The 42282-nt window shown below is 35.7% G+C and carries 28 protein-coding genes and 1 pseudogene; 19 read left to right on the forward strand and 10 right to left on the reverse strand.

The window, feature by feature from the left end; translation table 11 throughout:
• Positions 1-179 precede the first annotated feature (179 nt).
• The 7 genes from LVD51_RS17955 to LVD51_RS17985 form a co-directional block, all read right to left on the reverse strand.
• On the reverse strand, positions 180-2177 hold the full coding sequence (locus LVD51_RS17955) for a DUF3857 domain-containing protein (RefSeq protein ID WP_236972752.1): 1998 nt from the start codon (positions 2175-2177) through the stop codon (positions 180-182).
• The gene (locus LVD51_RS17960; RefSeq protein WP_236972753.1) at positions 2174-4021 is read right to left on the reverse strand and encodes a DUF3857 domain-containing protein; all 1848 of its coding nucleotides are present in this window, start codon (positions 4019-4021) and stop codon (positions 2174-2176) included. Before LVD51_RS17960 ends, LVD51_RS17955 begins: the two co-directional genes overlap by 4 nt.
• Positions 4022-4534: 513 nt before the next feature.
• Positions 4535-5023, reverse strand: coding sequence for a PH domain-containing protein (locus LVD51_RS17965; RefSeq protein WP_236972754.1), 489 nt, complete (start codon positions 5021-5023; stop codon positions 4535-4537).
• A gap of 841 nt (positions 5024-5864) precedes the next feature.
• On the reverse strand, positions 5865-7025 hold the full coding sequence (locus tag LVD51_RS17970) for a FecR family protein (RefSeq protein ID WP_236972755.1): 1161 nt from the start codon (positions 7023-7025) through the stop codon (positions 5865-5867).
• 183 nt (positions 7026-7208) lie between these two features.
• Positions 7209-9017 (reverse strand): RagB/SusD family nutrient uptake outer membrane protein, encoded by a 1809-nt coding sequence (locus tag LVD51_RS17975; protein ID WP_236972756.1) that lies wholly within the window; start codon positions 9015-9017, stop codon positions 7209-7211.
• A 24-nt stretch (positions 9018-9041) separates the two neighbouring features.
• Positions 9042-12410, reverse strand: a complete 3369-nt coding sequence (locus LVD51_RS17980) for a TonB-dependent receptor (RefSeq protein WP_236972757.1) — start codon at positions 12408-12410, stop codon at positions 9042-9044.
• A gap of 446 nt (positions 12411-12856) precedes the next feature.
• Positions 12857-13432, reverse strand: a complete 576-nt coding sequence (locus LVD51_RS17985; protein ID WP_236972758.1) for an RNA polymerase sigma factor — start codon at positions 13430-13432, stop codon at positions 12857-12859.
• Between the two features lie 612 nt (positions 13433-14044).
• On the opposite strand from LVD51_RS17985, the gene LVD51_RS17990 reads away from it, so the two are divergent.
• From LVD51_RS17990 to LVD51_RS18070, 18 genes and pseudogenes are all read left to right on the forward strand, one after another.
• Positions 14045-14422 carry a DoxX family membrane protein gene (locus tag LVD51_RS17990; RefSeq protein ID WP_236972759.1) on the forward strand — a complete coding sequence of 126 codons (378 nt, stop codon included), beginning with the start codon at positions 14045-14047 and terminating at the stop codon, positions 14420-14422.
• Positions 14423-14782: 360 nt separating this feature from the next.
• Positions 14783-15253, forward strand: coding sequence for a DUF6428 family protein (locus LVD51_RS17995; protein WP_236972760.1), 471 nt, complete (start codon positions 14783-14785; stop codon positions 15251-15253).
• A 1-nt stretch (position 15254) separates the two neighbouring features.
• On the forward strand, positions 15255-15743 hold the full coding sequence (locus LVD51_RS18000; RefSeq protein WP_236972761.1) for a GNAT family N-acetyltransferase: 489 nt from the start codon (positions 15255-15257) through the stop codon (positions 15741-15743).
• A 215-nt stretch (positions 15744-15958) separates the two neighbouring features.
• A complete protein-coding gene (locus LVD51_RS18005) occupies positions 15959-16339 on the forward strand; it encodes a VOC family protein (RefSeq protein ID WP_236972762.1) in 381 nt (126 codons plus the stop codon).
• Positions 16340-17311: 972 nt separating this feature from the next.
• On the forward strand, positions 17312-17869 hold the full coding sequence (locus tag LVD51_RS18010) for a helix-turn-helix domain-containing protein (RefSeq protein WP_236972763.1): 558 nt from the start codon (positions 17312-17314) through the stop codon (positions 17867-17869).
• 76 nt (positions 17870-17945) lie between these two features.
• A pseudogene (locus LVD51_RS20300) lies at positions 17946-18356 on the forward strand (copper ion binding protein); the annotation flags it as partial.
• A gap of 66 nt (positions 18357-18422) precedes the next feature.
• Positions 18423-21140, forward strand: coding sequence for a heavy metal translocating P-type ATPase (locus LVD51_RS18015; protein ID WP_449566876.1), 2718 nt, complete (start codon positions 18423-18425; stop codon positions 21138-21140).
• A 155-nt stretch (positions 21141-21295) separates the two neighbouring features.
• Positions 21296-21751, forward strand: coding sequence for an HYC_CC_PP family protein (locus LVD51_RS18020; protein WP_236972765.1), 456 nt, complete (start codon positions 21296-21298; stop codon positions 21749-21751).
• Between the two features lie 93 nt (positions 21752-21844).
• On the forward strand, positions 21845-25594 hold the full coding sequence (locus LVD51_RS18025; protein ID WP_236972766.1) for an efflux RND transporter permease subunit: 3750 nt from the start codon (positions 21845-21847) through the stop codon (positions 25592-25594).
• 47 nt (positions 25595-25641) lie between these two features.
• Entirely contained in the window at positions 25642-26892 is a 1251-nt protein-coding gene (locus LVD51_RS18030; protein ID WP_236972767.1) for a TolC family protein, read from the forward strand.
• Between the two features lie 37 nt (positions 26893-26929).
• Positions 26930-28750: an efflux RND transporter periplasmic adaptor subunit gene (locus LVD51_RS18035; protein ID WP_236972768.1), complete on the forward strand. Its 1821-nt coding sequence runs from the start codon at positions 26930-26932 to the stop codon at positions 28748-28750.
• A 16-nt stretch (positions 28751-28766) separates the two neighbouring features.
• Positions 28767-29015 carry a heavy metal-binding domain-containing protein gene (locus LVD51_RS18040; protein WP_236972769.1) on the forward strand — a complete coding sequence of 83 codons (249 nt, stop codon included), beginning with the start codon at positions 28767-28769 and terminating at the stop codon, positions 29013-29015.
• Positions 29016-29258: 243 nt separating this feature from the next.
• Positions 29259-29570: a DUF3817 domain-containing protein gene (locus LVD51_RS18045; protein ID WP_236972770.1), complete on the forward strand. Its 312-nt coding sequence runs from the start codon at positions 29259-29261 to the stop codon at positions 29568-29570.
• A gap of 148 nt (positions 29571-29718) precedes the next feature.
• Positions 29719-30420 (forward strand): SIR2 family NAD-dependent protein deacylase, encoded by a 702-nt coding sequence (locus LVD51_RS18050; protein ID WP_236972771.1) that lies wholly within the window; start codon positions 29719-29721, stop codon positions 30418-30420.
• A 122-nt stretch (positions 30421-30542) separates the two neighbouring features.
• A complete protein-coding gene (locus tag LVD51_RS18055; RefSeq protein WP_236972772.1) occupies positions 30543-31004 on the forward strand; it encodes a DinB family protein in 462 nt (153 codons plus the stop codon).
• Between the two features lie 181 nt (positions 31005-31185).
• Complete coding sequence (locus LVD51_RS18060) at positions 31186-31638, forward strand: DUF1569 domain-containing protein (protein WP_236972773.1); 453 nt, start codon at positions 31186-31188, stop codon at positions 31636-31638.
• A 276-nt stretch (positions 31639-31914) separates the two neighbouring features.
• Positions 31915-32493, forward strand: coding sequence for a PhnA domain-containing protein (locus LVD51_RS18065; protein WP_236972774.1), 579 nt, complete (start codon positions 31915-31917; stop codon positions 32491-32493).
• Between the two features lie 163 nt (positions 32494-32656).
• Positions 32657-33079, forward strand: coding sequence for a MerC domain-containing protein (locus tag LVD51_RS18070; protein WP_236972775.1), 423 nt, complete (start codon positions 32657-32659; stop codon positions 33077-33079).
• Between the two features lie 111 nt (positions 33080-33190).
• Here LVD51_RS18070 and pbpC read toward each other — a convergent pair whose 3' ends face one another.
• Both pbpC and LVD51_RS18080 read right to left on the reverse strand, forming a co-directional pair.
• A complete protein-coding gene (pbpC, locus tag LVD51_RS18075) occupies positions 33191-35506 on the reverse strand; it encodes a penicillin-binding protein 1C (protein ID WP_236972776.1) in 2316 nt (771 codons plus the stop codon).
• 25 nt (positions 35507-35531) lie between these two features.
• Complete coding sequence (locus tag LVD51_RS18080; RefSeq protein WP_236972777.1) at positions 35532-41084, reverse strand: alpha-2-macroglobulin family protein; 5553 nt, start codon at positions 41082-41084, stop codon at positions 35532-35534.
• Between the two features lie 544 nt (positions 41085-41628).
• Between LVD51_RS18080 and LVD51_RS18085 the strand changes: the two genes are divergently transcribed.
• Entirely contained in the window at positions 41629-42021 is a 393-nt protein-coding gene (locus LVD51_RS18085) for a hypothetical protein (RefSeq protein WP_236972778.1), read from the forward strand.
• 62 nt (positions 42022-42083) lie between these two features.
• Here the strand turns inward: LVD51_RS18085 and LVD51_RS18090 are convergent.
• Positions 42084-42282 (reverse strand): hypothetical protein (locus LVD51_RS18090; protein ID WP_236972779.1); only part of this gene is annotated, 199 nt, incomplete at its 5' end.

A 42282-nucleotide genomic window follows, 5' to 3' on the forward strand; every position in this document is an offset into this window, starting at 1 on the left:
AGTATTTCCTTCTCGTTTTTCTTCTCTTTTTTCATAGTTTGCTAAGATAAGTAGACACACTTAATTGAACAGTCTCCATAGTCCCCAATTCGATCGTACTCCCTACCCGATCCAAAGCTTTGAATGACTCTACCCTATCATCACCAGAATATAGATTTATATACACCTTTGATACAGATTTATAAATCCACTTTTTCAAAAATTACTACATCATTGAATTTTGCAACAATATGATCCATACATTCTTTTAATAATTGATATTCATTCGGTTGATATATAGGCTTTTTAAATTCGTACATCCCCATCACTTGCAGACCATGGTTCATATGAATATATTCTAGTTTTATTTCAACCAAATCATTACTTAAATGGTAGGGTTCAGGGACTTCTATTAATTTCAACGATTTTGGAATTTTAATTTCGGCTCCGAAATTTCTTATTTTGGTATATTCAAAATCTACTGGATAATTTCTTTCTTTTTGTTTTAACAAATTTTGAGATATTGGTAAATTTAAAAATGGTTTTAGGATAAGCTGGTCACCTATTTCTTCTATTTCCGGTTGAATTTCAATATTGATAATATAAACCCTGTCGGTAATATCGTAATTGGTTGTTTTGATTCTATTTATTTTCCCCACCTTATCAGAAAAATATTCCTTTAATTGATCGGTATCATCTCTAAAATAGCTTCTATTATAATATCCGTCATAATTCATGCTTTGAATGGATACAATTCCTGAAGCACTATCTGGATTAGCGTATAGATTCAATGATATCGTTGTATTTTCCAATGAGATATTGTGGATATCGAGATTAATCCAAGTGGTTGAATCACTTTTACGTACGATTAAACCTTTGTCATTAAAACAATAGGGCGGAATGCGATCAAAGGGAAGTAGAGGTTCCGTTCCATCCGCTAAATATTTCTTTTCTCCATTCACCAATGCTATTACATAATTGGTCTGGTTGTCAAAGGGATATAATGAATGTATTTTCCCGTGATCTCGAGTACTTAATATAATAGGCTCTACATCTATATCATAAGCTAGCAACATTGAAATCATATAGAGGTTGATATCGGCAGAGTTACCTTTTTTTGTATTATAAAGATCTTTAATACTCTGAGAGCTGTACTTTGATTTGTTTCCATCCCATTCATAATTCTGTTTTATATATTCGATTATTTTTTGGACTTTTTCATCGTAAGGCAGGGTTTCTAGGTTGGGATGGACTTCTAAAATTTCTTTTGCATAACGAGAATATGCCATGCCCTTCATTTTAAAATATTCGCTGTTTAATAAGTCTTTATTTATTGCTGGCCAAGTCGACATACTGTCTTTACTAGCTCCATTGGGATAATTTATTTTGGCCAATTGGAAATCCATTTGCATGATATAATCATTCTTAGAGGTAATATAAGATTCATCTTTAAAGGCCGGAATATCTCTCATCACATAGGTGTGGATTTTCTCATAGTACACGGTTCCTATTTCATTCTGATCTATGATAGTATGCCTTTTAGTATTGCCCCATATCCGTTTATTAGTTGAATTTCTAAAAGATTGGTGGTTGAATTCTTTCAATCCTTGAGCTATGTATTTGTATTCGAAATAGGGAATCAAGGCTACTTCATATTCACTGTATACGGTGGGAATAGCGTCTTGAAATTTCCAATCGGGCAACCTAAACAGAAACGGTGTTTCCAATTCGTATTTTAACTCCAAAACGGCTCCGTCTTGTACATTGGGAAATACAAATTTTTTTTGCCACCATTCTTCGCTAACTTTTTCATCATAAACTGTAGCTGGGTCTATTTTTACACTTTTTACCTCCCCATTAACCACATTAAAAGTTATGGCTTCAATGGAGGATACTTTTTCTTTTTTTCCTTGTCCATCAACATAATAAGGAATTTTAACCTGCGTATATTCTGTTGCCGATCTATCTAATATTTTAATACGGCGATGTCTGGTATATCGAATATTAAAGCTATTGTAACTTTCAACAAAATCCGATTTTCCCTTGTCGTATAAGACAATGGCTTGTGCTTCGCTATCCTTTTCATATGTCGTCATATTGAGCTCTTCTGACTTAATGTCGCCGAAAGTTCTTTCGATTTTCTGACCATGGCCTATTTGGATGATCATTGCCGCTAGGAGGATGGTATATATTCTCATTGGATTAAAATGGATGATTTCTGTTTGTATTTGTCGATGGTCTCTATAAAGGAATAGAACTCTTCGTATTCATCAAGTAAAATATCGCCTCGGTATAGCAAGAACCGTTCTTTTACATGAATTTCATTTTTGCGGTTCTCAAATTTTGCAGAATATTGTCCGAATCTATTTTTTAGTTCAATCTCTTTGGGCAGTTTTATTTCATTTTCGCTTTCGCTGTTTAATTTATATACTGTGGTATCGCTTTTGTGTATGGGGATATTGAAACGAACTATTTGCTTGCGACTACTGGGGTTTTCGAAAGTTGGAATTTCTATAGATAAAGGACTTAAAACCCGATATTTACCTAGAGATCGAATAAGTGCAGCACTGGTGCCTTTGACTAGGATATCCAAGAAAGTACTGTCTCGATGATAATTTAGCCAATCGAATTTATCAATCTTAAAATCTTTTATTCCCAATATGTTTTCAATTTCTTTCTCTTGATTTTCTTTCTCGTTTTTTAAATTGAAATATCTCATTTTGTCAAAACTGTCACCCCGTAATTGTAAAACAGTTTCATTTTCCCACGATTCATCATCTTTTTGTATAAATGTAAATGATCGTTTGAGCAAGACATCCATTTTATCTTGAGATGGAGAACGCACCAGTTTACTGTCGTCCTTATCTATGATTAAACCATATCTATTTTGAGTAAAACTCCCCAAGTAATTAAAGGGCAAATAATTTGATGTGTTTTCCAGCCAAATACTATCATTTTTTAAAGGCACCATTACAATAGCGTGGTTAAATTGTTGACTGGGAAAGTCTTGAACAATTCTCTTAGGATTTTTACCTCCAATAATGTTCATATATCTTGATTCTATACCTACGTGATTGAGCATAGCCTTCATATAAGTAGATAATGCCTTACAATCACCGTATTTGTTCTTACATACGTATTCTGCAGGGTAGGTTTTTAGTCCACCCACATCAATATCTACATTGACGTAAGTCGTGTGATCCTGAAGATAGTAATACAGTGTTTTAATTATTTCTGTGGTATCTTTTATGTCTTGGATTAAAATATCCACTTTTACTTTTTCCGACGCCGGCAAAATATCAGAATCTTTATTGAGCTCAGCTTGCCACGCTCCGTAGGTTTTCCAAGACGTATAACTTCCTTCGACATGGTAATTAAACATTTGAGGTAAAACATATACTTGGGGAAGATTTTCAATCATAGCTGGGCAAAAAATATCTTGTGACTCTAGTTGGATATTTTCAATTGTCCACAGTTGTGTTTTGATGTTTTTATCAATGGATTCTGAATATGTAAATTCTTCACTTTGTCGTATTTTTAATTGGTAATCTTGGGGGGTACTTATGGTAAGAGATGCCTTTTTAGTCGCTGTTTCATAAAATATCAGCGGTATCCAATTGATTACGTTTAAGTATTCTTCCTCCTCTATAGTATAACTGTAGCTTATTTGGTATGGGTATTCATTCCAATTTAAATCAAATTCAGAAATTAAATGGTCACTGTATAAATTGTCACTGGAAGGATTATTTCTTGTGACGATTTCATTCTTTTTAATTTTGCGAACCACATTCCCGTGAATGTCTTGAATGTGACCGTGATTGAGTTTGAATTTTTGGAAAGGTTTGTAGTCTATAGCTATTTCAGATTGCCATTTTTTGCTGCTGTCATTTATCTGAATTACTAGGGACTTATAGGTTACTTTCTTCCCGTTTTTATCTATAGTAATAACCGTCTCGTAGTTTAATACTTGAGCCGTTGTTGGTAGGAGTAACAACAAATAGTGGAGAAATAGAAATAGCCGCAGTTGATATATTAAATTCATAAACTTACCTTATCCAATGAATATTCTAAATTGATTGGGGTAAAATCTATACTTTAATGAAAATCACATCGATTCAACTAGCAGTTGTCAACTAAATATAATAATATTTTTGAATTATTAAAAATTTTATTTTCCTAAAATGGAATTAAAATGAATTGCCTAGGATGATGGTTGCATTATAATGAAGTGTGGCATAGGTTATTTTAGGTTTGTAAACATGGAGTCCGATGATAGGGTAATTTTAATACATTAAATATTTGTAAGTATTTATATTATATTAAAGTGTCTATAGATTGGGTGATATTTAAAATAATGTTTTTTCTCCGAATTGTATTTACATTCTGCTCTATTAATATGTATTATATTGCCAAATAGTAATTTTTTTGTTTGTTTACTAATAAACAAATCAATGGCAGATATTATTTATCCTAGATTAAAACGCCTCATTGAAAAATGAGGCGTTTTTGAAAATAAGGCTCATGTATGATAACATGAATTAAAAAAACTAATTATTTAACTAATGTGACGATTGATTAATTTCATCCATTCTTCACTGGCTTGGATTTCTCCGCAAGGTTGAACACTGTCATCAGCATTGAAAAATTCCAAAGAGATATCTGGTTTTCCGGGATCCTTAGAGTGAAAGGTTAAGCACTGTTTTTCAATGATATTTACTCTGTCCCCATTCCTATTGATACTGGTATTGGATTTTACAACTTTACATGTTCGAATTTCAGAGAGGAGAATTGTCTTAACCAACTCTTTATCCGTATTTTTTTTAAAATAGAACAGTCTGCCCTGATCTTCATCTATTCCTATAGCGAAATAAGGATAAACATCAGATTTGTGAATTATACACTGATTTTGATTGGCGAGATCATTGATAGTGTCTAATAAAATTTGTCTTTTTTGTTTTTTGCTTCTGCTCATTATTGCAAAAGGCAGTATACATATAATAATAGCGATAGCGCCCACTAAGGCACTTCCCAATTCCATTTCCATAATAAAAGATTTTTTGGTTTGTAAAATAATATGACAACTATGCGTTTGTCATAGTGTATTAAATTGTAAATGAATGATTTAAAAAGCTAGGTATTTAAAATCACTTACCAAAAATAATGGAATGGAAAGATGATATCATTCTTGCGATACCTCGGTAATATATTTAAGGATGATAGAATATATTGCGAATAGGCATTTCTAATCCTTTTCTTATGAACCTGCCATTTTACCCATTGATGATGGTTAGGAAGATCATAATTGGAGGCTATGGGTTTATCCAGGCGGTAAGTGGAATTTTCTGGATTTGGATTTGGGCTAGAAATTTTATGAGTTGCAAAAGAAATATAATGTTCTAAATTACTGCCCTGATTCTGGTCGTAAAGGATAGGTATATGATTAACAGCATTTATGCCTATGCAGTAAATGGCAATTAAAAATGTTACGGTAATCGTTTTGACACTCTGAATCATTGAACGAATTTACTTCTTTGAAAGAATTATCCTTCTATTTTTTGAAAACTTTTATCTGTCTGAGTTTATTTTATAAATTGATGTCTTTATTTTTTATACCTTTTTAAAGTCTTGTGTTTAAAGGTGTTGTGAAGATATGTTGTTTTAAGGCGGTAAGTTGATGTCCTTATAAGTTTTTCCAAGGACAGATTTTGATTGGGTATTAAATTTATTGGAATGAATTATAGCATAATGTGTCTGGATAATCAATGATAGCGAATAAAATTTCCAAAAGTGCGTGATCTCCATACCGTCTTTCATACAGTCCCGCCAATAGTGGACAAGGTGTATAGTTTTTTTCTTAAATCGAAATAGAATTGATTGTTTGTGGACTAATCTTGAGGTTCAATATGATGTACCGTCACTTTTTTGCCTTCTACACTAAATCGCAAATTGCCAGTCTCTTCCAACATGTGAATGACATTGGATATGGTGACATCTCGAGAAATAAAACCAGATATATATTCCGAGCTCAAATTGCCATCGTAAGTTACATCAATATCATACCAACGAGACAATTGTTTCATAATGTCTTTGATATCGGTATTCCAAAAATGAAATAAGTTGTTTCTCCAAGCTATTACTTGTTCAACATCGACTTTGGTAACATCAGTATGACCATCTTTGGTCAATGAAAATTGCTGACCAGGTCTAATAACGGTTTCCAAGGTGTCGATTTTGACCTTTACTGAACCTTCTATTAGTGTGGTCTTAATACTGGTTTCGTCTTTGTAACTATTGACGTTGAATTGGGTGCCAAGAACTTCAATGGTTTGCTCCTGACAATGAACGAGAAAAGGGCGTTGTAGATCATTACTTACTTCAAAAAAACCTTCTCCTTCCAATTCCACTTCTCTAGAGTGATCTGAAAAAGATGTTGGAAATTGTATACTTGAGCCGGCATTTAAATAGACCTTGCTATTGTCCGGTAGTACGATTTGATATTTTCCACCCAAAGGGGTAGTTACTCTATGATATTGATAGGGAGTATTCATATTGAATAAGCCGTCTTCATTCTGATATACAATAAGACCTTCATCCTGTTTGATTACTTTGGCAGGGCCGTCACTAATTACTTGACCTCTACTCTGTTGACCCAATGCTACTATAGATCCATCGGCCAATGTCAGTGTGGCCTTATTGCCACCGGGATCGATATCGTTCGCTATAACGTAGACTTTGGAATCGGGTACTGATACTATATTGAAATACAACCAGGTCATTGCAAATAAAACAACAGAACTGGCTATAGCCAATTTCCAAAATTTTCCTTTTACAATATTATTATATCCTCTTCCTTTGTCAATACTGTTATTAATTCGCTTTAATAAATCATCCTTAGTCTGCTCTGTATCGGTTAAAATATCTTCTATATCGATAGTAGAATTTTTTTCTATGGCATTAAACCATTTATTGTAAATATATATCTCATGATCTGTTGCCTCTCCCCTGCTAATTTTTTTTGCTAAATCCCGATATTTATTTTTATTCATAATATTGCTTTAACTCTTGGAAGAGAATCTACTTCATCAATAGAGTAACATTATATACCAACTTGCCCCCAATGATTAAGAGCTGAATAAGATAATATTAACATCTTCTTTTGTTATAGTATAAATATTTATAAAAATAGGGAACCACTTTGATTCTATGGTTCCCTATTTTAATTTTTTTATTTAAAATCCATTATTTTGCTGGATAGAAGGGATAGATCGATCTATTTCCGACTGAGGAATAGGTCGTAAATAATGTTTTGCTTCCAATTGACCGATGCCCGCTGTCCAAGGATTGAAGGCAGTCGTTCTTTCAATAAATTTCTCTGTTCTTTTCAAATCATACCATCTGCAATATTCTCCCATTAATTCTCGTGCTCTTTCGTCCAATATCATGTCAATATCAAGATTTCCGTTGGCGCGATAACTCACTGTCTCCAAAGAGGATAAATTGGCTGGATCTACCGCTTTATGCGGGTCATTCCCTGCATTACTGCCCAAAGCTCGATCTACTACAGCGTTATAATAAACCTCAGCGTCACCCAGATTTCCATTACTAGCTCCTTTAAGGATGGCTTCTGCAGCTATTAAATAAGCTTCTGCCGATCGAAATAAGGCGTAATCGAAGGTCCCCATGGCATCGTCATAAGGTATGCCAGGCTGCCAAAATTTCCACATCAAGGGCATTCTATTTTGACCGTGGTAAGGTGTTAATGGATTAATGCCAATTTCGTCGACATTGAGAACGGCATAAGGCTTACTCCCTCCTACGTCCATACCTTTTTCGGCATCGGGAAAAGATCGATTCCATGGCGGGAAAAATAAAACGGTATCACCTTGATCAATATCAATTTTTACATCGGGTTGACTGGTGTTGGGAACAAAACCTTTAACGTCAGATAATGCAACCATGGCATCGAGAAAGTTGTGCTCATATCTTGAGTCCAATTGAGGATCAAACAGTCGATAGGTCGCTGGAGTGGTATAGTAATTCCCAATGGATCCATGTCGATTGTATTGATTCGTCCTTCCTGTAGCTCCGGGAATATCTTCTGCCGTGCCGCCAAAAATCGAGTGAAAATCATTACCTCCGTCGTTGGTCAATACATTGTCACTGTATTGTACAGCAAAGATAACTTCTGAATTTCTATCGTTTTGTTCGGGAAAGGTTTCTTCTAATGGATTTTCACTATGAAGGGGGAATAAAGTCTTGTAATCCGACACCATAGGATAGGCTGCAATTACCTTGTCGGCAAATTCTAAGGCCTTATCAAAGTCAGCTGGACTACCTCCTAAACTGTTGTTGAAGTTCCAACCTCTAGTGAGATAAACCCTGGACAATAAAAATTGAGCGGCTCCTTTCGTTGCCCTCCCATACTCTGTATTATCGGCAGTAGGCAATATACTTTCTGCTTCTGTAAGGTCATTTATGATCTGAGTATACACTTCAGCTGCAGGTACTCTGGTAACTTCTCTAGACCCTGTAACCGTTTCTTCTAAAGGCATAGGTATATCGCCAAATTGTTGTACCAAATAAAAATAGGCATATGCTCTTAAAAATTTGGCCTCTGCTACTCGAATTGCCTTTTTACCTTCATCCATTCCTTGGATATCAGATTGTCTCGTAATGGCGGTATTGGTTCTGCCAATTTGTCGATACAACAGTGTCCAGAGCGATGATAAGTTACCCATACTTGCATTGTATCTTACATCGTAAACATTGAGTACACCACCTTGACTGCCATCGGATATTTTATCCCAACCTGGAGAAGTAAAAACATCGGTTCCCATAAAAACCAAATCTCTATTTTTATGTATATCTCTGAGTAATTGATAGTTGGAGCGGATTAAATCTTCAAACCCCGCTTCATCTACATAATAACCATCTGTGGTTTGGATTGAAATAGATTCCTCCTTTAAAAAATCTTGACAACTAAAGCTGACCATAAAACTGATCAACACAACTATATATTTTAATTTATATTTTTTCATAATATATTATTTGAATTATTGGGATTAGAATGAAAGATTGACGCCAAATAATATGGTAGATGAAGAAACATCATCATTGTACAATCCCGTATTGTATTCAGGATCCATACCGTCAAAATTGTGAAACAAAAATGGATTGTCTATTTGTGCATAAGCTCTTAATTTTCCAATGCCCATTTTATTGAGAATGTTGCGCGGCAAGGAATATCCCAGTGTAATATCAGATACCCTTACAAAACTGGCATCCTGGTATTGAATAGCAGTCCGATAAGGATTAGATACTCCAGGTGCATAGTAATCATTGGTTGGGTTGTCAATGGTCCAGTAATTGAGGTTGAGTACGTTATATCTGCCCGCACCTATTTCTCCCATGGTACCAGACAACATGCTATTTCGGTATTGAGCTCCTTGACTGGTATATATTAAAAATGAAAAATCAAAGTTTCCGTAATTAAATTTATTGGTAATACCCATAGTCCATTTTTCTTGTTGACTTCCCAATATTACTCTGTCGTCAATACCGCTGCCAGAAGATATTTGCCCATCGTTGTTTTGATCCACGACTTTTACAGAACCCGGTTTTTGCCCGTATTTAGTAGCTTCCTCTATTTCGTCCAATTGCCAAATACCATCAAATTGATAATCGTAATTTACTCTCAATGGATGTCCTACAAATAACCCTGTACTGATATCGGCTTGAATCCCATCTCGTCCAATGGATACTACCTCATTTTTATTGGTGGCAAAATTGATATTGGTTCGCCAAGAAAAATTATTTCGTTCAATATTAAATGTACTTATGTTGAGTTCAATACCCTTATTGGATACCTCTCCAACATTAGTCGCCACAGAACTAAATCCGGTAGAAGTTGGGATTTGCTCTTGATAGATTAAATCGACGGTGTTTCTCTGGTAAAGTTCTATAGAGGTAGAGATTCTATTTCTAAAGAAACCAATATCTAAACCCAGATTAATTTCCTTACTTTTTTCCCATTTCAATGATTTATCGGCCAAATTACTCGGTGCAAATCCAAAAGCTGGATTACCTCCAAAATCGTAAGCCGTATTGGTCAAGCGCGATTGTGTACTATATGCTCCGACAGCACTGTTGCCTACTAATCCATAGCTCAATCTCAACTTCATATTGGAGATATTTTCCATATTTTTAATGAAATTTTCTTCACTTAGTCGCCAAGCTATTGCCGCTGATGGAAAAAAGTCCCATTTATTGCCTTCGCTGAGTTGCGATGCCCCATCCCATCTATTGGTCAATGTGACAATATATTTACCCTGGAAACCATAGATAATTCTACCCATATAAGACAATATAGATCGTTCTACTAAATTGGTGTTGAGATCATCAATAGTTGACGAAGTTCCCAAGGCATACCAAAGAGAATTATAAGGTAGATTATTTACAAAACTCGTTAGTGTTTCATTTCTAAAAAAATATGAACTCTGTAAACCCGTAAAAGACAAATCGTGATCACCTATGGTTTTTTTGTAATTGATGATGTTGTCTAGCGTGTAATTAGAGGAGTTCGTGGTATTGTAGTAAGCACGGGGATTATTTGTAGTCTTTTGTGATTTTGTAAAGGTTCCTCTGTATTGACCAAATCTTTCATTGAATACATTGGTTGACAAAGATGACCGAACACTTAATCCTTCTAAAAGGGTCAGCTCTACAAAAGCATTTCCATAAAAATTGCCTGTTCTGGTTTCATCTTGGAAATTGTTGGGATGAGCTTCTACCAAAGGATGAAGGACTTGTTTGTCGTTGATACCCATCCAGCTGGCATAGCCATTCCAATCCACGTCTTTGTTTTCATCGGGGTTTAAGATATCATCGTAATATACTACGCCGGTAGGACGTGCACGGTAAGCACTTCTAATGGCTTCATTAGATCCCAAGTTGAGATCTCCAACGATATAATTCGCCATAAATCCAACGCGAATGACTTTGTTGAGTTGGCTATTGATGCTACCTTTTATACTGAAACGTTCGTATTTGGTATCGAGTAAACTTCCTCCTTCATTGAGATATCCACCTGAAAAATAGTAATTAGAATTGTCATTTCCTCCAGCTACTGATAGGGAATGATTAGTCTGGAGACTAGGGTCTGTCACCAAATCGATCCAATCAGTAGTTTGACCGGATTCAACCAAGTCTATTTCAGTAGAAGTAAAAGACCTGGGGTTTCCTCCATTGGCAAGATTATCGGTAACACTGGCTTTGTAAAATTGCTGGGCATTCATCATCTCGGGAAGGTGATTTGGCATTTTTACCCCTACATATCCATTATAACTTACTTGAGGTTTACCAGTTGACCCCCTTTTAGTGGTTATAATAATTACGCCATTGGCACCTCGTGATCCGTAAATGGCTGTTGCTGAGGCATCTTTTAATACATCAATGGACTCAATGTCCGCTGGATTTAGGTCATTCATGTTTCCACCCATAACCCCATCGATTACGGTCAATGGTTCGTTGCTATAATTAATAGAATTGAGACCTCGAATATTTAAAGTATATCCCGCACCGGGCCGTCCACTGGCTTTGGAAACGGTAACACCGGCAACCTGGCCTTGTAATGCTTTTGCCGCTACCGTAGGGTTAGCTCGATCGATATCTTCTGATTTCATAGAGGAAACAGCGCCGGTAAGATCGCTTTTCTTTTGAACTCCATACCCTACTACTACTAATTCTTCCAATTCCTCAGCATTGAGTTCCATTTCAACATTTAAAAATGTATTGCCCCCTATTGCTACCTGCTTGCTGAGATAGCCAATATAGGAAAATAGTAAAGTGTCGGTAAGATCTGCTTCAATAGAAAACATTCCATCTATATCGGTAGTAGTACCTTTTGATGAATTTTTTACGATGACATTGACTCCAATCATGGTCTCTCCATTGGTATCCATGACCCTCCCTTCGATGTTGGCTAAGGGGTGTATATTATCAGCAATATAATATTCTGCAATGGGAATATCAGGTTTGCCAAATAACCTTTTCAATATCGAGGTGGATTTTTGCTTAACCACGATGGTATTTTCAATGATGGCATATTCCAATGGTTGATCCGTGAATACAGCATACAATGCCTCTTCTATGGAAGCTTTTTGCAATTGAACGGATACGGGTTTGGCATTGGATAAAATTTTGTGATTAAATAAAAAATTGAACCCAGTCTGATCTTTAATACTCATAAAGACTTCCTCAATATTTTTATTCTTTGCTTCCAACGATACCCATTGTGCGTCAGCTACGGTTGCACTTAGCTGAATACATAATAACAATGAAAATATTGAAGTCAATTTCATTATTCTAATTGTTTTGGTCGAAATCAATCCATCCCAAAATGGATGTATTTTTAATCGTATAATATACTTCATATTAACTTAATTTTTTTAATAAATTTTGATTCGTTTTTAAAAAGTAGTGATTCGTTTTTGAGAATTAATTAATTGTCACATATCATGTGGGGTGTGACGGCTTTTGCAAATTTGTTTTTTCCCTATTCATAATGTATTAATTGGTTAATAAAATTTTATTTGTATATGACCATTTAGGTTTTTAATCTTTTTTTTCCCCGTAAAGGTTTGCATAGAGATATCTCAATCCATTAAATTTGATCCTTTGAATGGGATATCAAGTTGTGGTTTTTATTGTGTGATTGTTCATTACTGGCAAATACAAATTTGATCTTTTCGTATTATTAGTAACATTGTAATGGGGTTATCCCCCAAAGCCTGTTGGAAATAATTTGTTTTTTACGGTGATTTCGAAGCAGAAATGGATTATAACTCTATCAGTATCTGATGATTGTGGCCTCGAATAATTAAATTAAAAAAATTAGCCAAAAAGCTAATTTTCCCAAATCAACCTTTAGTTTTTTCAGTGCAATCGTTATTTGATTTTCAACTGTTTTTTCAGAAATACCTAATTTTTTGGCAATCTCTTTATTGGATAATTGCTCAAATCGACTCATTCTGAAGATTTGTTGACAGCGAGAGGGAAGTTGGTTGGTGAAGTCTAAAATTACTGCTTTTAATTCGCGCACTTCTAACTCATCTTCCAAGTTAAAGACTTCATCTTGCTGTGTAATTGCAATGGATTCAATTGCGCGAATATGGATTTTATTATGGCGTATGGTATTGGCTATCTTGTATTTGACAGCGGCGTTGAGATAGGGTTTTAAGTTGGTAATGGTCCATTTTTTACGGTTTTCCCAAAACCAAATAAAAACTTCTTGGACCACATCTAAACTAAGATCTTTGTCATGAAGTACAGCATAAACCGAGCGAAATAAAGACTCCCAATATCTATAATATATAGTATTGAATGCAGCACGATTGCCTTGGGCAACATACTTAATTAGAATAGAGTCATCTTTCTTTTTAAAATCCTTATTCACATCGATTTCGAATATTCAAAATTTAATATAGTCATTTATATTTTGATTTAATCTAGTCTTGGGAAAAAATTGACTTCAAATCAATTCATCTTTTTATATCCTATGAATGTAAACGTAACATGTTGTAGGAGGATCTAGATATAAATATGACTGAGTAAATAAGACTGTTTACCCTGTGACAAAGCGATGTACTAGGCTACATAGCATAGATAGAAATTGTGAAAGAATAATAACAATCATTTGGGAAATAAACATCATCGCAACAGAATTTCAATATGGTAATAGAATTCGTCGGTCCCCAACTATTAGCCCTAAGATTAGAACAATTCACTATATGTCTCAATATCATATTATTTTAGGCTATACAGTCACATATTGAGATCAACAAAATCTAACTTTAAAGATCTTTGGATTTTACAAATCCTTGCAAAAAAAATTATACAATTATGTAAATATATCCTTCTATATTAGTATATTACCATAATGGTTAGGTCGAATTGAGACTGGGAGGTATATTTTTTATGGGCGGCGAAATACCATATTATTGTAGAGCTATAACCACAGCAGGAAACATTTTTTTAAGGATTTTTATTCACCAATATCATTAGAAATATGAAAATTGCTATCATAATTGTACGGACTTTATTAGGGGCTTTGTTTATTTTTTCAGCTATTTCCTATTTTTTTAATCTTATGCCTCAACCCGAATTAACAGGTAATGTGAAATTGTATCACGAGGGGCTAGAAGCTGCTGTATTTATCCTTCCCTTAGTCAAAATTATAGAATTGTGCTGTGGAATCGCATTTATTTCGGGAAGATACTTGGCCCTTTCGGCAGTCATCATTTTCCCTATTGTCATCAATATTGTTGGCTTTCATATTTTTCTAATGCCAGATGGTATTCCAATAGCCCTATTTGTTCTCTTAGCTACCCTGTTTTTGGCTTATGCACATCGCGAGAAATATGCAAGTTTATTTGTTTCGAAATAATATAATGTTTAATTACCTATAGCAATTATTATTATAATCACAATCCACTACCCTATTCATTAGGTTTGTCACTGGCTCTTGCCATTATTGCCATCAATTGAAATGTTTCTAGAATTTTTAAAATCAAATAATTTTTAGAGTCATATGATGAATAAGTGAATGATTTATCGTAATATTGCAATAAACAAATCAAAGATTTTATACCAACTTTTACAATAAGATCGGTTTAGTCCAAATTTATGCTTTGCAGAATAGTATGAATCTATTATGAAGGGGTCAATGAAAATGGTATTATTTAAAAATATTATTTACGTCAAATTTATTCTTATATTATTTTTACTCATAGAAAAACAACAAAATATGAAGCTTTCAGAAATTAAAACCCACCTAGAGCGATTGGATCAAATATCGTTTGTGTTGCCGGACGGATCATTAGTTCCTTCTCATTTTCATGTTACAGAAGTGGGCAAGGTTAATAAACATTTTATCGATTGTGGGGGTACGGTGAGAAATGAGGAAGTGGTTAATTTTCAACTTTGGGATTCTGTAGACTATGATCATCGCCTCCATCCCGAAAAACTGTTAGATATCATTGTGTTATCTGAAAGAGTATTGGAAATAGGCGACCACGAGATAGAAGTCGAGTATCAGGGTTCTACCATTGGCAAATATGGTTTAGATATCGAAAACGATGCATTTATCTTGACCAACAAAGCTACAGATTGTTTGGCGAAAGAAAAATGTGGGATCGAAGTATCAAAATCGGAAAATCAACTCAAAGTAGTGGCCACTGCTGCAAATACTTGTACACCAGGAGGAGGGTGTTGCTAATATGAAAATCGAGTTATTACAAGAAGAACATTATTCTGCTGTGGCAGAGATTTATGCTCAAGGTATTGCTACTGGTATAGCAACTTTTGAAACAGAATGTCCATCCTGGGAATCATGGAATAATGCTCACCTAGCCTTTGGTCGATTAGGGCTTTGGGAAGACAGACAATTGATGGGTTGGGCTGCATTGTCCCCTGTATCCGATCGATGTGTATATAATGGAGTGGCTGAAGTAAGTGTATATGTCGGAACACAGTTTAGAGGAAAAGGTATTGGAAAAATATTGCTTCAAGAACTGATCGCAAACAGTGAAATGCATAATATCTGGACATTACAATCGGCAATTATGCAACCCAATACAGCCAGTATTCAATTGCACTTAAAATGTGGATTTAGAGAGATTGGTTATCGAGAACGTGTGGGACATTTAAATGGGAAGTGGTTCGATAATGTACTTATGGAGCGCAGAAGTAGTGTTGTAGGAATATAGATGTTTTAATCATTCTGAAAATAAAAAGATCTGTACATAATTGTATTTTTTACTGGTAATAATTGTGCACAGATCATTTTCTTTTCAATTCTTTCATTTTTTAATATTTGAAAAGTTGAAAATATCATTCCAAATTTGTCTTGTTTCATCCTTTGTTAATTTTTAAATTATCAAAGATTTTATAATTATATTGTTATATTATAAAGTCTTGTATCATGGATGAAAATACAAATTCTCTTAACTGGTTTGAGATTCCAGTCAATAATATTTCGAGAGCAAAATCATTCTACCAGAAGATTTTTGGCATCGTTATGGACGATATGGATATGAATGAAACAAGGTTAGCATTTTTTCCTTGGTCGCCTGGATCTGGCAAAGCCAATGGGACTTTAGTTCAGCACCGAGATTATAAACCCAGTAAGGAAGGATGTCTAATCTATTTAAATGCCAATCCAGCCTTAAATATTATCCTCGACAAAGTGGAAAAAGCAGGTGGTAAAGTTATAATGTCCAAAACCAGTATTGGAGATCACGGTTATATTGCATATTTTTTGGATACAGAAGGCAACAAAATTGGATTGCATTCCAATGGGTAGAAGGCTCAGATAATATTTCACAATACTTAGGCCCATCAATATTTCAAGGTATTTTTTTATTAAATAAAGATTTTATCAATAATTAGGGGTTGGATTAAATTATTACCTGTCTGATTATCGTACTTTCCCGTAATGATATTCAACTTTTTTAAGTATATATTTTGGATAACAGGTGTCCAAAATGAATTCAAGACATAGAAATGGCTATTCAAAACCAATAATTTAGGCTTTAAAAATGGGTCAAAAGAAAAACGAACCTATGTTTATTAAAATAAGGTGTTATACGAATTACATTTATAATTTATAAGCTCACCCACCCACGACACGGGGGTCCATCCACCCGAAACACAGTGGTTTCCGTTCCCTCACCGCTATTTTATTATTACTTCAATTATAGTTGATACTTGTCAATCTTAAAGCACTGTGGTATGACGAGATTCCATAAAGTGTAAACAGAGTTGATTTTGCGATATCATATTTTTATTATGAAACAAATTTGGATTTAATCGTATATATTTTCATATGAAGATATATTGGGCAAAAATCATGACAAATCCGATTAAGGTGTTTTAATGATTACCCTACATAATTCATTCTATCGCTATTATTCTATTCATTAACACTGTTAAGATTAATATTTTTAACACAGCAATATTTTTAATATACCCATTATCTCTATTATTTGCCTACGTCCTTTCAGGACTTATTTTTGGAAGATCTATTCTCCATAGGATTGCACCCTATGCTATTAGACTACGCCCCCTCAGGGCTTTTTTTACTTTTTTGGGCGCTTCTGATTATGAATTGAAAAGTAGATGTTTTACAATCTTGGATCTTTAACGTCTATTTAGATGCAAACAATTTATAGCTTTATCAATTTAATAATTATAATAATGTTATACAATCTCTAAGCCGCAAATAATATAATCTAGATTCTCTATATTTTTGCAATACAAAAGAGCTGGATAAAAAATGGGAAAAAGTTATTTTATAAAAAACATGGTTTGTAATCGTTGCCTAGCCATCGTAGCCAATGAATTTGATCGTGCTGGTTTTCAAATCGAAAAAATTGAGCTCGGTAGAGTTAAAGTTATCCAAGACTTGCCCAAATCTTTTGAAGCCTTGGAACAGCGTCTGATTCAACATGGATTCGAAGTAATTAATGATGAAAATCAACAAACTTTAGAACAAATAAAGATCGAATTGCTCAAGAAAGTAGAAGGACAACAAGATGATAACATATCTGAAACCTTATCTAAAACTTTTCAAAAATCTTATTCTGTCCTCAGTAAGATGTTTAGTAAATCAGAAGGTAAAACCATAGAAAAATATTTAATTGAATTGCGCATTGAGAAGGCTAAAGAAATGATTCAATTGGGTGAACTCAATTTCTCCGAAATAGCCTATGCCCTCAATTACAATAGCAGTAGCCATCTTTCTAGTCAATTTAAATCCATCACCGGTTTGTCGATGAGTGATTATAAAAATCAACAACAATGGGATAGAAAAACGCTTGACCAAATTGTATAAATTATATTCATAATTTTAAAAGCCTTCGATATATTTTGAATTTATCTTTGACTTAATTCTAGTTCAAAGAAAGGAAATGAAAAGAAAATATAAGTTAGGTGGAATTACGTGTAATGGATGTGTTCAAAAAATATCATCTACCCTAGAAGCTTTGCCCGGAATTGTACAGATTGAAATCGATATAGAGGAGGCGGAAGCGTGGATTGAAATGGACGTAGAAGTTTCGGTAAACGAATTGCAAGAAGCATTGACCGTGGCTGGAACGGCCTATACCATAACCGAACCATCGGTTCAGAAAGATATTGATGATTCTGCTATGAAGACCTATAATATCCATGGCATGAGTTGTATGGGATGTGTCCAAAAAGTGGAGGGAATACTACAGGAAATCGATGGAGTGAGAGAGGCCGTCGTAGATTTGGAAAAAGGGACAGCCAGGATAGTCATGGATGATGATATTTCTTTAAACAGCCTTCAAGAAGCATTGACCGTGGCTGGAACGGCCTATACCATAACCGAACCATCGATTCAAAAAGAAATTGATGAATCTGCTATGAATAATTATAATATCCACGGCATGAGTTGTATGGGATGTGTCCAAAAAGTGGAGGAAATACTTCACAAAGTAGATGGAGTGAGAGAGGCCGTCGTAGATTTGGAAAAAGGGACAGCTACATTAGTCTCGGATGATGATATTTCTTTAAACAGCCTTCAAGAAGCATTGACCGTGGCTGGAACAGCCTATACCATAACCGAACCATCAATTCAAAAAGAAATTGATGATTCTGTTAAAAAGACCTATCGAATCCACGGCATGAGTTGTATGGGATGTGTCAAACACGTGGAAGAAATACTTCGAAAAGTAGGAGGAATAAAAAAGGCGGTTGTAGATTTAGAAGAAGGGTCAGCCACCTTAGTCATGGATGGTGATATTTCTTTGGACCAACTTCAAGAAGTATTCAATGCCGATGATGGTCAATACAGCATCCATCCACTTTCGACACCGAAAGAAGTAAAAAAGAAAAAACAAAATAATCATCCTTCTCACAAAGGCATATATTATTGTCCCATGCACTGTGAAGGTGACAAAACTTATGATTCTCCTGGGGATTGTCCAGTTTGCGGTATGGATTTGGTAGAAGATGTTTCCTCCTCTAGTAGTACGGATCAATACACTTGTCCTATGCACCCTGAAGTCATTTCAGACCAACCGGGGGAATGCCCCATCTGTGGAATGGATTTAGTGCCGCTTACTAGAAAAGTAAAAGACAGTACGGAATCTAAACTCATTAAAAAGTTTTGGATCGCATTGGGATTTACCCTACCTATTTTTTTGATCGCGATGTCTGAAATGATATCGGATAATCCACTATATAGAATAATGCATCCTATATATTGGAATTACATACAGTTATTATTATCTCTCCCAGTAGTTTTTTATGCAACCTGGATGTTTTTCCAAAGAGCTTGGAAGTCCATCCTCACCATGAATCTCAATATGTTTACTTTAATTGGTATTGGTGCAGGGATTGCATGGATATTTAGTGTATTTGCTTTGATATTTCCCAACTCGTTTCCCGATGTTTTTAAAACTCATCAAGGCAATGTTCACGTTTATTTTGAAGCAGCTACTGTGATATTGACCTTAGTATTATTGGGACAAGTATTAGAGGCAAGAGCTCATAATCGCACCAGTTCAGCCATTCAATCTCTTGTAGAATTGATGCCTTCATCAGCTACGGTAATAAGAAACAATATAGAAATGGTTATCCAGATTAATGAAATCCAAATCGGTGATTTAATCAGGGTAAAGCCTGGTGAGAAAATACCAGTGGATGGTAAAATCGTTGAAGGATCATCCTATATTGATGAGTCTATGATTACTGGAGAACCCATTCCCGTAGACAAAGATGTGGACGATAGCGTAACTACAGGGACATTAAATGGGAATCAAAGTTTTGTTATGCGCGCTGAAAAGATTGGCTCTGAAACCTTGTTGGCCAAAATTATTGAAATGGTCAAGGATGCGAGTCGGTCAAAAGCCCCTATTCAAAAAATAGCAGATAAGGTTGCTGGATATTTTGTGCCTATTGTCATCCTAGTATCGGTAATTACCTTTGCGATATGGGTAATATACGGTCCTAGTCCAGCTTATGTTTACGGTCTAGTAAATGCTATTGCTGTATTGATCATTGCCTGTCCCTGTGCCTTGGGTTTGGCTACACCGATGTCCATTATGGTAGGTATGGGAAAAGGCGCCAGCTCAGGGGTGTTAATTAAAAATGCCGCAGCACTTGAAGAAATGAATAAGGTAAATACTTTAATTGTAGACAAGACCGGCACCCTGACTGAAGGGAAACCCAAGGTGGAGTTAGTGGAAGCAGTAGATGGATTTATAGAATCAGAGGTTATTCAATCTATGGTATCTCTAAATCAATACAGTGAACACCCTTTGGCTAGGGCTATGGTGGAATACGGAAAAGAAAAAAGTCAAATTTTTAAGTCGGTAGAAGGATTCAAATCCATTACGGGGAAAGGGGTACAAGCCACCATAGACGGTAAATTTGCAGTACTTGGAAATGAAAAGATATTGGCAGATCACGGCATTCCACTGTCTGAAAAAATTATCAGTCAAGTCAAGCATTATCAATCTCAAGGTAAAACCGTTTCGTACTTAGGTATGGATGGTAAATTAATGGGATATGTTTCTATCTACGACCCTATCAAGGAAAGTAGTGCCCAAGCCATAGCCGAACTCAAAGCACAGGGTATTGAAATAGTTATGTTGACAGGAGACCAAAGAAATACTGCTCAGGCAGTAGCTGAAGAACTAAATATCGATCGCTATATTGCCGAATGCCTACCCGAGGATAAATTAAATGAAATTAAATCCTTACAAAAAAAAGGTAAGATTGTGGCCATGGTCGGTGATGGAATCAATGATGCTCCAGCTTTGGCTCAGGCCAATATAGGCATCGCTATGGGGACAGGTTCTGACGTAGCTATAGAGAATGCCGGTATTACCTTGGTTCAAGGAAATCTACGCGGAGTTGCTAAAGCCATAAACCTCAGTCATAAAACGGTTAGAAATATTAAAGAAAATCTATTTCTTGCCTTTGTGTACAATACCGTTGGGATTCCGATAGCTGCAGGTGTTCTCTATCCAGTTTTCGGTTTGCTTTTATCGCCCATGATCGCTGCTTTGGCCATGAGTTTAAGTTCTGTATCCGTCATCAGTAATGCATTGCGATTGAGAAAGATAAAGATTTAATTGAATCAATATCGGGATAACGAAATTGTTTTATTATCATTTCGAAAAACCTATTTGTATGTTTCTTAACCCATAAATTTATTTTAAATATTGACTCTACAAACTTAAAGTGAAATATTTCAGTACTTCATTAAAAATATCTAACTTTGTATATAATGAAAAATCATTTAATCCATAGAATTATTTCCCTCGGGATGGCATTATTGCTGTTGTGCACTACAACGGGAATGGCTGTGGATTTGCATTATTGTCAGAATAAAATACAGGATGTTAAATTCTTTGGTGAAGCCCAATCCTGTATGCCAGATATGGCCGCTGCCAATAAAGAAATGAATACCAGTTTTTGTGAAGCAGATGTAGATAATCCCTTATCCATTGGTAAAGAGCCCTGTTGTCGCGATCATTCTGTGGTGATCGATGGTATGGATACTGAAATATCCATCAGTCAAACAGTTCATTTTGAAAATATAAACTTTCAATTTCTCTTAAGCTTTATTTATTCCTTTGTAGACCAAGGAATTGACATAGCTAATGTAAATTTTCTTCATCACTATACCCCACCCTTACCTGACATTGACTATCAAGTCTCCTTTCAGGTCTTTCTAATCTGATATCATCATTTTTCTCTTTTTTTAGTATGGAGCTAATGCTTTGCATTTGGCTTGTACACAGATAATTATATCTTAAAATTGAAAAAATGATCAATGATAAATTCAATCGTTAAGTTTTTTATAAACAACAAATTAGTTGCTTGGCTCCTTTTATCCTTATTTATTGGAATGGGCTTGGTTAATGCACCCTTTGACTGGGGAATAAAATTTTTACCTAGAGATTCGGTAGCTGTAGATGCCATTCCCGATTTAGGGGAAAACCAACAAATAGTATATACCTCTTGGATGGGGCGATCGCCTCAAGATGTTGAAGATCAAGTGTCCTACCCTCTGACTACGGCCCTATTAGGACTGCCTGGAGTAAAAAGTATCCGAAGTAATTCAATGTTTGGATTTTCTACCATCTATATTATATTCGAAGAAGGTGTTGATTTTTATTGGAGTAGAAGTAGAATTCTCGAAAAAATAAATGCTCTGCCAAGTAATTTATTACCGAGTGATGTACAGCCCAGTTTGGGACCTGATGCAACGGCATTAGGTCAAATCTTTTGGTACACCCTTGAAGGTAGAGATTCAATCGGACAACCTACTGGAGGTTGGGATTTACAAGAATTGCGGTCCATTCAAGATTACTATGTCCGCTATGGTCTGACCGCTGTTTCTGGTGTAGCTGAAGTCTCTTCCATAGGAGGGTTTGTACAAGAATATCAAGTAGATGTTATTCCAGATAAGATGAGTGTTTACGGTGTGACCTTAGATCAGGTCATGAAGGCTATACGGGAGAGCAATTTGGATATAGGGGCTCAAACTATGGAAATAAATTTAGCTGAATACTATGTGAGAGGATTGGGATATGTAAAATCGATTGCAGACCTCGAATCCGCTGTTGTAAAACTTAAAGATCACGTACCGATTAGGATAAAGGATGTGGCTGTGGTCCAAATGGGGCCAAAGACCAGGCGGGGAATATTGGACAAGTCTGGAGCAGAAGCCGTGGGTGGGGTTGTCGTCGCCAGATATGGCTCCAATCCGATGGAGGTAATCAATAATTTGAAATTAAAAATTGAAGAAATATCTTCAGGTCTTCCCACTAAAGTGTTGGCAGATGGTCGCAAGTCTCAGGTAAGTCTCGTACCCTATTATGATCGATCTACTTTAATAAATGAAACATTGGGGACATTGGAAGAGGCACTGAGTTTGGAGATCCTTATCACCATCATTGTCGTCTTATTGATGTTGCTCAATATCAAGTCCTCATTATTGGTTGCATCTTCCCTACCTGTCGCCGTATTAATGTGTTTTATAGCCATGAAATATTTTGGTGTAGATGCCAATATAGTGGCATTGTCCGGAATAGCCATTGCCGTGGGAACCATGGTAGATATGGGTATAGTACTAACGGAAAGTATACACAACCACATCGAGCAATCAAAGCCGGGAAAATCCCTATCCAAGGTCGTATATGAGGCCAGTACTGAAGTAGCTTCAGCAATAATAACCGCTGTAGCCACCACTATTATTAGTTTTTTACCGGTTTTTACTATGGTGGCAACAGAAGGAAAACTCTTTCGACCACTGGCCTTTACAAAGACCTTTGCACTTATAGCCTCTATTGTAGTAACCATAACCATTTTGCCCCCATTAGCGGTTCAGTTATTTGGTTTGAAAACTAAATCAAGGTGGATTTCATATTTGCTTTCTATCCTTTTGATCTTTGGGTCTATTCTTCTATACTTTTATAGTTATGGCAGTATTGCCATCTTGGGTTTGATTGTTGGAATAATAGCTCTTGTTTCAAATATTTTAAATCGATATGGTAATCCGATTCAAGTAAAGGTATTTCATATTGTAAAAAATGTTTTCTATGCATTAGCCGTTTCATGGGTGCTTTCCGATATCTGGATGCCATTGGGTGTAGATAAATCAACCTTGGCCAACTTTTTATTTGTCGTCACTATCGTCGGCAGTCTAATTTTAACCTTTTATTTAGTCATTTATTACTATGAAAATATCTTGAGATTTCTTCTTAAGATCAAATACCTCTTTTTGGTTTTTGTGGGGTTTTTAATTTACCTCGGTGTAAATATTGCCAGCCAAACCAGTCAAGAATTTATGCCAGCGTTGGATGAGGGTTCATTTTTGTTGATGCCATCTGCGATGCCTCATGCCGGTATGGAAGCCAATCGAGAATATTTGCAAATCCTAGATATGGCTGTAACGGCTATTCCGGAGGTTGAAACAGTGGTTGGTAAAGCTGGGCGGGTGGAGAGTGCTCTGGATCCAGCCCCTATGTCCATGTATGAAAATATCATATTGTACAAATCGGAATATATAACCGATGAAAAAGGACATCGCCTCAAATTCAAAGTAGATCATGAAGGTTCTTTTATTTTATTAGATGGAAGTTCATTGAGCCATGAAAAGGCATTAGAACTTGGAATCGGTAAGGAAGATTTAGTAGAAGATTCCAATGGACGCTATTTTAGACAATGGCGATCTCATATTGTGAATCCAGATGACATTTGGAATGAAATCATTACCGCAACTCAGTTGCCGGGCCTAACCTCCGCTCCCAAACTTCAGCCCATAGAAACAAGGTTGGTTATGTTGCAGACTGGAATGAGGTCCCCTATAGGCATCAAGGTCAAAGGAAGTGATTTGACTGAAATTGAAGATTTCGGTATTGAATTGGAGAAACACCTTAAGAATGTAGAGGGGGTGAAAAGTGCTTCTGTTTTTGCGGAACGCATCGTGGGCAAACCCTATTTATTGTTTGATATCGATAGAGAGAAAATTGCTCGATATGGACTTTCAGTGCAGAATATTCAAAAACAGATTCAGGCTACCATGGGTGGTGAAGTTCTCTCTACTACGGTAGAGGGACGAGAGCGGTATGGGATTAGAGTTAGATATCCCCGTGAATTGCGCAATGAACCAGATCAATTGCTGAAAATATTGATTGGTAGTCCAGCCGGACATACCATTCCTTTAGGAGATTTGGTGGACATCAGATACGAACAAGGACCGCAATCTATTAAAAGTGAAGATGGTTTTTTACTGGGCTATGTTTTGTTTGACCGTCAATCTAATTACTCTGAAACCGACGTAGTTGAAAATGCTAAAAAACATTTAGAGGAAGTTATACAATCAGGGGGCTTAGTCCTTCCCCCAGGAATTAATTACCAGTTTGCAGGAAATTATGAACAACAATTAAGAGCCAATCATCGCCTAAAAATTGTTATTCCCATTGCCTTGATCCTAGTGTTTTTAATACTCTATTTTCAATTTAGATCAGCAGCCATCTCTCTCATGGTGTTTTCTGGAATTTTTGTAGCCTTTTCGGGGGGATTTATCATGATCTGGCTTTACGGTCAACCATGGTTTTTGGATTTCAATTTTATGGGCAGTGATCTTCGAAACTTATTTCAAGTACATACCATCAATCTAAGTGTTGCGGTTTGGGTAGGATTTCTTGCATTGTTTGGAATAGCTACTGATGATGGCGTATTGGTGGCCACCTTCTTAAAACAGAGTTTTCAAAAACACGAACCAAAGACTATAGCAGAGATTAGAGATGCTACGGTACAAGGAGGATTGCGTAGGGTTAAGCCAGCTATGATGACTACTGCAACTACGGTATTGGCATTACTACCAGTACTTAGCTCAACCGGACGAGGAGCCGATATTATGATTCCCATGGCCATCCCGTCTTTTGGCGGTATGACTTTACAGGTAATTACCATGTTCACCGTTCCTATATTATTTGCGACTTGGAAAGAATTGCAGCTGCGCTTCAGTAAAATTAAAGAATCTCGAGTAAGCTCTATAGGCGATAATATATAAAAACGGATTTTAATTCATCGATTTTCATATCGAAAAAATTAGATAATATGAAAGATATAATAAAGTGTTTAATGGGGTTTATGATCTGGTTATTAGGATTTAATGCCATAGCAAATGCTCAGAATCTAAATCAATTGATAGATTCAGCGATAGAATATAACCCCTATCTCAAAATGTTAAATTCGAATTACCATGCCGCAGTTTTAGAGACAGATTTGATACAACCATTGCCAGATCCCAGTCTTTCAACAGGATTGCCCATATTGCGACCTGAAACGAGGTTAGGTGCCCAAGTAGTCACCATAGGGGCAAAACAGATGATACCTTGGTTCGGCACCTATAAAGCTAAAGAAGATTTGGCCATTGCCAAATCCAAGCCCAAAGCTGAAGCCATGGCGTCCTATCAATTACAACTTGTGTATGAACTGAAAATGGCCTATTATCAAATACTTTTTATTCAACAGGAAGAAAATATTTTGCGCAAGCATCTGCCTATTTTTGACGCCTTGGATCAAGTGGTACTTGCCAAGATATCCAATAGTACTGCCAGTGCAGTAGATGCTATAAAAATTCAATTAAAAGTCAATAGTTTAAGGTTGAAAATAGCCTCTTTAGAAGAGGAAAAAAAGATTCATTTTGCCAAAATCAAAGAATTGACTGGTAAAGATTCTTATCCTAATGATTACATCGCCGATAGTCTGACCCATTCCGCTGTTTTGCCTTATGATTTAAGAAATATTGAATCTGATATCAATCAGCATCATCCCAATATCAAAATATTTAATCAACAAATCGATATATCAAATGCAGAATTGGAAATCAACAGAATAGCAAGTAAGCCAAAGATAGAAGTTGGCTTGGATTACACTCTAATCCAGTCTAGAACTGATGCCGATCCCGCGTTCAATGGAAGAGATATATTAATACCTAAAGTCATGGTTAGTCTTCCATTAAATAAGAAAAAATATCGCACTAAAGAAGAAATTGAAAAGCAAGTTCAAAATGGCTTAGATTTTAATAGACAAGGCTTGGTCAACGCATATATGGCCAAGATTCAAATGTATAAGGTGGCATATGATCAGGCACTATTAAATCTCGAAACTTATGTTCAACAGATCAAATGGCTAGAGCAATCCTATGATATTTTATTGACTGATTACAGTGTTTATGGAAAAAGATTTGATGAACTTATGGAACTGCGTAATGAAATTATAGACTATGAAGTCAAAATCAATGATAGTATTAAAAACACCTATTGGGCGGTATTGGGAATAGAGCAATATGCCGGATATCAATAATTATTCTGTGTTAAGATGAAATATAAAATCAAATAAAATGAAAAATAGAAATATAATTAACAAATCCCTTCTCCTTTTGGGAGGTATCCTTCTTGGTGGGATGATTACTTATTGGATATTGCCTGTGATATCTCAAAAGCAACATGTAGATGGTCATATTCACGGAAATATGGGGGAAGATCTAGATAATGAAACCATTTATACTTGTAGCATGCATCCTCAGATTCGTCAAAGCGAGCCAGGTCAATGTCCTATTTGTGGGATGGATTTGATACCCTTGGAACAGAACTCCTCTGACGGCGCCGAAGGATATGGGCTTAAAATGACTCCTGAATCCGTACAAATGGCCAATATTCAGACGGCAATAATAGGTTCGAGTAAGGGGGAAATAGCAGATTCCATTGAAGTATATGGACAAATCGTCAACGATGAAACGAAGTCTTCTAGAATAGTCAGTCATTTATCGGGTAGAATTGATAAATTATATGTCAATTATATTGGGGATAAAGTAAATAAGGGTCAGAGAATTGCTTCGATTTATTCGCCGACATTGATGAGTATCCATCGAGAAATATTAGAGGCTAAAAAGTTGGAAGATATTAGTCCGGGCTTATTAGAGGCTGCCAAAAATAAATTAAAAGTGATGAATATTTCACAAGCCGTTATAGATCAATTATTAACGACCACAGAGATTCAGTCCTATTATGATTTGATGAGTGAACACAGCGGTATCGTAAGCCAAAAAATAATGGCTGAAGGAGATTATGTTTCCCCTGGATCTGTATTATTGGAAGTGAATGATTTGACAAAAGTATGGGCACATTTTGATGTGTATGAATCCGATCTAGCAAAATTTAAAGTAGGGAGTACTATAGAATTTAAAATTTCGAGTCAGCCCAAGGCAGTTTATAAAGCTAGAATATCCTTTATCGATCCTACCATCAATCCACAAACTCGGATTGTCACTGTTAGAGCCGAAATCAATAATTCGGGATTAAATCTAAAACCCGGTATGTTCTTAAGGGGGAAGGTAAAGCAATATCATAAATCGAGTGGATTGATCGTGCCCACTTCAGCTGTCATGTGGACGGGTAAACGTTCTGTGGTTTATATAAAAGATCAAACCAGTGTCAGTCCTTCATTCGAATACAGAGAAGTAGAATTGGGTAGTAAAACATCAAAAGGCTACGACATCGTAGGTGGTTTGGCTCCAGGTGAAGAAGTAGTGGTCAATGGCAGTTTTGTAATAGATGCTGCTGCACAATTGGCCAATAAGTCTAGTATGATGAATAAAAATATAAGTATAAAGGGCCAGGAAGTAATTCATTCTATACCAGATTATACAGATGAAACTACAGAAGAACATAAAGCAGTATTAAAAAATATGGTTGAGAATTATTTAATAATAAAGGATGGATTAGTGAAAGATGATGTAAATGCAAGTAGATCAGGAGTACAATTACTGATAAAAACAGTGGAAAATATATCTTTGCCCAAGATAAATAATGAGGTTTTACTTCATTGGAATAAATCGATAAATGACATCGAAATAAGCTTACAAAAAATGTCGACATCAGATGATTTATCAGAAATCAGAACGCTGTTTGAAGGTTTATCCAGTTCCCTTATTTACAGTCTAAAGGTGTTTGGTATATCTGAGGGTAAATATTTAATACAACACTGCCCGATGGTCAATAATAATATGGGCGGAGATTGGTTAAGTATAGATACGGCCATAAGAAATCCATATTACGGAAATGATATGCTCACCTGTGGAGAAAACATAGAGGAGATCGATAAAAATTACCGATCGAAACATATAAATAATCAAATTTTAAATCAACAACATATTCACTAATCAAAAAATAAAAAAGATGAAACAGTTAAAATCAATCGCCATTGCAGTACTATTTATGACAACTCCATTGTTGTTTAATGCTTGTGCCGACTCTAGTAAAAAAACAGAATCAACTGAAGAATCAGCCGAACAAGGAAAAGAATTTACCTCTGCATATGTATGTCCTATGCATTGTGAAGGTAGTGGTAGTGAAGAGCCTGGCAAATGTCCGAGCTGTGGAATGGCTTATGTAGAAAAACACGATCACAACGGTCACGCCCACTAAACGAAAAGAAGAGAGAATATCGATTATTGAAATAAAGGTGGATATTTTATACCCATTGTGTTTATATAAATGAATGCGAATATTCAATGATCTTATTTAACTCAGAGAATTCAAAGATCAAAGCGAAGATCGTTCATGTACAATGATCTTCGCTTTTGTGTAGAGGTAAAAGTATTCTTAAAATAGGGCTTGATTTATTGGGACAACCAAAAAAAACCTATCATTGTCATTAAAATAACTAGCATGAAATATTTGACGAATAATATTGGCCGATTGAGGCTTATAGGATTTTTAGAAGGCAGTTCACTACTGATTTTACTTTTTATTGCAATGCCGTTAAAATACGTTTGGGATCGACCATTGATGGTGGAATACGTAGGTATGGCACATGGTCTGTTATTTATTGCTTTTGTAGTATTATGTTTGGTGGTGGCTATGGAGTATAAGTGGTCGTTTTTCAAAAAAACACTTTGGGTTTTGGTTTCCTCATTTATTCCATTTGGTACTTTTTATATTGACCATAAGATCTTGAAGTCAGAGGTTGTAAATAATTGAAATATAGTGCTTTAATTCGTATTTAATATTAAACTTTAATATATATGGTTGTTGTTAATTTTGTAAAAAAGGAGGTTTTATAGTTTTTTATAAAATTTGTTATCCATAATAGTATTGTGATTTTTTAGAATCATATTTAATAAAGGAGATGAAAAATTTAGTTGTCATTACTGGAGCAGGGATGAGTGCTGAGAGTGGGCTTAAAACATTTCGAGGCAGCGATGGTCTTTGGGAAGGATATGATGTTATGTCGGTAGCATCTATTGACGGATTTAGGTCCAATCCTTCTTTGGTTTATGAATTTTACAATGCTCGACGAAGACAGTTAAAAACGGTGAAACCCAATCCATGTCATCGATTTTTATCTGAATTACAACAGGAATACAAGGTCAATATAATTACTCAAAATGTTGATGATTTACACGAACGCGGGGGCAGTAAAGATATTTTACATTTACACGGTGAATTGCTAAAAGTGCGGACACTAAATCATCCCAGTATAATATATGAATGGTCCGATGATTTAAATGCTGAAGATCTGAGTCCAGATGGTCATAGACTTCGTCCACATATAGTATGGTTTGGAGAAGAAGTACCTTTAATTCAAAGGGCTGGAGATATATGTAGTCAAGCTGATATTTGTATGATAATTGGTACCTCTTTACAGGTTTATCCAGCCGCTGGTCTAATCGATTATTTACCTTCTAATACCCCTATTATATACGTGGATCCGATGCCCAGTGCCAATCATTCTCTTTTAAACCAACACTCATTTTTAACCACAATTGAAGATACCGCAGTAAATGCTATTCCTCGTATTCGAAATATATTAAGAAAGCTTAAAACTTAACAAGGTTTCTCTGAATTTTAAGTCGGATTACCAGAATAGAATCCATATTATTTGGTTAATTTGCACCCTCTTATACCAAAGGCATTTGGTATTAATCAATTATAAATTAAAATCGAAATAAAATGTCGGATCAGTTTGATGTGCTTTACAATGTCAGAGTTAGTTTGTTGAAAATTGTCGATGGTTTAACCCTAGATCAAATCAATAAAATCCCCCCGGGATTTAATAACAATATAGCTTGGAATTTTGCACATTTGGTGGTGACTCAGCAGCTGTTGTGTTATAAGTTATCGGGAAATCAATGTCTCGTCGATGAAGATTTAATCAATCAGTATAGGAAAGGGAGTAAACCAAGTACTGATCAGCCAATGACAATGGAATCCTGGGAACAATGGAAGGAATGGTTTTTAGCCCATGTAGAAGTACTGAAAAAGGATTATGATTCGGGCCAATTCAAAGCTTATAATACATATACTACTAGTGCGGGAGTGACATTAGACAGTATTGAAAAAGCCGTCGAATTCAACAATTTTCATGAAGGCATTCACACTGGCTATATACAAGCCTTAAAGAGATGTATATAATTGAATTTATAATCAACGATATTATTGCGATTTATTTGAATGGATAAGGAGTAATTATATTTGAGAGATAAGGCTAAATCTTCGGTTTTGACCTAGTTTAACATTAAATATTCTCACAATATTAACCGTTAATTATAAAATTCAGTTATCATCATAGAGATAACCACCAAAAACATATAAAATGAAAAACATATTTGAAGAATCTGTAACTAAAGAAGTCATTGAGCGTATTAATCAATTGACGAATGACAGTCAACCGATTTGGGGAAAAATGAATGTCGGACAAATGTTGGCTCACTGTAATGTAATGTACGAGATGGTTTATGATAATATCCATCCTAAGGCCAAAGGGTTTAAAAAACTTTTACTAAAATTATTCGTAAAACCAATGGTAGTCGGACCTGCACCATATAAGCGAAATTTAAGAACAGCTCCAGCTTTTTTAATCACTGATGAAAGAGATTTTGAAACCGAAAAAAACAGACTCATCAAATATTTGGAAGATACTCAAGCTTTAGGCGGCAGATATTTTCATATGAAGGAGTCCAACTCCTTCGGTTTTCTTACCGAAAATGAATGGAATGTAATGTTTTATAAACATATCGATCATCATTTACAGCAATTTGGTGTTTGATCGAATTATCGATAGAGAGGTAGTAAAATAAAAGCGGGTTTAAATCATAAGCTCGCTTTTTTTACTTTATGCCCAATGAATGCATAATTGACGGTTATCTTTTAATTTTTTTTCGATAGGGACATGACTAAAAGACAATTTACAGCATCTAGTTGTTCTTAAAATCTATATTACTCAGGCATTAAAAATTTATTGTAGTTATATATAATGATGGAAGTCAGTATTCAATAATAAATTTAACTTTGTATTTTTTTTAGAAAATATGATATATAAAACATGAGTTTAGAACAAGATCTTAAGACGAGAAGTCAAGGAAAATGTGAATTGTGTACGGCTTCTGAAGAATTGTATATTTATTCGGTACCCCCTGCTGAGGATGAAGATATTGATAATACTGTATATGTATGCGGGACTTGTAAGGAGCAAATTGAAGATGAAACTAAGGTGGATGCCAATCATTGGAGGTGTTTGAATGATACCATGTGGAGTACTGTACCGGCGGTTCAGGTATTGGCTTGGAGAATGTTGCAACAACTGAGAGGTGAAGGTTGGCCTTTGGATCTATTGGATATGTTGTATTTGGATGAAGAAACTTTGAATTGGGCTCAAGCTTTGGGAGGAGCTGAAGATGGAGAAGAGATCAAACATGTCGATAGCAATGGTGTGGTATTGGAAGCTGGTGATACCGTGACATTGATCAAAGATTTGGCCGTTAAGGGTTCTAGTTTAGTAGCCAAACGAGGGACTGCAGTACGTAGAATTTCATTGGTACACGACAATGCGGAACATATTGAAGGAAAAGTTGATGGTCAAACCATTGTAATTTTAACAAAGTTTGTCAAGAAATCAAAGTAGCTAGCTGTTACCTTTATTGTATATGGGAAATAATGGATGGAGACTTAGGATGAATCTTCCTTAATTTATTTGCAATAATGTTGCAAAACATTAGAAAATCAAATATATTTGCAACCATATTGCAGTCAGCATCGTTTGTTGTTTAGAAATATAAAATATATACATGCTAAAAAGGAAATCTGATATTATTGGCATATTAATTACTGGTTTATGTGCTGTGCATTGCGCGGCCACACCGGTTTTGTTTACGGTATTGCCCGTTATTGGATCGGCTTCTGTTGATGGTCATGGACACAGTCATGATACTTGGTGGTGGCGAGGATTAGATTTTGTTTTTTTATTGGTAGGATTTTTTGCTATTCGCTATTCTACTCGACATAAGACCAATAGACTTATGATTATCTTGTTTTGGTCTGCTTGGGTTTTATTGGCTATAGGTCTGGTTCTTCAGAGGATGCACCATCCGATCGGTAGCTTTTTGATGTATGGTTCTTCTGCCCTATTAATCCTTACCCATTTATTTAATTATTTGATTGCTTCATCCAAGAATTGGAAACCACAACAGGTGAAAGGGCATTTCGAGTAATTCAAACATAATCCATGGAATAATTGCCTCTTTAATTTGTGATAAATAGTTTATAATTATTTTGTTATGTGTAATGGTTTTAGACTATGCCATGCATGAATTATTCCTCAATTATTTTTCTATAAATTCTACGGATTGACTAATGGTATTTCCCCATTCGTCCACCAGTGTAAGCACTTGTTTTCCTGGACGTCTTATTATTTCCATTTTATGTTCATCCCTTGTTTGTCCTAAATAATCGTGATCTATATACCAATAGATCGTCGTGTTAGGTATTCTATGAACTACTTCAAAAATGGACGGACTCAAAGAACCATCTAGGGTTTTAGGGATAAATATTTTACTGTTGATTTTGGGATAAACCAATTCCATATTACGGTCCATACTATGCATACAATCTTCATGAAATCTGGGAATGGATTTATAATTTGGGTGTTTGGCTTTGTAATAATATTCCTCAATTCTAGGTAGAATAAAGTAATTGACTTTCTCCATTGCTGCTATTGGATAACAATGGCTATTGACTCGATATTGTAAGGTAGAATCAAGAAATATTTGTTGATGAAATGGACATTGATCCAATTGATTGGATGGATAGGATATCTCTGATTTATGGGTATGAGAACAATACGGTCCGGCTCGATATCCACTTTCACTACATACATCAATAGAAATGTACCCAGAATGGGGTTTCGAAAACCAAGTCGTTGCAGGTAACATTGACCAAACATTAAACATAATTGGAGCGGCAACTTGTATGCCTGTTAATCCTGGGCGGCCTTCACCATCTGCATTTCCAGCCCACACTCCTACCACATATTCAGGGGTTAATCCAATGGCCCAAGCATCTCGTTGACCAAAGCTAGTGCCGGTTTTCCAAGCAATTTTTTTAGAGGAATCAAAAATATTCCATGCTCCTTCAGCATCTGGACGCTCTAAGCCGGTCAGGATTTCCATCAATTGGTAAATCGAAAAAGCGGAATAAGATGGCAATTCATATTCCTCTACATTCGGTTGTGCATTTATATAAGTTGGTTTATTGATCTTTTGGCCGTTTAATTTTCTAGCCATCATAGCATAAGCTTGACATAATTCCCATAAACTGGATTCTGCACCACCCAATATCAAGGATAGTCCGTAATGATCTGGGCCCTTATCTATGGAAGTTAGTTCTAACTCCTCTAATTTATTGCAAAAAATAGGGGTTCCATATTCTTGAAGCAATCTCACAGCTGGTATATTCAATGATCTGGTCAATGCATCTTGTGCTGTGACTGCACCGTCAAATTTCCTATTGAAATTCTGTGGAACATATCCAGATATCCTAGTCGGAATATCGGCAACCAAGGTTTCAGGAAGTATTTTACCTCGATCAAGTAGAGCTCCATATAAAAAAGGTTTAAGCGTACTTCCCGTACTTCTCAAAGATTGGATAATATCTACATTTCTTCCACTGTCAGGGTGTTTACAATTGGTATTGCCCACATAACTAATGACGGTATTGTTTTTAATGTCAAGGACCAATACAGCGGCGTTGTGTACATGGTTTTGAGACAATTGCTGGTGGTATCCATCCAGTAATTGGTTGATATTACTTTGTAAAGTTCTGTTTATTGTAGATGTTATTTGTTGACCAGCAGTTCCATTTTTCATGGCATATTGTAGTAAATGTGGGGTGAATTGCGGTAGCGGAAATGGTTTTTGTGGCAGTTCTTCGGCTAAAGCTAATTCGTAGGTTACCCTATCCATTTCACCATTTTGATAGAGCTTATTTAATAGTCGATTCCTTTTCTGCAGCAGGGCAGTTTGGTTCTTACCGGGAAATATCAATGATGGTGCATTGGGCAGGACAGCAAGGCTGGCCGCCTCTGCCCATGAAAGGTACCGTGGTTCACGACCAAAATATCGCCAAGACGCTGCAGATATACCTACGACATTGCCCCCAAATGGTGCATGAGAAGCATATAATTTTAGTATCTCAGTCTTCGTGTACTGAAATTCCAATTTAATAGCTAAGACAATTTCTATTAATTTTTCTACATAAGTTCTCGGCTTATTTTCACGAGATAATCTAACCAGTTGCATAGTGATGGTACTGGCACCACGTTTAATTGAAGATTCTTTTAAATTGGTAACTATTGCTTTTATAAAAGAAATAGGATTGACACCAGGATGGTAAAAAAAATACTCATCTTCAAAATATCGAAGCGCAGTTATATATTGACTTGGTAAACTGTCAATTTCTGGGAACCTCCACTGACCGTCAGAAGCAATTTTTGCGGCTAACAATCTGCCATCAACATCGGTGATCACTGTGGCATGAGGTTGATTAAAAAGAGGACGTTTAATCGATATCCACACAAGGATAACCAGGAATAATACTCCTGCTATCACTAGTCTTTTACTGCTGTATTTCCCCCTATTCAAATTGTATAGAATTTATTCAAAAACCTTATTCCCCAGCTACTACATTTACCCAAGTTCCAGGCACGACTGCTGAAATAGAATGGTCATACATAGCAGAACAAGAAGTTGCAGGCAAATAATAATGTCCCGTGAAACTGGCATTGACCATGATTTCAAATGTCTTGGTTTCATTGTTATTTAGATTGAAATAGGTATATACGCGATTATCTCTGAAATCTATATAGTCATACAATTTTGAGGTCAGGGTATTCACAGACCCATCAAATCTGGTGTTTCGTATTTCCCAACCAGAAGGAAATATTTGAGTGAGGGCCAGATTCTCATATTTCCCCCTTAAACCTGGATTTTTAACCGTCACAGACACCATTATATCTTGACCTTGAATCGTAGATTGTGGATTGATGGGCTGTCCATCGAGTGTATAATAGTCGGTACTTAGAATTAAGTCGTTTTGAATATTTTTCTCCTCTCCTACTACAGGGATACCAGACAATTTTAGATTGGTAAAAATCTTAACAGATCCTGTATTATTTATTTTTATGTGACCGTTGCTGTTGTTGTGAATAGGTAATTCAATAATATTTACAGCTACATCGCTGCTGTATTTTTGAACTTCTCCGTTTATTTCCACACTGTATTCTACAATGGAGTTTTCTTGTTTACCCAGGTATTGACCAATGGCCAGTAAAGCGTAGGCTGTACTCTGTGTGCTATACCAAGTCGAAGACCCCAGTTGAAGAGCAATGCGATCAAAAATATTTTTTGCTTTGACCTCTTCATTTAATAAATGTAAGACCTCCAAAATCATGGCTTCATCTCTGATGGTGCTACCATAAGTCAAATTTTGATTTGGGGTGTTACTTACTGTAGTTGTTAGAGATTGAATCATGGACAAAGCGATCTCTTTCTTGCCAATCAAAGCATATGCTCCAGCCAATCGCCAAGATGCACTAATGGAAAGATTCGGAATAGCTTTCAATCTATTCATGGCACCTAACTGAGCTGAACCCGCTTTGGCCAATACAAATAACCTATAGGCTTGAATCAATTCGCCTTGACTTTTGGCATTCACATATTGGCTCGGTACCCAATTGTTGGCCTCCTGACTTTGATAGTTAATATAGGATTTTAAAAACTGAGGGGGAATAGAATAACCTTTCTCTTGGGCAGATAGCAAGAAATGGCCAGCAAAACTATTGGCCCAACTGGAGATATTGTCATAGTTTCCAGGCCAATAAGATAAGTCCCCATTTTGCCTTTGAAATTGCTGTAATTTTTTAATTCCAGCATTGATATTTCTTTGAATTTCATCTTTTTGTTTCCCCGTCAGGGTCAATAATTGATCTAGATACAATTGAGGGAAAAGACCTGAGGTTACTTGTTCTAAGCAACCATGGGGATACTGGATTAAATACTCTATACGTTTGTCTAATTCGATGGTAGGAATCTTCGATATCTCAATACTGGCCTCATTACTACCTGACATACCAATGGCGGTATAGGATGATTGCCAATTACTTCCCGGTGAAACCACATCCATATTGTTTTCATAAATTCTCGGATTGGATGCCCGAATAGCAATATCAATTTCATCCGTTGCCGAATATTTTCGATCGCTAACCGTTACTTTGACTTTACCGGCTCCAATAGTTTCATTTACCAATAGATCAAAATTAACCAACTGATCACCGGTTTGGCTGAATTCAATGGTCTTACTGGGACTAGTCAAAATTTGTAATGCGTCGTTTACTTCTACAGAAACATTGACTCGTTTGACATTTTTATCCATGGCAAAAACGGTAACTGGCAGTGAAAGTTTCTCTGTCGGGCCCAATTCTCTGGGCAGACTGGCCAAGACCATTAGCGGTTTTTTGACCGCACAAGTTTTTTCAGCAGATCCGTAGCTCCCCTCATTTCCTGCAACTACCATTACGCGAACTGAACCAACGTAATTGGGCATAACAAATGAATGGCTATTGGATTTGCGAGACTTTAGTGTGAAGGGACCCAAAAATTTGACTACCGGTTTAAAACGATTGACCTTAGTGTTGTCGTTATTCCTCAAATATTCATCTCCTCCCAATGCCAAAAGTCCTGCCATCTCTCCGGAATATGCACCTATAACATATTTATACATGTCCCATGTTCGCACCCCTAAAGCTTGTTTTGCAAAAAATACATCCCATGGATTCGGGGTTTTAAACCGGGTTAAATCTAACAATCCCTCGTCAACTACAGCTAATGTATAGGTCATAGGTCTACCATTTTCTTCCTTCACTTTAATAGTGACTTTACTTTCTGGCTGTAATTCATCCTCCATAATAATTTGAGGATTTAAATGAGATTCGGGATTTTCTACTCTAATGGCCTGTATGCCATATAATCTAATGGGAAGGTCATTACTGGTTCTTGCATGTGGCTGAATAAGGGATACATTGAGGTAGGCGTTAGGGGCCATATCTGCCGTGGCTATAATTTTTACTTTGTCAGAATTAGGTCCAGCTTCCACCCAAAATTGATCTAAGATAGACGATCCATTTTCGATACTGATTAATGCCCGACCTTCATTAAAGATAGGGAGTTGAATTTCGATTTCTTCCCCTACTTGGTAAATATCTTTATCTGTCTTAAAGGTCAACATTTCCGAGCCTTCAGAATTATCGCGTTGACCATCTGTCCAATAATTTTGATAAGTAACATAGAATACCGCACTGGTGGTATGACCAGAAACAGGATCGGTAATGCGAATTAGTTTACGTCCATAACTTGGTTTATCAAAGGTCAGTGAATAGAAAACTGTACCGTTTTGCGTATTGATAACATCAGTAGAAATTAGGTTTTCAGAAGTGTTGCTGACGTAGCGGTTGAGGTCATCTTCTTGGCTAGATTCCCACCACCAACGCCATCTGACATCGAAGATCTCCACTTTTAGTCCATTTCGATTTATCTTTTTGCCATTTTCGTCTACGGTTACAATTGGTATTTCAATAGGTTGATCAGAATATAAAGCTCCATTCCATCCCTTGCCCTCTGGAATCTTCACTCCGACATAGGAAGAATAAGGTGAATAATCTACTTCGTAATTATCTATACTAAAGTCACCACTTTTCTCAAATACTCTGGTTTTATAATTGGCTTTTAATTTACCGGGCACTTTGGTTTTGATATCAATGCCATGGTTAAATGACAATTTTCCACTGTTATCTAAGTTTCCTTCAAAAATAATTTTTTGCTGCTGGTCAAAGGATTGTGTGATATCGTCAAATGAATAATCGGTAAAGTTATCGAATTGGGTTTTGCCACTTTGCAGTCTCAATTCCACATCGGTTTTCAATCCTTTGGCAATGGCTCCATGAAGCCAAGTTACGGCAAGGTTTATCTTCTCATTTGAATTTCGTACTATAATATCATTTTTTGTTTCCAATAATATCTTAAGACGATTAGGTTTAACTGTTTCTATTTTAAGGGTTTTCGCAAATGATTGTCCTCCGACCTTGACTTGAATCATCCAATTTCCTGTTGGATCATCGTCAGTAGTTTGGGTTTTAAAGGTGTAGAAACCATTAATTCCTTGATTTTGAACTGATCGTGTATAGAGTTGATGAGAGGGATTGTATAATTCAAAAATAACAGGTTGATTTTCTGGCAACGCTTTGTGTTGATCTTCTAAAACGAAGGTGAGGAAAAGGGAGTCTCCTGGTCTCCATACCCCCCTTTCTCCATAGATATAACCTTTTACCCCGGATTGAGAATCATTTCCTCCCACATCAAACATAGATACAGATAGTGCCGAACCATCGTCAAGACGGAGATAGCCTTTTTGATTGTCCTTACTTGCAACCAAAAGAAACGGTTTACTAGAAAGATTAAAACTAATGTTGCCATTGTTGTCGGTTTGACCTTTGTCCAGTAGAACTGATTGATAATTATAGACTTCAACCTTTACATCGCTCTCTGGTTTAGTGGACAAAATATTATTGACAGAGATATTAAAGGAATTGTTATCCAGTCCTTTGGCTATTATACCGAGATCAGAAGCAAGGATGTTTTGTCTAATCATACGTGAATCCATCATATAGTAAGTCGGATGACATGGATTATCCCGTTCTTGCCATCTATAATTCTCATAATTGAAATTGTTGTAATAATTCCAATATGAATCTTGAGGACCTTCCATATTTGACTTGGTTTCCCTAGAATATTTTTCCATATCAATGGCTTCGTGACAAGGGTACAATGATTGGCTAGGGTCAAAACTCAAATGAATCCTATATAGTGCACCAGGTTCGACTTTCATGATGGATGAAAGATCGATAGAAAATGCATTCCATTTGCCATAATCTATGTTTTTGTCGCTCAACAACTCAATGTCGTCTTCGTAGACAACTCGTCCCACTCTACTGAGTTGGTCTTCTCCATCCAATTCATTAATCTGTAAAAATTGATCGACTTGTTCTTCTAGTATTTTGAATACACTGAGATGAACTGCCTTTAAATTAATGGCTTTAAAAGGATAGACCAATCCTTTGGATGAAGGAAGGATAACTCCTTGATTGACTATGGCCAATGCGGGAAGTTCTGCTGAAAAATGAACTGTTCGCTGTATTTTTTCACCTAATTGTTTATTGGTGTTGGAGGCAACTGAGGGCTCAATGATAATGACATCTTCACCAGAAAGTACGTTGTTGGGGTAAACTAATAGTCGGTTGCCTTCCTTACTCAATCTACATTCAGTTCCAGATTTTAAATACACCAATCCCTTAAAATCGATTCTATCTGAGAGTTTATCAGAAAAATACAATTCAATGTATTGACTGGGTTGTTGATATACATTGGTCTGGACTAATTCGAAACTATTAATACTCGGCACTTTTATTTCTTCTTTTCCAGATTGGTCGGCCCCAATATTATTTCCATCCCAAGTCAACTCAATTAATGATGAGGTATTAGATCGAATCACACTATCGATTACAAATTCATGTCGATTCTTTCCAGCTTCATGATTCCATCGAATAGGTAGATTTCTACCCTTTTGTTCTGCATTTATGATGGTTTCAATTTCACTGTTGATGGCATTATCTGAAGTTGTTAATTCCCCAATGACCCTTTGAGATTTGGGATTCGAAAAATTATAGGCTTCCATTCCTTTTACCTTCACTTGTATGGCTTGAGGCAGTATTTGTATATGCAATGAAAAAGGCTGTACCGATGATTCATCGAGTATTTTATCGAGATCTAAATGAAGGTCATATTTCTCACCAGATGTAAATTCATTTTTTGGAATAAACGTTAGAGTTTGTTCATCTTCCCATAATAAATCACCCTCTATATTGGGTTGAATACGAAAATGAGATTTATCTATTCCTCTGTTTATAAGGTCTTCACCTACTTTGTGTACCAATTTGATTATGACTTTGTCATTTTTACTAATTAAACCAGAGGTAAAACCAGCGATGTAGGATGGGTCAAATGATGTTTTACTTTGACTACTATCCCCTCGATTGGAATTGCATTGTATGTGAAGGAGGGCAATTAGAAAACATATTGCAAAGGGTAATTTTAAGAGGAACTTGCTCATAGGATGTCGTTTAGCATCATTTAATGAAAAGTAAATTAAGCAATTGTTGATATATCACCATTAGTAAGACGATTAAATATAGAAAATATAATCTATATAATTCTCAGTAAAATAAGGGTAAAATATCCGCAATCTTTATAATACAAAATTAGCATTCTATTCTATATCTATTCTGTATTAAAAGGGATTATTTATAAATCGAAAAGAAAACACCTATATCATTTTACAAAATAATAGAACAAAATAATCGCAACACATTTATATTCTATTATACAAATTATATAAAACATTATTATTATTTTTACTAAATAACTTCGAGTAATAACCTTTTAATGTGTAGTCGAAAAGAATTGCTTCTTGTACTAAATGCATTTAATATAACAATCAAGCTTGCTATCCCCAAAGCAGATACAATAAAATAAATGAGGCCCATTTTCAATTTTACTATTTAAAATAAATAGTAAGTTAATGGATCTAAGGAATACTGATTAATTACCAATATATTATCAATGGATGATCTATTTATTAACAAAGAATAACAACTATGAAGTTAAATATTACAAGAAAATCAATAATGAGTTTTTTTAGACCCTATCTAATCTCTATCAATGATAAGAAATATCATCGACTCCTTAGAAATAAAGAATTGAATATTACTATTGATAAACCGGTGAATCAGATGAGCTTTAAGTTGGATTGGGGTGGTAAAATGTATTTTGACCTAAAACCCTACCGAGATCGCAAAAACTTAAAGCTGAGAATTGAAGAGAATCCAATTAACTTAATTGGAGTACTATTAATGATTGCTATATTTATTGCAAATGAGATTACCAATATTGATCTTTTAAATATAATACAACTGATTGTAGTTACAGCCTTATTTTACCTAAATTTTTACAAGGTCAAATATTTGTATCGTATTGTGGTGATTAAATAATGAATAGAGCTACATCGGCAATAGTGTTTTGAGAATTTTTGATGATGACTGAGCGAAGTTGCCTAAAAGGCAACCAAATGCCGTAAATCGGCATTTGGCGAAGGAACCGAGGCCTCTGTGCCGAGGCGTGACTGCCCCGTAAATCGATGGGTTTTAAACCACAGTGCTCCGGCGTGACTTCCCTTGGATATAGTATAAAATTCAACACTAATAGTTAAGCTACAAATGTTAACTTTATAATTATGAAAAAGGAAAGAAGAA

Origin of the sequence: Membranihabitans marinus (assembly GCF_021729155.1) — a bacterium.
Taxonomy (GTDB): Bacteria; Bacteroidota; Bacteroidia; order Chitinophagales; family Saprospiraceae; genus Membranihabitans; species Membranihabitans marinus.

Bases quoted from the DNA above. Each gene is read 5' to 3' on its own strand.
- LVD51_RS18010 (WP_236972763.1), top strand. From the start codon at position 17,312: ATGGGAAAAAGTTATTTTATAAAAAACATGGTTTGTAATCGTTGCCTA.
- LVD51_RS18050 (WP_236972771.1), top strand. From the start codon at position 29,719: ATGAAAAATTTAGTTGTCATTACTGGAGCAGGGATGAGTGCTGAGAGT.
- LVD51_RS17960 (WP_236972753.1), bottom strand. From the start codon at position 4,021: ATGAATTTAATATATCAACTGCGGCTATTTCTATTTCTCCACTATTTG.
- LVD51_RS18060 (WP_236972773.1), top strand. From the start codon at position 31,186: ATGAAAAACATATTTGAAGAATCTGTAACTAAAGAAGTCATTGAGCGT.
- LVD51_RS18015 (WP_449566876.1), top strand. From the start codon at position 18,423: ATGAATAATTATAATATCCACGGCATGAGTTGTATGGGATGTGTCCAA.
- LVD51_RS17970 (WP_236972755.1), bottom strand. From the start codon at position 7,025: ATGAATAAAAATAAATATCGGGATTTAGCAAAAAAAATTAGCAGGGGA.
- LVD51_RS18030 (WP_236972767.1), top strand. From the start codon at position 25,642: ATGAAAGATATAATAAAGTGTTTAATGGGGTTTATGATCTGGTTATTA.
- LVD51_RS18035 (WP_236972768.1), top strand. From the start codon at position 26,930: ATGAAAAATAGAAATATAATTAACAAATCCCTTCTCCTTTTGGGAGGT.
- LVD51_RS18070 (WP_236972775.1), top strand. From the start codon at position 32,657: ATGCTAAAAAGGAAATCTGATATTATTGGCATATTAATTACTGGTTTA.
- LVD51_RS18085 (WP_236972778.1), top strand. From the start codon at position 41,629: ATGAAGTTAAATATTACAAGAAAATCAATAATGAGTTTTTTTAGACCC.
- LVD51_RS17995 (WP_236972760.1), top strand. From the start codon at position 14,783: ATGAAGCTTTCAGAAATTAAAACCCACCTAGAGCGATTGGATCAAATA.
- LVD51_RS17980 (WP_236972757.1), bottom strand. From the start codon at position 12,410: ATGAAGTATATTATACGATTAAAAATACATCCATTTTGGGATGGATTG.
- LVD51_RS18040 (WP_236972769.1), top strand. From the start codon at position 28,767: ATGAAACAGTTAAAATCAATCGCCATTGCAGTACTATTTATGACAACT.
- LVD51_RS18025 (WP_236972766.1), top strand. From the start codon at position 21,845: ATGATAAATTCAATCGTTAAGTTTTTTATAAACAACAAATTAGTTGCT.
- LVD51_RS18045 (WP_236972770.1), top strand. From the start codon at position 29,259: ATGAAATATTTGACGAATAATATTGGCCGATTGAGGCTTATAGGATTT.
- LVD51_RS18005 (WP_236972762.1), top strand. From the start codon at position 15,959: ATGGATGAAAATACAAATTCTCTTAACTGGTTTGAGATTCCAGTCAAT.
- LVD51_RS17975 (WP_236972756.1), bottom strand. From the start codon at position 9,017: ATGAAAAAATATAAATTAAAATATATAGTTGTGTTGATCAGTTTTATG.
- LVD51_RS17965 (WP_236972754.1), bottom strand. From the start codon at position 5,023: ATGGAAATGGAATTGGGAAGTGCCTTAGTGGGCGCTATCGCTATTATT.
- LVD51_RS18020 (WP_236972765.1), top strand. From the start codon at position 21,296: ATGAAAAATCATTTAATCCATAGAATTATTTCCCTCGGGATGGCATTA.
- LVD51_RS18080 (WP_236972777.1), bottom strand. From the start codon at position 41,084: ATGAGCAAGTTCCTCTTAAAATTACCCTTTGCAATATGTTTTCTAATT.
- LVD51_RS17955 (WP_236972752.1), bottom strand. From the start codon at position 2,177: ATGAGAATATATACCATCCTCCTAGCGGCAATGATCATCCAAATAGGC.
- LVD51_RS17990 (WP_236972759.1), top strand. From the start codon at position 14,045: ATGAAAATTGCTATCATAATTGTACGGACTTTATTAGGGGCTTTGTTT.
- LVD51_RS18065 (WP_236972774.1), top strand. From the start codon at position 31,915: ATGAGTTTAGAACAAGATCTTAAGACGAGAAGTCAAGGAAAATGTGAA.
- LVD51_RS18055 (WP_236972772.1), top strand. From the start codon at position 30,543: ATGTCGGATCAGTTTGATGTGCTTTACAATGTCAGAGTTAGTTTGTTG.
- LVD51_RS18000 (WP_236972761.1), top strand. From the start codon at position 15,255: ATGAAAATCGAGTTATTACAAGAAGAACATTATTCTGCTGTGGCAGAG.